At 61.2% G+C, this 56937-nt stretch carries 52 protein-coding genes and 1 other RNA gene (1 of these 53 only partly in view); 32 read left to right on the forward strand and 21 right to left on the reverse strand.

Features of this window, described 5'->3' with window-relative positions; all coding sequences use genetic code 11:
* Positions 1-112: 112 nt before the first annotated feature.
* A complete protein-coding gene (locus NW833_RS02170; protein WP_414393134.1) occupies positions 113-565 on the forward strand; it encodes a tRNA (cytidine(34)-2'-O)-methyltransferase in 453 nt (150 codons plus the stop codon).
* A gap of 228 nt (positions 566-793) precedes the next feature.
* A complete protein-coding gene (gene recF, locus NW833_RS02175) occupies positions 794-1918 on the forward strand; it encodes a DNA replication/repair protein RecF (RefSeq protein ID WP_414393779.1) in 1125 nt (374 codons plus the stop codon).
* Here recF and NW833_RS02180 read toward each other — a convergent pair.
* A complete protein-coding gene (locus NW833_RS02180) occupies positions 1915-3474 on the reverse strand; it encodes a YifB family Mg chelatase-like AAA ATPase (protein WP_414411401.1) in 1560 nt (519 codons plus the stop codon). The two genes, recF and NW833_RS02180, sit on opposite strands and share 4 nt — an antisense overlap.
* A 196-nt stretch (positions 3475-3670) precedes the next feature.
* On the opposite strand from NW833_RS02180, the gene NW833_RS02185 reads away from it, so the two are divergent.
* Positions 3671-5527, forward strand: a complete 1857-nt coding sequence (locus tag NW833_RS02185; RefSeq protein WP_414411402.1) for a peptidase M3 — start codon at positions 3671-3673, stop codon at positions 5525-5527.
* Positions 5528-5571: 44 nt separating this feature from the next.
* Positions 5572-6405 carry a DNA adenine methylase gene (locus NW833_RS02190; protein WP_414411403.1) on the forward strand — a complete coding sequence of 278 codons (834 nt, stop codon included), beginning with the start codon at positions 5572-5574 and terminating at the stop codon, positions 6403-6405.
* A 10-nt stretch (positions 6406-6415) separates the two neighbouring features.
* Here the strand turns inward: NW833_RS02190 and NW833_RS02195 are convergent, their stop codons facing one another.
* A complete protein-coding gene (locus NW833_RS02195) occupies positions 6416-6847 on the reverse strand; it encodes a hypothetical protein (protein WP_414393141.1) in 432 nt (143 codons plus the stop codon).
* A gap of 186 nt (positions 6848-7033) precedes the next feature.
* Between NW833_RS02195 and NW833_RS02200 the strand changes: the two genes are divergently transcribed.
* Complete coding sequence (locus tag NW833_RS02200) at positions 7034-7561, forward strand: adenine phosphoribosyltransferase (protein ID WP_414346831.1); 528 nt, start codon at positions 7034-7036, stop codon at positions 7559-7561.
* Positions 7562-7573: 12 nt separating this feature from the next.
* On the opposite strand, the gene NW833_RS02205 is transcribed toward NW833_RS02200, so the two are convergent.
* The 3 genes from NW833_RS02205 to glyA form a co-directional block, all read right to left on the reverse strand.
* Complete coding sequence (locus NW833_RS02205; protein WP_414411404.1) at positions 7574-8134, reverse strand: hypothetical protein; 561 nt, start codon at positions 8132-8134, stop codon at positions 7574-7576.
* 90 nt (positions 8135-8224) lie between these two features.
* Positions 8225-9319, reverse strand: coding sequence for a glycosyltransferase family 4 protein (locus NW833_RS02210; protein WP_414411405.1), 1095 nt, complete (start codon positions 9317-9319; stop codon positions 8225-8227).
* A 24-nt stretch (positions 9320-9343) separates the two neighbouring features.
* A complete protein-coding gene (gene glyA / locus NW833_RS02215) occupies positions 9344-10669 on the reverse strand; it encodes a serine hydroxymethyltransferase (protein ID WP_414393144.1) in 1326 nt (441 codons plus the stop codon).
* Positions 10670-10876: 207 nt separating this feature from the next.
* On the opposite strand from glyA, the gene psaM reads away from it, so the two are divergent.
* The 3 genes from psaM to purL all read left to right on the forward strand — a co-directional run bounded on the left by psaM (position 10877) and on the right by purL (position 15828).
* Entirely contained in the window at positions 10877-10969 is a 93-nt protein-coding gene (gene psaM / locus NW833_RS02220) for a photosystem I reaction center subunit XII (RefSeq protein ID WP_414332959.1), read from the forward strand.
* A gap of 136 nt (positions 10970-11105) precedes the next feature.
* On the forward strand, positions 11106-13529 hold the full coding sequence (gene recG, locus NW833_RS02225; RefSeq protein WP_414411406.1) for an ATP-dependent DNA helicase RecG: 2424 nt from the start codon (positions 11106-11108) through the stop codon (positions 13527-13529).
* Between the two features lie 4 nt (positions 13530-13533).
* Positions 13534-15828, forward strand: a complete 2295-nt coding sequence (gene purL, locus NW833_RS02230; protein WP_414411407.1) for a phosphoribosylformylglycinamidine synthase subunit PurL — start codon at positions 13534-13536, stop codon at positions 15826-15828.
* An 8-nt stretch (positions 15829-15836) separates the two neighbouring features.
* Here purL and trxB read toward each other — a convergent pair whose 3' ends face one another.
* Positions 15837-17255 (reverse strand): thioredoxin-disulfide reductase, encoded by a 1419-nt coding sequence (gene trxB, locus NW833_RS02235; protein ID WP_414411408.1) that lies wholly within the window; start codon positions 17253-17255, stop codon positions 15837-15839.
* Positions 17256-17538: 283 nt separating this feature from the next.
* Between trxB and glnA the strand changes: the two genes are divergently transcribed.
* The 3 genes from glnA (at position 17539) to NW833_RS02250 (ending at position 20617) form a co-directional block, all read left to right on the forward strand.
* On the forward strand, positions 17539-18963 hold the full coding sequence (gene glnA, locus NW833_RS02240) for a type I glutamate--ammonia ligase (RefSeq protein ID WP_414405511.1): 1425 nt from the start codon (positions 17539-17541) through the stop codon (positions 18961-18963).
* Between the two features lie 277 nt (positions 18964-19240).
* On the forward strand, positions 19241-19822 hold the full coding sequence (locus tag NW833_RS02245) for a hypothetical protein (RefSeq protein WP_414411409.1): 582 nt from the start codon (positions 19241-19243) through the stop codon (positions 19820-19822).
* Between the two features lie 66 nt (positions 19823-19888).
* The gene (locus tag NW833_RS02250) at positions 19889-20617 is read left to right on the forward strand and encodes an SDR family oxidoreductase (protein ID WP_414405509.1); all 729 of its coding nucleotides are present in this window, start codon (positions 19889-19891) and stop codon (positions 20615-20617) included.
* 222 nt (positions 20618-20839) lie between these two features.
* On the opposite strand, the gene recR is transcribed toward NW833_RS02250, so the two are convergent.
* A complete protein-coding gene (gene recR / locus NW833_RS02255; protein ID WP_414393157.1) occupies positions 20840-21439 on the reverse strand; it encodes a recombination mediator RecR in 600 nt (199 codons plus the stop codon).
* A gap of 4 nt (positions 21440-21443) precedes the next feature.
* Positions 21444-21773, reverse strand: coding sequence for a YbaB/EbfC family nucleoid-associated protein (locus NW833_RS02260; protein ID WP_414393158.1), 330 nt, complete (start codon positions 21771-21773; stop codon positions 21444-21446).
* 158 nt (positions 21774-21931) lie between these two features.
* On the opposite strand from NW833_RS02260, the gene pyrE reads away from it, so the two are divergent.
* Entirely contained in the window at positions 21932-22546 is a 615-nt protein-coding gene (pyrE, locus tag NW833_RS02265) for an orotate phosphoribosyltransferase (protein WP_414405508.1), read from the forward strand.
* 83 nt (positions 22547-22629) lie between these two features.
* A complete protein-coding gene (gene malQ / locus NW833_RS02270) occupies positions 22630-24258 on the forward strand; it encodes a 4-alpha-glucanotransferase (RefSeq protein ID WP_414411410.1) in 1629 nt (542 codons plus the stop codon).
* Here malQ and thrS read toward each other — a convergent pair.
* The gene (thrS, locus tag NW833_RS02275) at positions 24236-26047 is read right to left on the reverse strand and encodes a threonine--tRNA ligase (protein ID WP_414411411.1); all 1812 of its coding nucleotides are present in this window, start codon (positions 26045-26047) and stop codon (positions 24236-24238) included. The genes malQ and thrS overlap by 23 nt on opposite strands.
* A 172-nt stretch (positions 26048-26219) precedes the next feature.
* Between thrS and NW833_RS02280 the strand changes: the two genes are divergently transcribed.
* Together NW833_RS02280 and NW833_RS02285 are read left to right on the forward strand one after the other, a co-directional pair.
* Entirely contained in the window at positions 26220-27932 is a 1713-nt protein-coding gene (locus tag NW833_RS02280) for an HD domain-containing protein (RefSeq protein ID WP_414411412.1), read from the forward strand.
* 540 nt (positions 27933-28472) lie between these two features.
* Positions 28473-28934 carry a pentapeptide repeat-containing protein gene (locus NW833_RS02285; protein ID WP_414411413.1) on the forward strand — a complete coding sequence of 154 codons (462 nt, stop codon included), beginning with the start codon at positions 28473-28475 and terminating at the stop codon, positions 28932-28934.
* 124 nt (positions 28935-29058) lie between these two features.
* Here NW833_RS02285 and NW833_RS02290 read toward each other — a convergent pair whose 3' ends face one another.
* A complete protein-coding gene (locus NW833_RS02290) occupies positions 29059-30669 on the reverse strand; it encodes an S-layer homology domain-containing protein (protein WP_414411414.1) in 1611 nt (536 codons plus the stop codon).
* A gap of 322 nt (positions 30670-30991) precedes the next feature.
* On the opposite strand from NW833_RS02290, the gene NW833_RS02295 reads away from it, so the two are divergent.
* Positions 30992-31219 (forward strand): indolepyruvate ferredoxin oxidoreductase subunit alpha, encoded by a 228-nt coding sequence (locus tag NW833_RS02295; RefSeq protein ID WP_414393171.1) that lies wholly within the window; start codon positions 30992-30994, stop codon positions 31217-31219.
* Between the two features lie 3 nt (positions 31220-31222).
* On the opposite strand, the gene NW833_RS02300 is transcribed toward NW833_RS02295, so the two are convergent.
* Positions 31223-31747, reverse strand: a complete 525-nt coding sequence (locus tag NW833_RS02300) for a hypothetical protein (protein WP_414393172.1) — start codon at positions 31745-31747, stop codon at positions 31223-31225.
* 186 nt (positions 31748-31933) lie between these two features.
* On the opposite strand from NW833_RS02300, the gene ssrS reads away from it, so the two are divergent.
* Positions 31934-32119: non-coding RNA, 6S RNA (ssrS, locus tag NW833_RS02305), on the forward strand.
* Between the two features lie 46 nt (positions 32120-32165).
* On the opposite strand, the gene NW833_RS02310 is transcribed toward ssrS, so the two are convergent.
* Complete coding sequence (locus tag NW833_RS02310) at positions 32166-34043, reverse strand: protein kinase domain-containing protein (RefSeq protein WP_414411415.1); 1878 nt, start codon at positions 34041-34043, stop codon at positions 32166-32168.
* Positions 34044-34166: 123 nt separating this feature from the next.
* Between NW833_RS02310 and NW833_RS02315 the strand changes: the two genes are divergently transcribed.
* Complete coding sequence (locus tag NW833_RS02315; RefSeq protein ID WP_414411416.1) at positions 34167-35003, forward strand: inositol monophosphatase family protein; 837 nt, start codon at positions 34167-34169, stop codon at positions 35001-35003.
* On the opposite strand, the gene NW833_RS02320 is transcribed toward NW833_RS02315, so the two are convergent.
* Positions 34958-35941 (reverse strand): glycosyltransferase family 2 protein, encoded by a 984-nt coding sequence (locus tag NW833_RS02320; protein WP_414411417.1) that lies wholly within the window; start codon positions 35939-35941, stop codon positions 34958-34960. The genes NW833_RS02315 and NW833_RS02320 overlap by 46 nt on opposite strands.
* 247 nt (positions 35942-36188) lie before the next feature.
* Here NW833_RS02320 and NW833_RS02325 point away from each other — a divergent pair, with 247 nt between their 5' ends.
* From NW833_RS02325 to NW833_RS02350, 6 genes are all read left to right on the forward strand, one after another.
* Positions 36189-37040 carry a leishmanolysin-related zinc metalloendopeptidase gene (locus tag NW833_RS02325; RefSeq protein ID WP_414411418.1) on the forward strand — a complete coding sequence of 284 codons (852 nt, stop codon included), beginning with the start codon at positions 36189-36191 and terminating at the stop codon, positions 37038-37040.
* 81 nt (positions 37041-37121) lie between these two features.
* Positions 37122-37403, forward strand: coding sequence for a hypothetical protein (locus NW833_RS02330; RefSeq protein WP_414393181.1), 282 nt, complete (start codon positions 37122-37124; stop codon positions 37401-37403).
* A gap of 67 nt (positions 37404-37470) precedes the next feature.
* Positions 37471-37797: a hypothetical protein gene (locus NW833_RS02335; RefSeq protein WP_414411419.1), complete on the forward strand. Its 327-nt coding sequence runs from the start codon at positions 37471-37473 to the stop codon at positions 37795-37797.
* Positions 37797-38690, forward strand: a complete 894-nt coding sequence (locus NW833_RS02340) for a DMT family transporter (RefSeq protein ID WP_414411420.1) — start codon at positions 37797-37799, stop codon at positions 38688-38690. Before NW833_RS02335 ends, NW833_RS02340 begins: the two co-directional genes overlap by 1 nt.
* A gap of 10 nt (positions 38691-38700) precedes the next feature.
* Positions 38701-39777 carry a glycosyl transferase gene (locus NW833_RS02345; protein WP_414411421.1) on the forward strand — a complete coding sequence of 359 codons (1077 nt, stop codon included), beginning with the start codon at positions 38701-38703 and terminating at the stop codon, positions 39775-39777.
* A gap of 31 nt (positions 39778-39808) precedes the next feature.
* Entirely contained in the window at positions 39809-41104 is a 1296-nt protein-coding gene (locus tag NW833_RS02350; RefSeq protein ID WP_414411422.1) for a class I SAM-dependent methyltransferase, read from the forward strand.
* 370 nt (positions 41105-41474) lie between these two features.
* Here NW833_RS02350 and NW833_RS02355 read toward each other — a convergent pair whose 3' ends face one another.
* The 3 genes from NW833_RS02355 to NW833_RS02365 all read right to left on the reverse strand — a co-directional run bounded on the left by NW833_RS02355 (position 41475) and on the right by NW833_RS02365 (position 43345).
* Positions 41475-42281: a hypothetical protein gene (locus tag NW833_RS02355; protein ID WP_414393190.1), complete on the reverse strand. Its 807-nt coding sequence runs from the start codon at positions 42279-42281 to the stop codon at positions 41475-41477.
* Positions 42282-42481: 200 nt separating this feature from the next.
* Positions 42482-43099, reverse strand: a complete 618-nt coding sequence (locus NW833_RS02360) for a low-complexity tail membrane protein (protein WP_414411423.1) — start codon at positions 43097-43099, stop codon at positions 42482-42484.
* A gap of 27 nt (positions 43100-43126) precedes the next feature.
* Positions 43127-43345 (reverse strand): NAD(P)H dehydrogenase subunit NdhS, encoded by a 219-nt coding sequence (locus tag NW833_RS02365; protein ID WP_414393193.1) that lies wholly within the window; start codon positions 43343-43345, stop codon positions 43127-43129.
* Positions 43346-43559: 214 nt separating this feature from the next.
* Between NW833_RS02365 and NW833_RS02370 the strand changes: the two genes are divergently transcribed.
* Entirely contained in the window at positions 43560-44027 is a 468-nt protein-coding gene (locus NW833_RS02370) for an FHA domain-containing protein (protein WP_414411510.1), read from the forward strand.
* Here the strand turns inward: NW833_RS02370 and NW833_RS02375 are convergent.
* Positions 44024-45583, reverse strand: a complete 1560-nt coding sequence (locus NW833_RS02375) for a cation:proton antiporter (protein ID WP_414411511.1) — start codon at positions 45581-45583, stop codon at positions 44024-44026. The genes NW833_RS02370 and NW833_RS02375 overlap by 4 nt on opposite strands.
* A gap of 164 nt (positions 45584-45747) precedes the next feature.
* Between NW833_RS02375 and NW833_RS02380 the strand changes: the two genes are divergently transcribed.
* On the forward strand, positions 45748-46353 hold the full coding sequence (locus tag NW833_RS02380; RefSeq protein ID WP_414411424.1) for a thylakoid membrane photosystem I accumulation factor: 606 nt from the start codon (positions 45748-45750) through the stop codon (positions 46351-46353).
* Positions 46350-46628 (forward strand): hypothetical protein, encoded by a 279-nt coding sequence (locus NW833_RS02385; RefSeq protein ID WP_414405491.1) that lies wholly within the window; start codon positions 46350-46352, stop codon positions 46626-46628. The genes NW833_RS02380 and NW833_RS02385 overlap by 4 nt, the downstream gene beginning before the upstream one ends.
* Before the next feature lie 19 nt (positions 46629-46647).
* Here the strand turns inward: NW833_RS02385 and mreD are convergent, their stop codons facing one another.
* Genes mreD through NW833_RS02400 form a run of 3 tightly spaced genes read right to left on the reverse strand, consistent with a single transcriptional unit; the run spans position 46648 to position 49048 of the window.
* Complete coding sequence (gene mreD / locus NW833_RS02390) at positions 46648-47241, reverse strand: rod shape-determining protein MreD (RefSeq protein WP_414411425.1); 594 nt, start codon at positions 47239-47241, stop codon at positions 46648-46650.
* The gene (mreC, locus tag NW833_RS02395) at positions 47213-47968 is read right to left on the reverse strand and encodes a rod shape-determining protein MreC (RefSeq protein ID WP_414393201.1); all 756 of its coding nucleotides are present in this window, start codon (positions 47966-47968) and stop codon (positions 47213-47215) included. The genes mreD and mreC overlap by 29 nt, the downstream gene beginning before the upstream one ends.
* Positions 47969-48019: 51 nt before the next feature.
* Positions 48020-49048 (reverse strand): rod shape-determining protein, encoded by a 1029-nt coding sequence (locus NW833_RS02400; RefSeq protein WP_414393785.1) that lies wholly within the window; start codon positions 49046-49048, stop codon positions 48020-48022.
* Between the two features lie 106 nt (positions 49049-49154).
* Between NW833_RS02400 and NW833_RS02405 the strand changes: the two genes are divergently transcribed.
* Positions 49155-49586: a VOC family protein gene (locus NW833_RS02405; RefSeq protein WP_414411426.1), complete on the forward strand. Its 432-nt coding sequence runs from the start codon at positions 49155-49157 to the stop codon at positions 49584-49586.
* Between the two features lie 105 nt (positions 49587-49691).
* On the opposite strand, the gene fba is transcribed toward NW833_RS02405, so the two are convergent.
* On the reverse strand, positions 49692-50771 hold the full coding sequence (fba, locus tag NW833_RS02410; protein WP_414411427.1) for a class II fructose-bisphosphate aldolase: 1080 nt from the start codon (positions 50769-50771) through the stop codon (positions 49692-49694).
* 324 nt (positions 50772-51095) lie between these two features.
* On the opposite strand from fba, the gene NW833_RS02415 reads away from it, so the two are divergent.
* The 4 genes from NW833_RS02415 to NW833_RS02430 form a co-directional block, all read left to right on the forward strand.
* The gene (locus NW833_RS02415; RefSeq protein ID WP_414393207.1) at positions 51096-51692 is read left to right on the forward strand and encodes a hypothetical protein; all 597 of its coding nucleotides are present in this window, start codon (positions 51096-51098) and stop codon (positions 51690-51692) included.
* A gap of 11 nt (positions 51693-51703) precedes the next feature.
* Positions 51704-53869: a fused MFS/spermidine synthase gene (locus tag NW833_RS02420; RefSeq protein ID WP_414411428.1), complete on the forward strand. Its 2166-nt coding sequence runs from the start codon at positions 51704-51706 to the stop codon at positions 53867-53869.
* Positions 53870-53971: 102 nt separating this feature from the next.
* Positions 53972-54595: an NADPH-dependent FMN reductase gene (locus NW833_RS02425; protein WP_414411429.1), complete on the forward strand. Its 624-nt coding sequence runs from the start codon at positions 53972-53974 to the stop codon at positions 54593-54595.
* A 155-nt stretch (positions 54596-54750) separates the two neighbouring features.
* On the forward strand, positions 54751-56937 hold the 5' portion of the coding sequence (locus NW833_RS02430) for a GAF domain-containing protein (RefSeq protein ID WP_414411430.1). Its footprint extends 750 nt past the window's final position; the window shows 2187 of its 2937 coding nt (coding positions 1-2187); its start codon is at positions 54751-54753; the stop codon falls past the right edge of the window.

A 56937-nucleotide genomic window follows, 5' to 3' on the forward strand; every position in this document is an offset into this window, starting at 1 on the left:
CCCCCACCCCCCCCCCCCCCCCCCCCCCCCCCCCCCCCCCCCCCCCCCCCCCCCCCCCCCCCCCCCCCCCCCCCCCCACAGCCGCGGCTTTGGCAGCAAGTGAGCTGAGCGTATGCCTTTCCACGTCGTCTTGGTGGCTCCGGAGATCCCGGCCAACACCGGCAACATCGCCCGCACCTGTGCCGCTACCCGCACGCCCCTCCACCTTGTGGATCCCTTGGGGTTTCGCCTCTCGGATCGCTACCTCAGGCGGGCGGGGCTAGACTACTGGGAGCACGTCCAACTGCATCGCTACCCCTCTTGGGAGGCCCTGGTGCAAGCCCACCCCGAGGCAAGATTTTGGTGCTTTAGCGTGCGCGGCAAGGCCCTTTACACCGAGGTGGCCTATCAACCCGGAGACTGGCTGGTGTTTGGCAGCGAAAGCCGGGGCTTGGATCCCATGTTCTTGGAAACCTATCCCAGCGTGCGCATCCCCTTGAGCGGGCCGGTGCGCAGCCTTAACCTCAGCAATGCAGTCGCCATTGCCCTCTTTGAAGCCCTACGCCAACAGGGATTTCCCACCTAAACTTGACAGCCCTACGCCTGCCGCAACAAGCTGCACCTGCTCCAACCCCTGGTTCACTAGCTGACGCAGCTCTAGTGACTGGACTTGGCAGCTGTTGCGTCCAGGAGCCCAGCTTTCTCGGTCAGCCCCTCCTTGGCTGAAGCCAGGTGCGCCTGTTCCTAGGCTAATTGCGTTAAAGTGGAAGCCCTCCTTGGCGAGGGCCGTTCCCCCAAGCCAAAGGCGCACCAAGTGTACCTATGTTTTCTCCATCTGTGGCACTTTCGCAACTACCGGGATCAAGGGATCCCCTTCGAGGCACCCAAGACCATCCTGGTGGGGGAAAACGCCCAGGGCAAGACGAACCTCTTGGAGGCAGTGGAGCTCTTGGCCACCTTGCGCTCGCGGCGGGCCGGTCGCGATCGGGAGATGGTGCAGCAGGGGGAAGAGAAGGCGCGGATTGCCGCCACCGTGGAGCGGCTAGGGGTAGCCCACGAGCTGGTGATGGAGCTACGCAGCCAAGGGGGACGCTCCCTGAAGGTTAACGGCCAGGCGCTACGGCGACAATCTGAGTTCTTAGGGCAAGTGAATGCGGTGGTCTTCTCCAGCCTGGATCTGGAGCTGGTGCGAGGGGGGCCAGAGGCGCGGCGCAACTGGTTGGATGGGGTGTTGCTGCAGCTGGAGCCGGCCTACCTTGGCCTGGTGGAGCAGTATCGCCAGATCCTCAAGCAGCGCAATGCCCTCCTGAAACAGGATCCCGCTGCTGCTAGCGACAGGGACTTGCAGATGGCCTTCTGGGACGCTCAGCTGGCCACCAGTGGCAGTCGCATCATGCGCCGCCGCGCCCGGCTGTTGCAGCGTCTGGAGCCGCTAGCCGCCCACTGGCACCAAGTCATCAGCGGTGGTCGGGAGACTCTCAGCCTTGCCTACCGTCCGCAGGTGCCTTTGCTGGATCCCCAGGCCAATCCCGAAGGGGTTCAAGCCCAGTTGTTGGCGGAGATCCGTGCCAAGGCCGCTGCCGAACGGGCCCTGGGCACCTCTCTAGTCGGCCCCCACCGAGACGAGGTGGAGCTAAGCCTCGACGGACAGCTTGCCCGCGCCTACGGATCCCAGGGGCAACAGCGCACCTTGGTCTTGGCCCTCAAACTGGCGGAGCTGGAGCTGATCGAGCAGGTGAAGGGGGATCCGCCCTTGCTGCTGTTGGACGACGTGCTGGCGGAGCTGGACCTGCACCGCCAAAACCAGCTCTTGGAGGCCATTCAAGAGCGGGTGCAAACTTTGGTAACCACCACCCACCTGGGCTCCTTCGACGCCGCTTGGCTCAAGGGAGCGCAAATCCTGCAAGTGCACAAGGGGCAAATTTCTCCCTCCCCTTAGCTTAAAGCAGGCCGACCGCGGTCCAGGCTGCGATACTGAATGGCCTCGGCGATGTGGGCAGGGGCAATGGCCTCGGCACCCTCTAGATCGGCGATGGTGCGGGCCACCTTGAGGATGCGGTCGCTCCCCCGCGCAGAGAGGCCTAACTTTTGGATGGCGCTCTCGAGGAGCTTGCGACAGGGATCCGAGAGAGCACACCACTGCCGCAGGTGGCGGGGCTGCATCTGGGCGTTGCAGTGGATCCCGGGCTCGTCCTGGAAGCGCTGCCGTTGGCGCTGCCGCGCCTGTTCCACCCGCTGCCGCACGGCTTGGGACGACTCGCCGCCCTGAAGGCGGACAATTTCTTCCGGCTTGAGGCGGTTGACCCACACCTGCAAATCAATGCGATCTAGCAGGGGGCCGGAGAGCTTCGACCAGTAGCGCTCCCGCTGCTGCGGCGTGCAGGTGCAGGGCTGAACAGGATCCCCGTAGAAGCCGCAGGGGCAGGGGTTGGTGGAGGCCACTAGGGTGGTTTGGGCGGGAAACTCCAGGGAAAGGCGGGCGCGGGAGATGGTAACCTTGCCGTCTTCCAGGGGCTGGCGCAGCACCTCCAAAACCTCGCGGCGGAATTCCGTCAGTTCGTCCAAGTACAAGACACCGTGGTGAGCCAGGGAAATCTCGCCAGGCTTGGGGTAGGGGCCACCGCCCACCAGCGCCACTGCCGAGGCCGAATGGTGGGGAGCACGGAAGGGCCGCTGGGTGATCAGGGGGGTTTGGCCTCCCAGGTGCAGGTTTTGCCGCAGCAGGCCAGCTGCTGAGTAGATGCGGGTGATCTCCAACATTTCCTCCCACTGCAGCCGAGGCAAAATGCCGGGCAGACGACGCGCCAGCATGGTCTTGCCCGCTCCTGGGCTGCCCACCAGCAGCAGGTTGTGCCCGCCGGCTGCCGCAATCTCCAAGGCCCGTCGGGCCTGTTCTTGCCCCTTCACATCGGCCAAATCCAACAGGGGTTCTGGTTCAGTTGCTAGCAGCTGCTCCGGCTGGATCCGCAGCGGCTCAACCCCCTGGGGGTTTTGCAGCCAGCTCACCACCGCCGCTAAGGAGGGCAGCCCGTACACCTGGATCCCTTGCACCAAAGCCCCCTCCGGGCCATTCTCCTGGGGCACCACCAGGCGGCGGATCCCCATCTCAGCGGCACCGGCGGCAATGGGCAGGATTCCGGCCACGGGTCGCAAGGTGCCATCCAGGGCCAATTCCCCCACCAGGAGGGTGTTGGCCAGCGCTTCTTTCTCGATGACCCCGGCAGCAGCCAGAATGCCGATGGCGATGGGAAGATCAAAGCTGGGGCCCTCTTTGCGCAGATCGGCGGGAGCCAAGTTGACGATGATCCGCCGCTGCGGCAGGGCAAAGCCGGAGTTCTTGATGGCCGCCCGCACCCGCTCTTTGGCCTCCTGAACGGCTGTGTCTGGCAGCCCCACTAGGATAATCTGGGGCAAGCCACCGCCCACATCCACCTCCACCGTGACCCGCACGGCCTTGAGTCCCAGGAGAGCAGCAGCAGTGACCTGAGCAAACAAAGGCGTCGCCTCCTCCGGAAAGCTTTTCCACCGAATGATTGTCTCCCGACACCTATCCTGGAGGAAGTACATTGGCTTGTGCAGGCTTATTCCTGGGAAGCGGTGACTCTAGAGTTGGCCGGGATCAGAGGCTACTGGGTCTGCTCAGCCGCCAAGCCACGGAGGGGTTGCCCCCATCTCTAGGAGGCTGGTGCCAGTGGTCTCTTCTGCTGCTGAACCCCCTTTTGAGCGTTTCTCCAGCTCTGGGCAAGAAGGCGCCCCAGCCTGGAAGGACCTGGAGGAGCAGGTGCAGGAGTTTGCCCGCTGCTACCGGGGGCAGGTGGCCCAGCTCAGCCCACCAGAGCTGGGGAAGGCGCTGCAAGTCTTGTCGCAGCTAACGCAAGCTCTGGCGGCTCAGCTTGCGGAGGGCAGGGAAGGGATCCCGGCTACCCCTCTTCAGGCTCCAAGCTGGCGGGATCTGGAGCGGGCTATCTCCCTGCAAAGCCACTTGCTGTTTTTCTCTCTAGAGCTGCAGTCGCTGTTGGCTGGTTCCCCCGACGACTCTGCCGCCGAGTTGCCGCCAGAGGATGGGCGCTTGGATCTTTTAGCTGCTGCCCATGTCGAGCCGCGGCTACGCCCCTTTCGTCAGTTTCTGTGTGGCCTCCTCCACCAGCGGGGTCACCGACAGGCGGAGCCTCTAGAGCGCTTACTGCACCAGCAGCGCCTGGCTGGACGCTTGGCCTGGCGGCAGTTGTGGCAAGTCACCCTCAGCTCCCTCGGCGACCAGGGCCTGTTGCCTCCCCAACAGCAGTCAGCTAACACCCTCGCCCACCTCCAGAACCTGCAAACCCATCCCAGTGCCGAGGTTCGCTGGGCGGCCTACCAGCGCTTGTGCCACCATCTGGAAGCCCATGCGGAGCTGGGAGGGTTTATTCTCAGCATCCTGGTTCGCGACCACCTCTGGGAGGCCCAGTGGCGGGGCTACGATTCTGCTGCCGATCTTTACCTAGCTCGCCACGGCCTTGGCCAGGCCTTTTGGGAACATCTGCTGGACGGGATCCACGATCGCTTCGACCTGTTCCAGCGCTACTACCGCCTGAAAAGCCGCGCCATGAGCCGCTCCATTCGCCTCTGCGACCTCTACGCACCCTGGGGGGAGCCCGTCCCACCTCTTGCTGCTGCCGAAGCCACCTCCCTAGTCTGGGCAGCCCTGCAAGAGTTCTGCCCTGAGTGCGCGGCCCACGCCAAACCCTGGTTACTGGAAGTCAGCTCCGAACGGGAGGCACCCCCTGGCGAGCCAGAGAGGCCATGGCCAGGAAGTGAACCCCTTGCCTCCCTGCTGCAAGCCCTTGAAGCCCTCAGCCGGCGGCTCCGGCCTGAGGGGCCTCGAGTTTGGCTGGATCTGGAGGAGCTGCAGGGATCTGTCCAGCCCTCCTGGGAAATTCGGGTGCATACCGCGTTTTTACAGCAGGTGCTGCTAGACTACCTGCTTGGAGCGGCACGGGGTACACCGGCGCCACCCCCTCTTCGAAATCGTGCAAGCGGGCTGGAGGTCTTTACCTTGGCCCAGGCCCTCTTGATTCACCACCTGGAGGCACAGTTGCAGGCCGTGTTTTACCAGAGCCTGATTGCCCGGCTGGAGCTGCTCCTCTATCGCTCGGAGAACACCGCTCCACTAGCTTCCTCCAAGGCCAGCCCTACCTCCTGGGTCGGCGAAGAGTGGCTAAAGCTGATCCAGGAGCTGTGCGGCGATGCGGTGGAGCTGTTGCCGGAAGACCAGTTCTGCTGGGTGGGGATGCCGGAGCTGTTTCTGCGACCCTTCAGCGCTCCTCAGGTCAGCCTGGCCAGCCTAGTGGCCCTGGCCTGCCACCGCCAGTATCATCTGTCTCCGCGTACCTTTTTGCCCCGCTACCTAAATTGGCTGGCTAGCCCGCCTGGATCCTTGACTTGGGGAGAATCGGCCCAGTTGCTCCAGGTGGACTTGAGCGAGCCGGAGGAGGTGTTGCAGGGGTTGGAGGAACTGGAGCATTGGATCGAGGTGCTGGAAGAGCTGCTCGAAGAGAATCAAGACTAGGGGGCTGCAGCCAGCTGGCCTTTGGCGTAGCCGGAAGGAGCTCCTTGCAGAGGGGGAGGGAGCACCTCAAAGCCCGCCCCTTCCTCAAGTGGGCAGGAGGGAAATGGGGGCTGCTAAGCCAGTACGAGCCCTTCTTCCCCCGCGACTGGGGCACTTATCATGAGCCCTTTTTGGGTGGCGGGGCGGTGTTTTTCCACCTGGCCCAGGTTTACCCCGAGCGGGGTTTTGTGCTATCCGACATCAACGCTGACTTGGTCAACGCCTACTGCTGTGTGAGGGATCGGGTGGAGGAGGTGGTGGCACTGCTAGCCTACCACCAGGCCCACCACAGCCGCGACTACTACTACGCCCTGCGGGCATCCAAGCCAGTTGACCCTGTCCAGCGGGCGGCGCGACTAATTTACCTCAACAAAACTTGCTACAACGGGCTTTACCGGGAAAACGCCAGCGGCGAGTTCAACGTACCCCTGGGCCGCTACCGCAACCCGCGCATTTGTGATGCCGACAACTTGCGGGCTGCTAGCCGTGTCCTGCAACGGGCTAAGATCTTGGTGCAGTCGTTTGAGCAGGTGTTGGAGCGGGCCCAGCCCGGCGATTTTGTCTATTTGGATCCGCCCTACTACCCGGTTTCAGAAACCAGCAGCTTTACCGCCTATAGTCAGTACGCCTTTGGCCAAGCGGAGCAGATCCGCTTGCGAGAAGTTTTTGGGATCCTGGCCGACCGAGGCGTGCACGTGCTGCTGTCCAACTCAGATTGCCCTTTTGTGCGAGAGCTGTACAGGGGCTATCCTATCCACACCATCGTGGCCAGCCGCGCCATCAACTGCCACGGCCGCAAGCGCGGTCCCGTCACCGAGGTGCTGGTCTTGTCAAGGTAGCCGGACCTAGCTACTCGATCACCACATTCTTGGGCCCGCCATCGGGGCGCTCCTGGTTGAAATTGGCCAAAAAGGTATCCGGATCTCGGAGGCTGAAGACCAGCTTTTTGCAGGGTACTTGCAGCCCCAGGGGACCTACCAAGGGAATGAAAAGCATCTTTTCCTGGAGCAGCGGAATGGCAATCACCCCCTGGGTGCTGGTTACCGCGCCAACCAGTCCCTGGAAATCGGTGCGCACGCCCAGGCCGTAGAACCAGGGCCAAGAGAAGCGCTCCCCGCGTCCCAGCTCGCCTAGAGAAAAGGTTTCGTTGAACAAGTTGCCCGCCCGCACTACTAGCTTGTCCTGGAGCAGGTCAACGTAGGCCGACTCACTGCCTACCCCAAACAGCGCCAGGGGCAAACTTGCCAGGGGGTTGGAGTCAATGGCCATGTAATAGCGCATGGGAAATCTCCAAGGTCAGGAACAAAAAGAATGAGCCGCGGCCCCTAGCCTTGCAATTATAATCTCCGGCCTTGCCAGCTTGGCCAAAAGGAAACCCGTTCGCTAAGGCCCTGAGCGGCTATGATGGGTTGCTGGGAGCGGCCTTCTACACCCTTTGAGCTGGCCACTGCTAAGCCAGGAGAACTCATGGATCTGCGCCCCCTTGTCCGCCTAGTGCCCGATTTTCCCAAGCCCGGGATCCTCTTTCGCGACATAACCCCCTTGCTGCAGAATCCAGCGGGCTTTCGGGCCGCTATCGAACAGTTGGCCGCCGGCACTGCCACCATGGGATCCCTAGATTACGTGGTGGGCATTGAGTCGCGGGGGTTTATTTTGGGGGCTGCCTTGGCCCAACACCTGGGTTTGGGGTTTGTCCCCGTTCGCAAGCGCGGCAAACTGCCGCCGCCAGTGCTCAGCCAAACCTACACGCTGGAGTATGGCCAAGACGAGCTCCAACTACAAGCCCACGCCCTGCGCCCTGGCAATCGGGTGGTGATTGTCGATGACGTCTTGGCAACTGGCGGCACCGCCGCCGCCACGGCTGAACTGGTGGCTCAGAGTGGCGCCCAGGTAGGCGGGTTTGCTTTTCTAATCGAGCTAGCTTTCTTGTCGGGCCGCAAGCTTCTTCCTCCACAAATCCCAACCCACGTGCTGATGGTGGAAGACTCCAACTGAGGGATTTGCCCCTCACCGCAGGCGTAGCGGCTGGCGGACGGCTACTTTTGTTGCCTTAGCTTTGGGCAGAGGTTGAGTCAAGGGGCTGAGCTGAGCCTGGGCCTGCAGTTGTTCCTCAATCCAGTCGGCCAGCTCCCGCATGTAGAGGGCCACGTGGGGGGCGTAGTCGCGCCGCAGCGGCTCTACCCCTTTTTCGGCCAGGCGGGCCAGGATGACCGGATCGCTTAGCTCTTCCAGGGCGGCAAAGTCTTCTGGCTGGTCAAACCCCAGCTCTGCCATCTTTTCAAACACATATCCCAGCCGTAGGCCCGTAGCCTCGCAGTGGGAAGGATCCCTCGCGACATAGGCAGCGGTGCGGTAGGCCGTTTGGGCAATGGAGCGCCAGGTGCCGCGGTGGATGTGCAGGCTAAGCTGCTGCTGATCCCAGCCCAGGGCTTCCCGCACCAAAAGGCCACAATTGCAGCGGGTGCTATCCCGCCAGCAGTACTCGCGATCCCAAAAACCCCAGTGCTGAGCTTGCAGGCGATCGGCGGTGCGGCGCAAGAGGGCTGCCAGCTCCGGTGTAGGACGCATCGGTCAAGGCGGCAGACGGGATCCCCTCCAGTCTAGGCAGGCAGGCGGCTGGGAACAAGCCGAGCTTAATCCTTTTTTGAGTTGACGAGCTTAATCCTTTTTTGAGTTGATTGGCTCTGCTTGAGCTTCGGAATCCTCAGAAGACTGTTGCCGCTGGCGATGCCGTTGCCAAGCTCCCCAGGCCACCCCCGCCAACACCAGCGAGGCCCCGCCCAGATAGGTGCCCCCTGCTGGCAGGCCGGCCAAGGCCAGGGCCAGGGATCCCCCCCAGAGGGTCATGGCGTAAATCAGCAGCACCGAATGCCGCTGGGACAGGCCAGCCTTGAGCAGGCGATGGTGCAAGTGGCCCTTGTCGGGATGGAAAGGGGATTTGCCTCTGGCCAAGCGCTTGAGGATCACAGCAGACATATCCAGAATCGGCACGGCCAGGATAAAAAACGGCAGAGCCACCGCCAGGGTGGTCACCCCCTTGGCCACCCCAATGACCCCGATCCCGGCCAGGGTAAAGCCCAGAAAGTAGGCTCCCCCATCCCCCATGAAGATCTGCGCCGGGTTAAAGTTGTAGCGCAAAAACCCCAGACAAGCCCCCGCTAAGGCTGCCGCCAGCATGGCTGCCGCCGGCCGATCCAAGAGCAGGGTTACCATCAGCATCACGACTGCCGCGATCCCCGACACCCCTGCCGCCAAGCCATCCAGCCCGTCCATAAAGTTGATGGCATTGGCCATCCCCACCAGCCACAGCAAGGTAATCACTAGGCTCAGCCATGCAGGGAACGGCCAGATGCCGATCCGCGGCAGGTTGATAAATTCGATGCGCACCCCCACTCCCCAAGCCGCCGCAGCCACTCCCAATTGCATCGCCAGGCGCGAAAAAGGCGACAACTGAAACAGATCATCCGCCAAGCCAATTAGGAAAAACAAAACGCCGCCAATCGTCACCCCCCAGATCTCGTACTCCTGCTCGGGGCGCAGGCCGGCAAAGGCTCCGGCTCCCCAAAGCACAAGCAGCGCCACCAGGTTGCCGAAAAAGATGGAGACCCCCCCCAGGCGCACCATCGGCTGCCGGTGGATCTTGCGCTCGTCAGGAAAATCCAACTGGCCGCTGCGGATCCCGACCGCCTTCACCACCGGGGTTGCCCACAAGACCACACAGGCAGCAGCGAGAAAGGCAACCAAGTAGGGCATGGCAGGCCGTAGCGAGGATGGCGGCTATCCCAAGTGAGGGTAGAGCGGAAAACGGCGGCAGAGCTGAGCAACCCGCTGACGACAGTCTTCAAGAACGCCTGGATCCTCCGGTCGGAACAGGCAATCGGCAATGATCTCCCCGATTTCCTCGAATTCTGCCGGCCCTAGGCCGCGGGTGGTCAAGGCCGGGGATCCCAGACGCAGGCCGCTGGCCACGAGGGGCGGCTGCGGATCGAAGGGGATGGCGTTTTTGTTGGCGGTGATGTGGATCTCGTCCATCAGGCGATCCGCCCGCTTGCCCGTCATCACGGGATCCGCCGCCCCGTTTTTCTCCAGCACCGCCGAGACCGAGCGCAGGTCCAACAACATCAGGTGGTTGTCGGTGCCCCCCGAAACCAAGCGGATGCCACGCCGCTGCAGAGTCGCCGCCAGCGCCTGGGCATTGGCGATTACCTGGGCTGAGTACTGGACAAAGCTGGGCTGCAGCGCTTCCCCAAAGGCCACCGCCTTGCCGGCAATGACATGCTCTAGCGGCCCACCCTGGCTGCCGGGGAACACCGCCTTGTCCAGCTTTTTGCCCAGTTCCGGGTCGCGGGTGAGAATCAGGCCCCCGCGTGGCCCCCGCAGCGTCTTGTGGGTAGTGGTAGTTACCACATCGCAGATGGGCACGGGGTTGGGGTGGTGCCCAGTGGCCACCAGGCCGGCAATGTGGGCGATATCGGCCATCAGATAGGCCCCCACCTCGTCGGCAATAGCACGGAAAGCGGCAAAGTCAATGACCCGAGGATAGGCCGAATAGCCGCAGATGATGAGCTTGGGCCGGTGCTGCAGGGCCAGATCCCGCACCTGGTCAAAATCGATTCGCTCCGTCTTGGGATCCACCCCATAGTGCACCACGCGGAACCACTTGCCGGAGACATTGACTGGCGAGCCATGGGTAAGGTGGCCACCGTGGGCGAGATCCATGCCCATGATCGTGTCTCCCGGCTGCAGCAGGGCCAGGAAAACGGCAAAGTTGGCCTGGGCGCCGGAGTGAGGCTGCACATTGGCGTGGGCTGCTCCAAACAGTTGCTTGGCGCGGTCGATGGCCAGTTGTTCGATCTCGTCGATAAACTCGCAGCCACCGTAGTAGCGCTTGCCGGGCAGCCCCTCCGCATACTTGTTGGTGAGCACCGATCCCTGGGCCGCCAGGACAGCCGGCGAGGTGAAGTTCTCGCTGGCAATCATCTCCAGGTGATCCCGCTGCCGGTTTAGCTCCTGCTGAATCAGGCGGTAAACGATGGGATCCGTTTCCGCCAGGATGGCCAGGTTGTCCCGGGGAGTGGTCAAGCTTTGGGGAGCGGCTACCATGGTGACGCCAAAAGCAAACGTTGCCGACAAAAAAAGCCCAGCAGCGCCCTGCCGTCGCAACAGTCCTACGGAGCAACATCGTAACACAGGGGGGCTAGGCCAGGGGATCCCCAGGGGCCAGGGGAGGCTTTGTAAAGAATGTTTTTCGGCCCTGGGTCTGGCCGCTGGCCAAGGTAAAGTGGGGGGCAGGGTTTTAGGGAGTTGGCTATGACCGACGCACAAGTTTTCACCATCCTGGCCATTGCCCTAGTGCCGGCAGTGATGGCCGTGCTCCTGGGATCCGCCCTGGCTCGCAGCTAGTTTCTAGCAAAAGGCTGCTCTGCAGGACCTACCCCTGGGTAGGCCCTTTTTAGTGGTCAAACGGGTGAGTGTTGCTATTGGCTAAAGTTGGATAAGAGACACTACCGGTAGCCAGCCCGGAAGCAACTTGAGCCAGGTGGATCTCCAGCGAGTTCAGCGCGCCCTTTCTCTAGAAGCAGAGGTGGGGTTTACCGACCTGCGAGGGAGAGAGCAAACCTTTTCCCAGTTTTTGCAAAGCATCTTTGGTCAAGATCCGCCTTCCCACTGGAGCCTGGATGGGGATGACCGACGGCGCTGGCGGGAACTGGGATCCCGCTATCGCCTCTACCCCCAGCTAGAGCTGTCGGAGCGGCAGCACCTGGTGGCAGAAACCCGCCGCTGGCTGGAGCGTCTCCGGCGGCAGCAAGAACAAGCCCACTCCGCCCCACCCAGCCCTGCTTTGCCCCCGCCCAAGGGCCTTAGCTTGGAGCAGCCGCTGCAATTTCTCAAAGGCATTGGCCCCAAGTCAGCGGAGAAGCTGGCGCAACTGGGCCTGCACACTGTGCGCGATGCCCTCTACTACTTCCCACGGGATCACCTGGACTATTCTCGCCGGGTGCTCATTCGCCAGGCCAAGGTGGGGGAGACGGTCACCCTGGTAGGGACGGTGAAAAGCTGCAGCTGCTTCACCAGCCCCAAGAACCCCTTGCTGACCATCTTGAACCTCAAGATTGCCGACAAAAGCGGCATAGTCACCCTCAGCCGCTTCTACAGCGGGCGGCAATTTGCCCAGCGCAGTTGGCAGGCAGCCCTAGAGCGGCAATACCCCAGGGGAGCAGTGGTGGCGGCCAGTGGCTTGGTGAAGAAAGGCCGCTTTGGCCTGACGCTGGATAACCCGCAACTGGAGGTGCTGGGGGGAGAGGGCGAGGATCCGGACAAGCTGGGCAAGATCCTGCCCGTTTACCCGCTCTCAGAAGGGATCCCCGCCGATCTGGTGCGCAAGGCCGTTCAGCTTGCCCTGCCAGCAGCCGCCTTGGTGGAGGATCCCTTGCCAGAGAACCTGAAGCGGCAGTTGCAGCTTTTGGACTTGCCCCTTGCCCTGCAGCAGATTCACTTTCCTGAAACGCGAGAGCTGCTGGCCCAAGCCCGGCGGCGGCTGGTGTTCGACGAGTTTTTCTATCTGCAACTTAGCCTCTTGCAGCGGCGGCAGCGCTACCGCGCCCAAGCTCAGGCTGTACCTCGCTACCAGCCGGCCAGAGGGGAGCTCTTGGATCGCTTCTACCAAATCCTGCCCTTCCAGCTTACTGCGGCCCAGCAGCGGGCCATTGATGAGATCCTGGCGGATCTGCGGGATCCCTTGCCCATGAACCGCCTGCTACAGGGGGATGTGGGATCCGGCAAAACGGTGGTGGCGGTGGCGGCCTTGCTGGCAGCCATTCAATCCGGCTGGCAGGCGGCCCTCATGGCTCCCACCGAAGTCCTGGCCGAGCAACACTACCGCAAGCTGGTGGAGTGGCTCAGCCAACTGCAAGTGCCCGTTGAACTCTTGACCGGCTCCACACCCCCCGCCAAGCGGCGCGAGATCCTGCGGCAGTTGCAAACCGGGGAGCTGCCCCTGGTAGTCGGCACCCATGCCCTCATCCAGCCGGCGGTGCAGTTTCGCAACCTGGGCTTGGTGGTCATCGACGAGCAGCACCGTTTTGGGGTAGAGCAGCGGGCTGCCCTGCAACAAAAAGGGGATCACCCCGATGTCCTGACCATGACGGCTACACCCATCCCCCGCACCCTCACCCTGGCCCTGCACGGGGATCTGGACGTAACCCAGATTGACGAGTTGCCCCCGGGGCGCAAGCCGGTGCATACGGTGGTAGCTCGACCGGGGGATCGCCTGCAGGTGGTGCGGCTTATCGAGCGGGAAATTGCCCAGGGGCGGCAGGCCTACGTGGTGCTGCCTTTGATTGAGGAGTCGGAGAAGCTGGATCTCAAGTCGGCCATCGAAGAGCACCAGCGCCTGCAGGAGAAAGTCTTCCCCCAGTTCCGGGTGGGCCTGCTGCACGGGCGCCTGAGCAGCAGCGAGAAGGAGGCGGTTATCGAGGCCTTTCGCCGGCGGGAGCTGGATATTCTTGTTTCCACCACGGTGGTGGAGGTGGGCGTGGATGTGCCCAACGCCTCGGTGATGCTGGTAGAGCATGCCGAGCGCTTTGGCCTCTCCCAGCTCCACCAACTGCGGGGACGGGTAGGACGGGGCTCCGACCAGGCCTATTGCATCCTCATGACCTCCTCCGAAAGCGAAGAGGCCCTGCGCCGCCTCAAAGTCCTGGAGCAGTCCCACGACGGCTTTTTCATTGCCGAGATGGACCTGCGCTTCCGGGGCCCAGGGGAAGTGATGGGCACCCGCCAGTCGGGGCTGCCCGACTTTGCCCTGGCCAGCCTCATGGACGACCAAGAGGTGCTGCAGTTGGCTCGCCAGGCGGCAGAGCAGCTGATTGCCCAAGACCCTGAGCTGCAGCAGTGGCCCCGCCTGCGCCGCATACTGGAAGAACGCCAGGCCCGCCTTTTGGGGCCCGCTTTGTTGACTTAAGCCTATGCCCTATACCCTTGCAGAACTCAAGGCCCACGGCCTCTCCCCGGCAGAGTACCAACAGATCCAGCAGCAACTGGGCCGGGATCCCAACCCCACCGAGCTGGCCATGTTTGGGGTGATGTGGTCGGAGCACTGCTGCTATAAGAACTCTCGCCCTCTGCTGAAAAACTTTCCCACTGCGGGCGAGCGGGTGGTGGTGGGGCCGGGGGAAAATGCCGGCGTGGTGGATTTGGGGGATGGGGACTGGCTGGCCTTTAAAATCGAGTCCCACAACCACCCTTCAGCCGTGGAGCCCTTCCAGGGGGCGGCCACCGGCGTGGGGGGCATCCTACGCGATATCTTTACCCTGGGCGCCCGCCCCATTGCGCTCTTGAACTCCCTGCGCTTTGGGCCGCTGACGGATCCCCGCAACCGCCGCTTGATGGCCAGAGTGGTGGAGGGGATCGCCCACTACGGCAACTGCGTGGGAGTGCCCACGGTGGGGGGGGAAGTGGCCGTGGATCCCTGCTACAGCGGCAACCCCCTAGTCAACGTCATGGCTTTGGGGCTTTTGGAGACGCCAGCGGTGGTGAAGTCGGCAGCGCAGGGGGTGGGTAATCCTGTCTTGTATGTCGGCGCCACCACCGGGCGGGACGGGATCCGGGGGGCCAGCTTTGCCAGCGCCGAGCTGAAAGAAGATGCGCACCAAGACCGGCCAGCCGTGCAGGTGGGGGATCCCTTCCTCGGCAAATGTCTCATCGAGGCCTGCCTGGAAGCCTTTGCCACAGGAGCAGTGGTGGCCGCGCAGGACATGGGAGCTGCCGGGATCACCTGCTCCACCGCGGAGATGGCGGCCAAGGGAGGGGTGGGGATCCGCTTTGACCTCGACCGGGTGCCGGCCCGGGAAAGCGGCATGGAAGCTTGGGAGTACCTCCTTTCGGAGTCCCAAGAGCGCATGCTGCTGGTGGTGCAGAAAGGCCGGGAAGCAGAGGTCATGGAGATCTTCCACCGCTGGGGCCTGCAGGCCAGCGTGGTTGGGGAAGTCATTGCCGAGCCGCTGGTGGAGATCTGGCACCAGGGATCCTGCGTGGTGCGAGTGCCGGCGCGGGCCTTGGCGGAGGATACCCCTGTTTACGTCCGTCCCGTGTTGCCAGAGCCGCCAGAGTATGTGCAGGCAGCCTGGCAATGGGATCCCAGTACCCTTCCCCCCTGCGACCGGCAAGGGATCCACCTACCCCAGAAAACGCTGGCGTGGGAGCAGGTGCTGCTGCAGCTTTTGGCAAGCCCCACCCTGGCCAGCAAAGCCTGGATCTATCGCCAGTACGACCACCAGGTGCAAAACAACACCGTCCTTTGGCCGGGACAGGGGGATGCGGCGGTCATCCGCATCCGCTCCCAAAAATTTGGCGTAGGCGAGGTGCCACCCCTGCAGGCTTCCCGCAAGGCGATTGCCGCCACCGTAGACGGCAATGGTCGCTGGGTGTACCTGGATCCCTATGAGGGGGCCAAAGCTGCGGTGGCCGAAGCCGCCCGCAACCTTTCCTGCGTGGGGGCGGATCCCTTGGCGGTAACCGACAACCTTAACTTCGGCAACCCGGAAAATCCGGTGGTGTACTGGCAGTTGACCCTGGCCTGTCGGGGGATTGGGGATGCCTGCCGCGCCCTGGGCACGCCGGTAACCGGGGGGAACGTCTCCCTCTACAACGAGAAGGGATCCCAGGCCATCTACCCCACTCCTGTCATCGGCATGGTGGGTCTCATTTCGGACTTGAAATTCATCTGTGGCCAGGGGTGGCAGCAAGAAGGGGATCTCATCTACCTCTTGGGATCCCAGGCCGTCGCCAGCCTGGGGGGGAGTGAGTACTTGGCGGTCATTTACCAGAAAGTTACAGGCCGGCCCGCGCCCGTGGATCTGAAACTGGAAAGGCAGGTGCAAGCGGCCTGCCGCCACGGCATCCGGCAGGGGTGGGTGCGCTCTGCCCACGACTGCAGTGAGGGGGGACTAGCCGTGGCGCTGGCGGAAGCCTGCCTCAGCGGCGGACGAGGAGCCAAGATCTGGATCCCCTCTCCGTCTACCCGTTGGGATCTAGCTCTCTTTGGCGAGGGATCCAGCCGCATCCTCGTTTCCGTCGATCCAGCCCAGCGCTCCCCTTGGGAAGCCTACCTAGAGTCGCAGCTTCCCGGCCAGTGGCAGCTTCTAGGACAGGTGGGCGGGCCAGCGGATCCCTTGGTGGTGACTACTGCAGAAGGGGATCCCGTGTTGTCGGTCTCTTTGGCAGCTCTACAGGCCGCCTACTCCAGTGCCTTTGCCGACTAGCTGGTAGACTAGGCTGATTCGGACAAGTTGGCCTGGATCACCTCGCGGTAGTGGGACTTGGGCTTGACGCCCACCACCTGGGCCACCAGCTCCTTGTTTTTGAAAAACTGCACCGTTGGCGTACAGGTTACCCCGCCGGCCTCGGCAATCTCCGGCTCCTTCTCGATATCGATCTCCACCACGTGCAGCTTGTCGGCAAACTCTTCGATGACCTTGTTCAGGATTGGCTTGAGGGCATGGCAAGGGGTACAGGTGGGAGCCGTGTACTTGACCATCAGCAGGCGATTGCTCTCATGGTAAAGCCGCCGCAGGGCATAGCCCCCTTCATGGCAAGTTTGGTTGAAGTCGAGGTCCTCTTGCACCTCCTGCTCAAAACCGGCCTCCTCGACAGCGGAGCCTCCCGCAGGCTCTACCTCGATAGCAGAAGCAAGTTCCGGCTGGCTCGGCGGGACAACGGGATATTCCTGAGCTAGACCTCGCTCCGAGAGCCAGCGCTCCGCCAGCATGGCTGCCATACAGCCGGTGCCGGCAGCGGTGATGGCCTGACGAAACTCGTGATCCTGCACGTCCCCAGCGGCAAATACCCCCTCCACACTGGTGGCTACAGAACCGGGGCGGGTGACAATGTAGCCAGCTTCATCCAGCTCCAGCTGCCCCTTGAACAAGTCCGTGTTGGGTTTGTGGCCAATGGCGTAGAATACCCCCCCTACCGCCATCTCCTGCAGCTCGCCGGTCTGGTTGTTGCGCACCCTCACGCCCCTCAGGCGCTGGCCGTCGCCCAGAACCTCTACCGCCTCCGTGTGCCAGTGCACCGTAATCTTGGGGTGGTTGAGCACCCGGTCTTGCATGGCCTTGCTGGCCCGCATCTTGCCACTGCGCACCAGCATATGGACATGGGATCCAAACTTAGTTAGGTAGGTGGCCTCCTCACAGGCGGTATCGCCACCGCCAATCACCACCAGTTCCACTCCCCTGAACATGGGCATGGCCCCATCGCAGACAGCACAGGCCGACATGCCCCGGTTCCAGTAGATCTCCTCTCCAGGCAGGTGCAGGCGCTTGGCCGTAGCCCCGGTGGCAATAATGAGGCTGTGGGTGCGCACTTCCCGTTCGTCAGAGCGGACTACAAAAGGCCGCTGGCTGAGATCCACAAAGGTGACATCCTCGGCGTACAGCTCCGCCCCCCACCGCTCTGCTTGAGCGCGCATGTTCTTCATCAGTTGGGGACCGCTGATGCCCTCGGGAAAGCCCGGAAAGTTCTCCACCTCGGTGGTGGTCATCAGTTGCCCACCCGGGATCCCGCCCACTTGAAACCCCTCGAACACCACCGGCTTCAGGTTGGCGCGCCCAGCGTAAATGGCTGCAGTCAACCCAGCAGGGCCCGAGCCAATAATGACCACATTCTCAACCCGACCTTGGTTTGTCATTGCTCTATCTCCCCTTCCGCAACGGGACTATCAAGTCAAACTCGTAATGACTACGCTTTAGCCTAACACGATTCCGCAGCCTCAACGAGTCCAAGGCTTGTCAGTTTCATTTTCGTTCTCCTGCAGACTGCCGGTGGGCTACTCTTTGACGGGGGGAAGGTTGGAACCAGGTCATCTTTGTATCAGAAGATACAAAAAGCTGGTGTCGGCCTTTCTAGGATGGGTGAGCGCTTTCGGCCTGTCTTAGTTTCAACCGCAACCCAAGTCAAGTTAGGAGAAAGGCATGGCATCCACCCCACAAGAAGTGCTCCAAATGATCCACGACAACAATATCCAGATGGTGGATCTCAAGTTTGTGGATCTCTTTGGCACCTGGCAGCATGTCTCCTTCCACTCTTCAATGCTGACGGAGCAAGTTTTTAGCGAAGGGCTGCCCTTTGATGGCTCCAGCATCCGGGGCTGGAAATCCATCAACGAGTCAGACATGTACATGGTGCCAGACCCCAAAACGGCCTGGATCGACCCCTTTTTCCAAGTGCCCACCCTCAGCCTCATCTGTAACATCATTGAACCCCGCACCGGCCAGCCCTACAGCCGTTGTCCTCGGAGCCTAGCCATGCGGGCTGTGGCTTACCTGCAATCGACAGGCATTGCCGATACGGCTTACTTTGGGCCCGAGGCAGAGTTTTTCATCTTTGAAGATGTACGGTTTGACCAAACTCAGAACGCCGGCTACTACTTCGTCGATTCCATCGAGGGCCGCTGGAACTCAGGCCGGGAGGAGAAAGGGGGCAACCTGGGCTACAAGCCGCGCTACAAAGAAGGCTATTTCCCTGTGCCGCCCACCGATGCCCACCAAGACCTCCGCACCGAGATGTTGCTAACCATGGCCAAGTTGGGGGTGCCCATCGAAAAGCACCACCACGAGGTGGCCACTGGCGGGCAAGGAGAGCTGGGCTACCGCTTTGCCGACCTGCTCACCTCTGCCGACTACATGATGATTTACAAGTACGTGATCCGGAACGTGGCTCGCAAGCACGGCAAGACGGTGACGTTCATGCCCAAGCCCCTCTTCAACGACAACGGCAGCGGCATGCACACGCACCAGTCTCTCTGGAAAGACGGCCAGCCCCTCTTCTACCAAGAAGGCAACTACGCGGATCTCAGCGAGATAGCTCTCTACTACATCGGCGGCCTCCTCAAGCATGCACCAGCCCTTCTGGCTTTCACCAACCCCACCACCAACTCCTACAAGCGCCTGGTGCCTGGGTTTGAGGCGCCGGTAAACTTGGCCTACTCGCAGGGCAACCGCTCCGCAGCCATTCGGATTCCGGTAACGGGCAAAAACCCCAAGGCCAAGCGGCTGGAGTTTCGCTGCCCAGATGCCACCTGCAACCCTTACCTTGCCTTCTCGGCTATGCTGATGGCTGGCTTGGACGGGATCAAGAACAAGATCCACCCCGGCGAGCCCCTGGACAAAGACATCTACGATCTAGAGCCGGAGGAGCTAGCCAAGATCCCCTCCACGCCCGGATCCCTGCTGGATGCTTTGGAAAGCCTGCAGAAGGATCACGACTTCTTGTTGGAGGGGGGCGTCTTCACTGAGGATCTCATCGAGACCTACATCGAGTACAAGATCGACAACGAGATCAACCCCATCAACCTGCGGCCTCACCCCTACGAGTTCGCGCTCTATTTCGACGCCTGATTCTCATCTAAACCATTAGTTCTCGGCCAAGGCTTTTGAACGGGATCCCTTCTTGCTGGAGGGATCCCTTTTTTGTGCCTGCTATGGTACTCTGGATGGGGGTGCTGAGTTTACAAACTCAGGGGGGGTTTGGATGGGATGGCTTATAATTTGGGTCCTTATTCTCTTAGGCCTTCTGGCGCTTGTTGTCTATCTAGCTGACTATCTAGAGAAGCTAGTTGACTATCTAGAGAAGAAGCGTCGGGAAGCTTTGGAGCAGGTGGCCAGGAGCCTGGGCATGTCGTTTTCAGCAGAGCTACCCGAAGGGATCCGCTCCCGCTTGCTTCAGGCAGGCTTTGAACTATTTGAACAAGGCTACGATCGACGTTTCTACAACTCAATGTCCAAGCGGCTAATCGATGGAACTGAGATCGGTGCCTTTGACTATCAGTATAGGTACCCCAGCGGCAGGGGCGAGAGTCGCAGGATTGTCTGGGGCAAGAGTCGCGGCACTCATTGCCAGTCTGTTTTCTGGGCCTATTGCGAAGACCTACGGCTACCTCATTTTCGGCTGCACCCAGAAGTTCCCTTGTTCCACGACGTTGCTAAAGCTTTTGGCATGCAGGATATCAATTTCGAGAACCATCCCAAGTTTTCTCGCCGCTACCTTTTGCGCGGAGAAGATGAGGCCAAGATTCGCCTGCGCTTCCATCCTAGGTTTCTTAGCTTCTTGGAGCAGCATCCTCCTTGTTGCGCTGAGGGATCCGGGCCGCAGCTTATTGTTTGGCGGGACGACCAACAGGTGAGTCCAGAAAAAATGGCAGACTGGCTGCGCTTCGGGGGAGAATGGGTGCAACGACTGCGGCTGCGTCGCGTTTAACTCTCTGGATCGTCCCTCAAGGCCACTCCCTGGGTATGATGAGAGGAAGAGTTTAAAAAACGTAACGTGTCTTCCTCATTGTCCCAGGCGGTTGTTCTCATTACAGGGGCCACAGGGGGCATTGGCAGCGCCCTTGTGCCTCTCCTGGCTCAGGCCGGAGCCCATCTGGTGCTGGCGGCGCGGCGAGAAGGGCCCCTAGCCACCTTGGCCGAGAAAGCAGTAGCCCTCGGGGCTGCTTCTGGAGTGGGGATCCCCACAGATGTAACCGACTACGCCCAGGTCGAGGCGCTGGTGACCCAAACGCTGCAGAGGCACGGGCGGATCGATGTGCTAATCAACCTCGCCGGCGCCGGCATCCTCAAACCTGCCCCGCAAATTACCCCCGCTGACCTGGAGCAGATGCTGGCGGTCAACCTCAAGGGCAGCTTCTACACCAGCCAACTGGTGGCCAACGCCATGCGGGAGCAGAAGTCCGGCCATATTCTCAACTTCCCCGGCATTCTGGGTCGCCACCCCATGGCCATGGCCTCTGCCTACTGTGCTGCCAAGTTTGGCGTGGTCGGTTTTACCAAGTGCATGGCTGACGAGCTGAAGCGCTTTGGGGTACGCTTTACTCTGTTTTACTTTGGCGGCATCGACTCCCCCTTCTGGGATCCCATCAGCCTCAAGGTGCAAAGGGACAAAATGCTCAGCCCCGCCACGGCTGCCGAGGCCATTCGCTTTGTCCTCACCCTGCCGGCCAATGCCGTGCCTAATGAGGTAGTGCTGCAGCCAGAGAGCCATCAGTTCCTCTAAAGCTTGCCAAGAGCACCTCCAGGCTAGAGGTGGGATCCCTGCTGGCTAACTTGGCAAGGCCCCTCTTGGCTGGGGGGCTAGAGAGCTACTTGCGGCTATTCGGGCAGAGTGTTTAGCGCCACCACCCGCCTCCCGGAACGCCTTGCCAGCTCTGATCTAGGAGAGTTTGGATCCTGGGCTTCACCGACTAGCTCCCCAGCCAGTCCTTCCGGCAGCCTGCTGCTACAGCTCCTGCCGCGCTTCTAGGGCACGGGCCAGGGTAACCTCGTCGGCATACTCCAACTCGGATCCCATGGGCAGGCCAAAAGCTAGACGAGTCATGCGCAGGTTGGGGGCAACCGGCTTCAGGTAATCTTTAACCACATGCATGGTGACCTCCCCCTCTACACTGGGGCTGAGGGCAAAAATGAGCTCCTGGGGCTTCTCCCGCGCCACCCGTGCCACCAGTTCGCGGATGCGCAACTGCTCAGCCCCGATCCCATTCATGGGCGAGATCAAGCCCCCCAATACGTGGTAGAGACCCTTAAACTCGCGCGTTCGCTCTACGGCGATGAGATCCCTGACATCGGCCACCACGCACCAGAGCAGGCGGTCCCGCTGGGGGGAGCGGCAGATCTCGCAGGGATCCTCTGCCGACCAGTTAAAGCAGATGGAGCAGTGCTTAACGGTTTGCTTGGCTTCCAGTAGGGCTTGGGCCAGGGCCTCGACCTCGTGGGCGGGCCTGTTGAGCAAGTGCAAGGCGAGCCGCTGAGCGGTTTTGGAGCCAATGCCGGGCAGGCGCTGCAGCTCCTCGATTAGGCGAGCCAAAGGGCGAGTGTACACAGGATTAGCCCAGCCCCGGCAGGCTGATATTTGCCGTCAGTTCCTCCATGCGTTTGCGCATCGTCTCAGCCGACTGGGTGTAGGCATTCACCATTGCCGTCAGCAGCAAGTCCTCCACCACATCCACTGGCTCCTGGAGGACTTGGGGATCTATGGACACCTTAAGGGGCTCCTGGTTGCCGTTGACCGTCACCTTCACCAAGCCATTGCCGGCTTCGCCAACAATTTCCATTTCTTCTAGCTCTTTTTGCAGCTTTTGGGCGCCGTCGCGCACCTCTTGAGCTTTTTTGAGGGCTTCCTGAATCTTGCCAAAGGGTCCAAAGCCTCGCGTCATGGGATCCTCGTAGTTGAGAGACTCTGCTGTTCTACTCTACTCCTTTCCTTCCGTTGGTAAAAGTACCTGCCCTTCCAGATTGGATCGGGCTTCTTGGTTGGGCTGCCATCTTCGGCTATCGTTGCAACGAGTGCAGTGGAAAAACTTGGATCCCTGCTGTGTTGTTACTGGAGTGTTCCCCCTTAAACCTTTCCCCGGCTGAGGCGCGGGAGAAATTGCTCTATTTGCTGGCACAACTGGCCTACCGCGAGGGATCCTTTACCCTCACGTCCGGGCGGCAGAGCTCCTACTACATCAACTGCAAACCGGTCACCCTCCACCCCCAAGGGGCCTACCTGGCTGGATCCCTGCTTCATCGGCTATTGCCCCCTGAAACGGCAGCAGTTGCCGGGATGACGCTGGGGGCAGATCCCCTGGTGACGGCAGTGAGCTTGGCTTCTCTTTATGCCCAGCCGGCTAACCTAGCAGCCCTGATTGTCCGCAAAGAGCCCAAGGCTCATGGCACCCAGGCCTGGATCGAGGGGCCAGAACTGCCAGCCGAGAGTCGAGTGTGGATCTTGGAGGATGTCGTCACTACGGGTGGCTCTGCCCTCAAGGTTGTAGAGCGGGTACGCGCGGCAGGCTATCGGGCAGAAGGAATCCTCGCCTTAGTCGACCGGCAGGAAGGGGCAGAAGCTCGCTTTTGCCAGATGGGGATTCCCTTTCGCCGCCTGTTTACTCTCGAAGAGGTGCGGGCTTGCCACCGGGCTGTCGGTCAAGGCTTGAGGAGCTAGCTTGGGCGTGCGGGGACTTTCCATCAAGCTGCAAAAGTGACAGCATAGGCGGTGGAATACCTTTTGGGCAAAAAGGCACAGCCATGCACAGGGGCAGACTCAGTGGGATCCTCTTGCACCCCACTTCGCTGCCGGGATCCTTTGGCATTGGCGACCTGGGGCCGGCCGCTTATCGGTTTGTGGATTTTCTGGTAGAAAGCGGCCAGCGCCTCTGGCAGGTGCTGCCTCTGGGGCCCACTGGCTGGGGCAACTCCCCTTACATGAGCTTTTCTGCCATTGCCGGCAACCCGCTGCTGATTAGCCCGGAGCTACTGGTCGAAGCTGGCTGGCTGGAGGCCAACGCCTGGGAGGAGCTGCCCCAGTGGCCAGCCATCCAGGCGGGGGATGCTGAGCGGGTGGACTACGGGATTGTCATCCCCTTCAAGCTGGGTCTTTTGCAGCGGGCCTGGGCCACCTTCAAGGAAAAGGCTAGCGCTGCTGACTGGGAAGCCTTTCACGCCTACTGTGCCGAGGAGGCGGATTGGCTACCGGACTACGCTCTCTTCATGGCTCTCAAAGAGGTGTATGGCGAGCAAGAGTGGACTCAGTGGCCTCCAGCCCTAGCCCAGCGGGATCCCCTTGCTCTCCAGGAGGCCCGCGACCGCTACGCCGACGCAGTCACCCGCCAGATGTTTTGGCAGTATCTGTTTGCCCAGCAGTGGAGATCCCTAAGGGAGTATGCCCACCAGCATCAAGTGCAGCTCATTGGCGATGTACCCATCTATGTTGCCGCCGACAGTGCTGACGTGTGGGCCAACCGGGAGCTGTTTCAGCTCGATGAAGAGGGGCGGCCCCTATGGGTAGCCGGCGTCCCCCCCGATTACTTCAGCCCCACTGGGCAACGCTGGGGCAACCCCCTCTACAACTGGGAGGTGCTTAAGGCTCGCGGCTACGACTGGTGGATCCGGCGCATCCAGGCCATCCTCAAGCAGGTGGACTATGTGCGCATTGACCACTTCCGCGGCTTCGAGAGCTACTGGGCTATTCCCAGCAAGGCAGAAACGGCGGTGGAAGGCGAGTGGCAAAAGGGACCGGGAGCGGATTTCTTTCAGGCGTTGGCCGACAAGCTGGGGGAAATTCCAATCATTGCCGAAGATCTAGGAGGAGAGATTACGCCAGAGGTGGTGCAACTGCGGGATCAATTCAGCCTGCCCGGCATGAAGGTCCTGCTATTTGCCTTTGGCGCCGGCCCCGACAACCCCCACCTGCCCCACAGCTACGAGCGCAACTTCGTCGTCTACACGGGCACCCACGACAACAACACCATAGTGGGTTGGTTTGAGGATCCGGATCGCCCGGAGTGGGAGAAGCAGAACCTGCTGCGCTACCTGGGCTGCCAGGGATCCGCTGGCATCCACTGGGATCTCATCCGCCTAGCCCTTGCTTCCGTGGCCGATTTGGCCATTATTCCCCTCCAGGACGTAATGGGCTTGGGGGCAGAGGCGCGCATGAACTTTCCCGGCAGAGCCGAAAACAACTGGGCCTGGCGCTACCGCGAGGAGATGCTGCGCCCAGAGCTGGCCCAGCGGCTGGCCGAGATGAGCGTGACCTATGGACGCATCTCTCCCCATGATCTAGAACAACGGCGGGCGGCCCTGGCCCAGGAACGGGCGGCTGCAGCAGCCCCAAGAAGCCATTCCCAGGCAGGTTCTACTCAAGCGCTTGCGCCTTAGCTAGGAACTCAGCCACTGTCAGGGATCCCAGGTCTTTTCCGTGGCGCTGCCGCACGCTTACCGTGCCGGTTGCCTGTTCTTGTTCTCCCACGATAAGCATGAAGGGGATCTTGGCCTTCTCGGCATTGCGGATCTTTTTGGGCAGGCGCTCGCTGTCGGCATCGATGTGGACGCGGATCCCCTGTTCCCGCAGCTGATCCCGCACCTGGATGGCATAGCCCAGGTATTGGTCGGAAACGGGCAAAATGCGCACCTGTTCCGGCGCAAGCCAAAAGGGAAAATCCCCCGCGTACTCTTCAATGAGGATCCCGATGAGCCGCTCCAGCGAGCCAAAGGGAGCGCGGTGGATCATTACCGGCCGCTGCCGGGATCCGTCTTCAGCTATGTAGTACAAATCAAAGCGCTGCGGGTTTTGGTAGTCTACTTGCACCGTGCCCAACTGCCACTCCCGATCCAGCGCGTCGCGGAAGATAAAGTCCAGCTTCGGCCCGTAGAAAGCTGCCTCTCCGATCCCTTCAAAATAGGGCATCGACAACTTCTCCACGGCACGGCGAATGGCATTTTCAGCCATGTCCCATTCTTCCGGCGATCCCAGATACTTGTCAGACTTGGGATCGCGAAAGCTAAGGCGGGCACGGAAATTCTTGAGTTTGAGCTTGTCGAAGACTACCAGAATTAGATCCACAACATTGAGAAACTCCTCCTCCAACTGATCGGGCCGGACAAAGAGATGGGCGTCGTCCACCGTAAAGCCGCGAACGCGGGTCAGGCCCCCCAGTTCTCCCGATTGTTCGTAGCGGTAGACAGTGCCGAATTCGGCATAGCGCAGCGGCAAGTCGCGGTAGGATCGCAGCTCCGATTTGTAGATCTGGATGTGAAAAGGACAGTTCATCGGCTTCATGACAAAGCCCTGCTCTGCCGCCCGCGCTTCCTCGCTTTCTGCCATCAGGGGAAACATGTCTTCTCGGTACTTTTGCCAGTGGCCGGAGATCTTGAACAAATCCACGCGGGCAATGTGGGGGGTGACCACTGGCAAGTAGCCTCGCTTGAGCTGCTCTTGCTTGAGAAAATCCTCCAGCACCCAGCGCAGAAGGGTTCCCTTGGGAGTCCAAAGGGGCAAGCCCGGTCCCACCTCGTCGGAAAAGATAAATAGCCCCAGCTCCCTGCCCAGCTTGCGGTGATCCCGCTGCTTGGCCTCTTCCAGCCGCCGCTTGTATTCCTTTAGCTCCTCCGGCGTCTCCCAGGCCGTGCCGTAGATGCGCTGTAGCTGAGGCTTGGTTGCATCTCCCCGCCAGTAGGCGCCGGCCACGCTGAGCAGGTCAAAAGCCTTGGGGTTGAGCTCGTTGGTGTTTTCCACATGGGGGCCAGCACAGAGATCCCACCACTCGTCCCCCAGGTGGTAGATGGTGATTGGCTCGCCTTCGGGGATGCTCTCAAGGATCTCCAATTTGTAAGGTTCGCCAAGAGCCTCGATGCGGCGTCTAGCTTCTTCTCGAGTCACCTCCTCGCGGATCACCGGCAAGCCTTTTTTGATAATGGCCTGCATCTCCTTTTTGATGCGCTCCAGATCTTCCGGCGTGAAGGGCTCGGGGTGGTCGAAATCGTAGTAGAAGCCGTAGTCGGTTGTCGGGCCGATGGCTACCTTCGCCTTGGGAAACAGCCTCTGCACCGCCATAGCCATCACGTGGGAGGTGGTATGGCGAATGCGCTCCAGCTTGGGAGACTCCTGAGTACGCAGCAGCTTGAGAGGACTACTGGCCTGTTGAGGCGATTCGGCTGGTCGAGACATCGGAACCCGCGGTAACAACTTCGTACTTAATCTTAGGCTGAGGCAAGGGCAGCCCCAAGGAGGACAACCAACAGCTGGCTGGCTGAGATGCCTCTAAAGCCAGCGGTTGACCAAGAAAAAGGGGCAAAAGCGCACAGTATTCTAGAAGTGTTGCCACCCCTGCATTGGCTTCATGAGCCTCTCGCCTGCCAACCTCGCTACACGCTCTGCGGCCTCTGAACTGAAGCCGCTCTCCATTGCAGACGCGGGAGCTGCCCCCGTCATCGCCGCCATTGATGTGGGCAGCAACTCTCTGCATATGGTGGTGGTGCGCATCAACCCCCACATCCCCAGCTTCACCATCATCTCCCGCGAAAAAGCCACCGTCCGCCTGGGGGAGTTTTGCAGCCAGACAGGCGCCCTTACGCCTGTTGCCATGGAACGGGCGCGGACGGCTCTGGAGCGGTTTTGCCGCATTGCCGAAAGCTTTCAGGTGCAGGATATTGTTGCGGTGGCCACCAGTGCCGTGCGCGAAGCCCCCAATGGGCCGGAGTTTTTGAAGCGGATTGAGCGGGAGCTGGGCCTGCGGGTGGAGCTCATCTCAGGGCAGGAGGAAGCCCGCCGCATCTACCTGGGCGTGCTCTCGGCCATGGAGTTCCACAACCGGCTGCACGCGGTGGTGGATATCGGTGGCGGCTCCACTGAGCTGATTTTGGGCAACGGCCAAGAGCCGGAGTTTCTGCGCAGCATCAAGGTGGGAGCGGTGCGCCTGACCCAAGCTTTCCTGCACCACGACCCGCCTACGGCTGGTGAGCTGCAGGCGCTGCGGCAGCATATTCGCGGCATGTTGGAAGCTCCCATCGAGCAGATGCGGCGCATTGTCGAGTCGTCCCCCCAGGCGGGATCCCTGGCCTTGGTGGGCACCTCCGGCACCGTGGAGTGCCTGGCCCAGTTGGATGCCCGCCGCCGCCTGGGCGATCCCCCCACTCGCCTGCACGGGTACAGGTTTAGCCTGGAAGCCCTGCGCGGCTACATCAAGGAGCTGCGCTCCCTCACCGTGGCCGAGCGGCAAAAGCTACCTGGCCTAGGGGAAAGGCGGGGAGAGATTATCCTAGCTGGGGCGGTCATTTTGGAGGAAGTGATGACCCTGCTGGGGGTGGAGCAGATCCAGTTTTGCGAGCGGGCCTTGCGGGAAGGGCTGATCGTGGATTGGATGATCAGCCAAGGGTTAATTGAAGATCGGCTGCGCTACCACAGCTCGGTGCGGCGGCGTAGCGTCCTCAAGTTGGCAGAAAAATACCAAGTCGAGATCCCCTATGCCGAGCGGGTGGCAGAATTTGCCCTCAGCCTTTTCGATCAAACCCGTGGCATCTTGCACGGCTGGGGATCCCGGGAGCGAGCTCTCCTCTGGGCGGCGGCCATGCTGCACAACTGCGGCCACTTCATCAGCCATGCCGCCCACCATAAACACTCCTACTACCTCATCCGCCACGGGGAACTCTTGGGCTTCAACGAGGAAGAGGTGGAGGTGATTGCCAACCTAGCCCGCTACCACCGTAAGTCGCCCCCCAAGAAGAAGCACGAGAACTTCCAGCGCCTCACCAACGAGCGGGATCGCCAAGTGGTACTGGAACTTAGCCCCTTGCTGCGCATAGCCTGTGCTCTTGATCGCCGCCGCCTGCAGGCCATCCAAGCGGTGCACTGCCGTTTCCAGCTTTTGGGAGAGGGCCCCCGCCGTATGGAGCTAATTTTGGATCCCAAGCATCCCAACGACGACTGCGCCCTAGAGCTGTGGAGCTTGAACGAGAAGAAAAAGGTCTTCGAGCAACAGTTCAAGCTGCAGGTAATTCCCAAACTATCCACCCAGATCCAGCCCAGCGCCGATCCCTTTGAGGTAGCCGTCTAGCCAGGGAATACATTCTGCACAAGTAGACTCAAGACTTGGCTCTACTCAGACTGTTGGCAGTGGAGACACCTGGGGGTCTGCTGATTACGGCAAAAATTTGTGGGTGTGGGTTTCACTTCCATGGCGACTGGGTGGGATCTATCTGGGCTCGGCTCCACTAAGTGCTCGTCTCTATCGGCCCAGAGTGCTTGAAAGAATCCCTGCTTTTGAGGGGGCTGACTTACTCTCACGAGGCAGCATGGGGCTGTTGAGGCCAAGCTAACGTCTAGCCAGGAGGCAGTACGGTGGCGGAAAACTTCAATCCTGTTTCAGGTGGACAAGGGCCTGGCGGATTGGATCGGGCCTTGGGTAACCTGGTGGCTATTCGACAAGCGCTGGCCAGTCCGGATCCCCAAGTGAGAATCCGAGCTCTCAAAGATGCTCTCCAACGTGGGGAAGAAGGTGCGCAGCTTCTCATTAAAGCACTGCATGAGGATAGGGAGTGGGAGGTAAAGGTTTGCTGCTTGGGAAACACTCCTGAAATCAGACAGTGCCCAGCACGTGCAGGCAGCAAAGGCGTACCGGCTTCCCCTACGTCAAGTTGGAGATATTCGAGCAAAGTATAAAGCTGGCGAGCGCGACTTCCGCTGGGCCGACCTGAGCGAGGCCGAGCTGAGCGGGGCCAGCCTGAGCAGGGCCAACCTGAGCGGAGCTAGCTTGAGAAGGGCCAACCTAAGGGGGGCCAAGCTGTGGAAGGCCAACCTGAGTGGGGTCAACCTGAGTGGGGCCAACCTGAGCGGAGCTGACTTGAGAAAGGCCAACCTGAGCAGGGCCTACCTGAGCGGGGCCTTCCTATGGGATGCCGACCTGAGCGGGGCTAACCTGAGCAGGGCCGAACTGGTGGGTACTCAGCTCAGAGGGGCCAACCTAACAGGTGCCAAGCTTGACTTTGGATGGGAACGGCTCAAAGATTTGACGGGCACGATTCTTCCCGATGGGACATACCATCCTTCGACTTTGTAGCCCCAAGGTCTATGGGGTGTTGGTTGAAAAAGCGGCAAAGGCGTACTAGATCTCCCTGCGTCAGGAATCATGCTGTTTTTAGTTGGCCCCTCCCACACGGGCCAGCCCTAGAGAGATCGCATGGTCAAGGAGCAATGGTAATGGGCGAGGGGCTGGTTTGGATGGCCCTTTGCCCGCCCCGCTCCAAGATTACCTCGATGATGCCGTTGTTAACTGGCTGCATGTTGGAGGGCAGTTGCTGCTGAGTTTCATAGAGGCCCGGTGCCACCTCCCGCATCTCTACCTCGGGAGTTACCCCGACAATACGAAAAGCGGCCCGCCCTCCGGGATCCCCTTGCATTGTTACTCTGAGGATCTCGCCCCTGCGCAGGTTGGTGCTGTTGGTGGTAACGCTGAAAATCCGAGGCGGCCCGGCGACCACAGGCCCAGAAGCCGGCTGAATGGTGGGGCGGGTTCCTTTGGATCCATCGATTGAGAAAGGAAAGATCTCCCGGTACTCCTGGCTGAGGCCGTCTTTGGTAAGCACAACCCGCAAGGTAGGATTGGTGGCCTGGTGGGTGGGAGCCACCACGTAGGTGCCCTCATAGTGGTGAGGCTGCACCTCCCGCATTGGCTGGTTTAGGGCCAGGTTGCCCAGGTCAAATTGGGCCACTCCCCCTGAGTCCCCCCAGATGGCGATGGTGAGGATATCTCCTTCCACTAGGTCGCGCTGGGGATGCAGGCGAATGGCCGTGATGCGAGGGCCGTGGCTGGCGGCCAGGGGAGTAGGAGGGGCAGGGGCCGGCTGGGGCAGAGGGGTCGAAGGAGGAAACAGCGGCTCGACTCTCGGGGGAGCGACCTTGCCCAAGGCCAACTGGGGGAGCCGCCGCTGAACACGGGTCTCCAGCCCGTTGAGGCTAAGTTGAATGCGGATGTCGGGGCTAAGGGCGCTGTCTTGGGGGCCAAGGGTGTAAACGGCGCGGTAGTAGCCAGGCTGCACCTCCTCCATGGGCAAGCCCCGCACCAGGTCTCCGATATCCACGCTGGCCTTGCCGTTGGGGGTGCCCTGGGCCTCGACCGTCAGGGTTTGCCCTGGCAGCACCACTCCCGCTTCAGGAATGACTCGTGTTTGCAAGATTTCAGGCTGAACGCTTTTGGCCACTGGCGCCGGGGAAGGACGCAGTTGGGCTACTGGAGGCGGCAGAGGCGGCAGCTTTCCGCGATGTACCAGCGCCTGGTGCAGCAGCACTGCTCCTTCACCACGGCTGAGGATCCGGTTGGGCCGCAGCTTGGCGGGATCCGGCACATTCACCAATAGGCCCGCTTCCCCTGCCATAGCCACAAGAGCTCGCCCTACCTCTGGCACCTCAGCAGCGTCGGTGTACAGAGCCATCCAGCGCTCGATGTCAGCCTGGCTGGGAGCAGGCAATCGCAAGGCCCGCACCAGGATGGCTAGAGCTTCTAGGCGGGTGAGATCCCCTTGGGGGCGGAACTCGTTGCCTTCGTAAAGACGCATGGCCCCTGCCTGTAGCACCGCCTGCGCCGTCCAATAGTCAGGGGTATTGGGCTCAAGGTCGCGAATCTCTTGCACCTGCTTGGGGTTGGGCACGTAGCCGAAAAATTCGGTTAACCACCGGGCCAATTCCAGGCGGGTGAGAGGGGCTGACAGTGGCTCCCGGGTCAGCACCAGGTCTGTTTGGCGCTCCAGCGCTGCCACGTAGGCTTCAGTCCAGGCCAGCGAGGCTTGCTGTTGCACACCTTGGGACCAGGTGGGTAGGCTAGCACTCGACCAGGCGAGCACCCAACCTAGGCCTAGCGCCAGGGGCCACGAGCACCGCATGGCTGCCGCTCCCGTTTAATTTGGATTCCCTCAGGGAAAGCTTAGCCCAAACTTCCACCCTCTCTCCCCGCCTTCGCTAGCAGTTGCGGGTGCGCTCTTTGGCGGTGGCTCCCCAAGAATTTACGCTCGTTTTCGCCTAGAATGACAAAGCCATCCGCCATGCAGGGGCAGAGGGCGGACAGACTTGAGGCTAGCTGCCTTGGCCAACAGGACTAAGAAGCGTCCGCGGGAGGGATCCATGCCGCACACCATTGTTACTGACGTTTGCGAAGGCGTTGCCGACTGCGTGGAGGCTTGCCCGGTTGCCTGTATTCACCCTGGGAACGGCAAAAATGCCAAAGGCACCGACTACTTCTGGATCGACTTTGCTGCTTGCATTGACTGTGGCATCTGTCTCCAGGTTTGCCCCGTAGAGGGCGCTATCCTCCCCGAGGAAAGACCAGAGCTGCAACGAGTACCCAGCTAACCTCTAGCCCAGAGAGGCCAAGGCCAAGAGGCCACTGGTCAACCAGTTCAGGGAAAGGATCCCTCCCAGAAAGGCCATCGGGATCAGGCCTACCAAACGCCACCACTCCAGATCCAGGGCCACCGCCGCCGCCCGCACTTGCCAAACCCCGAACCACACCAGGGCCACCAAGCCCAACAGGGATCCGGCAACCCCGCCCAAAGCTTGGGCAGGCCCCAGCAGAAGCCAGGGCAGGCCGGCAAAACCCGTCAGGCAAAGCAGGGCCGCAAAGGAGGGGGCAGCCCGCCCAAAACAAAAGGCCAGGCCCTGCAACAAAGCTGCCAAGCTCACCCAGCCCAGGAATCCCGCCAGGACTGCCAGTACTAGGCTCGGCAGGTTGAACCCGAAGCGGCGAATGGCCTCGAGGAGGTTAAGCAGCGCTACCACCCCAAACGCCTGCCAGAGGACAGGCTGTTGCCGCAGCAAGCGAAAGGTACGTTCTGGCAGGAACCAGGCGCCGTAGATGTTGTCCAACAGAGAACCCAGCATGGCTAGAAGGACGTTTCAATAGGGACATTCCAAAACGGATGCACGCAGAGATTCTCCCCTTTACGGGAGCTACCTGACCCGCATGCCCCTACCGTACCCCAAAAAGCCACAGAGCAAGGGATCCGAAGAGGGACTTCTTGCTAGGCCCTTGACAGATCCCGCAGGGGAATGGGGTAAGATGGCCAGAGGATACTGAGGCGTTGGTGACTGCCGTTATGTTTTTGCGATCGATACCCTTTGGCAATTAGGACGGGTGTGGATGTGAGAGTAGTAAGCCAAACTTGGTTTGGAAACTATCAATATCATCCCCGATGTCCTATCGTGGATTTTCCAGGTCGAAAACAACGGTAAAACGGCGCAAACAGTATCCCTAAGGAGGCCCTCAAGAGAGGGCTTTCTTGCTGTTTTGGAGTCTTTACTACCTGCGGCACCAATACAAAAGCACAAGAGCGCTAAGGGGACGGGTAGAGGCCAAAAGACCTGCAAGGAGCAGCAACCAGGGGTTCCCAGCAGAGCTAGCCAACAGCAGGCCCATGAGCAGAGCCGTTCCTCCCCCTTCTGCCCCTGCTGCTAAGAGCCAGGCCCAGGCAACTTTCCCCCGTCGAGCCAGTAGGATCCCTTGCAGCCCACCGACGCCAAGACCCACCAGCAAGCCGCGTAGGGGGCTAGCCATCGCTGGGAGGATCCTCTGGATCCAGGGATCGTTCGGATCCAAGACAGGGATCACCCCCTCCACCTGAGGAGCTAGGAGATCTGTTGCCAGCCAACCCACAGCTGTAGCCAGCAGCGTAGCCGCCACCCACCGCCAAGAGACCTGCCGCCGCAGCACTGCCCACTGCAGTAGCCCCGTCATCAGGCCAAGACCAGCCCCAACCACCGCCCCTTGGAGGGATCCGAAAGGAACCAGCAGCGGAGCCAAAGCCGCCAACCCTAGGTAGCCGCCGCCAGCTGCTGCCCCATTGGCCAAAAGCCAAGCCCAGGCCAACCTTCTGCCCCGCCGAGGTGTAGCTGTAGGAAACAGGGTAGGTCTGTGGTCAGAACCCACCTGCTGCTCGACCTCGCGTAGCCCCTGTTCTGCAAAGGGATTGCCCGGTTCCAGCCGCAGCACCCCTTGGTAGTCCATCTGGGCAAGACCCCAATGGCCTTGCCGTTGGTGAGCCAGGCCGCGGTAGAGATAGTAGCGGGCGTCGTTGGGAGTCTTCTGGATTAGCTCGCTGAGGAGGCGGACGGCCTTCTTGTACTCGCCTGCCTCGATCCAATGCACGGCTTGCTGCAGCTTTTTCTCATCTGCCTCCGAGCTGGAGGGAGCCTGTGGAGTCCCTTGCCCGCCAAAGCCCGCGGGGATACGCCGGGGAGGGGTCTCCTCTTGCCGCGGAGAATAGACAGCCTGGAGCTCTTGAGCCAGCTCTTCCATAGTGGCGGGGCGAAGGGCAGGGTCTTTCTCCAAACAACGCAGCACCACCTTTTCCAGCGCCTCGGGGATAGGGTGAGGCAGGGGATGGTCTCGCAGGGGACGGGGCTGCTGAAAGTTATGGACGTGGTACCAGCCCTGCAAGGTATCGGTGTCGGGCTCGAAGGGAAGCTTGCCAGTGAGTAACTCGTACAGCACCACCCCCAGGGAGTAGATGTCGGAGCGGGCATCTAGTTTTTCTCCTCGCATTTGCTCCGGGGAGGCGTAGACCATCGTGCCCAGAAAATAGCCCGTCTGCGTCAAGCGGCGAGAGGCTTCTCCCATCAGCTTGGAAATGCCGAAGTCGAGGATTTTGACCCGCTCCTTGCCGTCAGGACCCTTTTGCACGAAGATATTGCTCGGCTTGATGTCGCGGTGGATAACGCCGCGAATGGAGTGTTTGCCTAGATCTATGTGGAAGTTGTGGGCATGGTGCAAGGCTGAGCAAATTTGCAAGGCCAAGTTCACCACCCGCTCAGGAGGCAGAGGGCCCTCTTGCGCCAGCACGGCGTCCAAACCTTGGCCCGTGTAGGGCTTGGCGTTTAGGTACTCCATCACCAGGTAGGGCTGGTTTTGGTACAGGCCGTAGGAGCGTACCTGCACAATGTTGGGGTGCTCCCCCAGCAAAGCACTTACCCTTGCCTCGTCCAGGAAACGCTGCTGCAGTTGCTGGTAGTACTCCGGCCCCATGTCCGGCGGCGGCGGGCGCAGCAACTTGACAGCTACCACCTCGTGGCCAAGCTGGGTATCCACTGCCTCGAACACCTGGCCATACCCCCCCTCACTGATGGGTCGGATCAGCCGGTAGCGGTTGCCAATCAGTTGTCCAATCAGTTGCGGGTTCATGGAGGAGGAAGGCCGGTTGCGGCAGACCTGTCAGCGATTCTAGTCGGCTTGGAGCTGAGGGCGGTCGGGGAAGAGGGGATCTGGCTGCTCCTGGGCGGCTTAGGCTGCCGCTAGGATTAGAGCATGGAGCTTTCCTCCTTTTGGCGCGAGGTCACCGAGTTTGCCCTCCAGCTGACAGCCCGGGTGGGCTCTCAGCTTTTAGCTGACTTTGGCCAGGCACGCTCCATGGAGAAGGCGGATGGCAGCTTAGTAACCTCTTCAGACCAGTGGGCTGATCGGGCCTTTCAGGAGGCCATTGCCGCTGCTTATCCGGATCACGGCTACTTGAGCGAGGAGTCAAACCACATCTTCCCCGAGACAGAGTGGTGCTGGGTGGTGGATCCCCTCGATGGCACCACCAATTTTGCCCACGGGATCCCCATCTGGGGCAGCTCGCTGGCGTTGCTGCACTGGGGCCTGCCTGTGTTTGGCTGTGTCCATTTGCCACCTATCCGCCAGACTTTTTACGGCTATTGGCCCCAGTTTCCCGGGGATGCCCCAGCAGGGGCCTTCCTCACCCGCCACGACCGGCATCCTGCTTGTCCTCAACCCATCCGCCCCAGCACCGCTCCACCCGGCCCCAACCAACTGTTTAATTTTTGCTCCCGCAGCGGCCATTGGATTAGCCCAGAATTTCCCTGCAAGGCGCGCATGCTAGGGGGAGCTGCCTACAACTTGCTCTTGGTGGCTAGCGGCAGCCTTTTGGGCGCGGTGGAGCGCTCGCCTAAGATCTGGGATGTGGCGGCAGTGTGGGCTATTGCGAAAGGAGCTGGCGCAGTGTGGGAGCCTCTGGGCCCGGCTGACCCGGATCCCGGCCAGCCTTTGAGGGTGGGCAAGGACTATGGCCAGCTGACCTACCCGACGCTCTTGGTGGCTCAGGCAAAGTGGGTGCCGCTGTTTCGCGCCTTTATTTCCCTGTAAGCGGCATAAACTGCTTGCACGTTATACCAGTTGAGAAAGAAAATCCGACACAGCTCTAGGGCCAGTTGGGATTGTCCCTTCTGGATTAGCCAGCGCAGCAGCGGTTCCAGTCGCTTTTCGTTCAACCAGCCCCCCAGCGACAGCAGGCCCCAAAGGACTTGGTGCAGGGGCGTTAGCTGGATCATGAAACGCACTGCCCAGGTGGGGTGTTTTTGGTAGAAAAGGATGCCCATGCGGCCCCGCTGCCGCTCCCGCTCAATGAGCTCTGGAAGTTGCTGCAGCTCAAAGGGGGGGTGCCAGTGGTAGCCAGTGGCCTGGGGGCACTTGACCAGGCGCAAGCCCAGGCGCTTGAGCCTCACCCCCAGCTCCAGGTCTTCCCAGCCATAGAGGTGAAACCGCTCGTCGAAGGGGCCGGCAGGGGTTTCGCAGACCTGCTCTAGCCAGTGGCGGGCGATAGCCACATTGCCGGTGGCAAAAAAAGCGGCCGAGAAGTCGGTGAGCTTGAAAGGCTCGGAGCGGGGATCCTGGAAGTTGCAGGTGTTGATGACCCGCCCGTAGGTGAAGACCTTGGCTTCGTGGGGCGAGTTGGGATTGCCGGTAACCCCATGCCGCCGCAGCATCTGGGCATGGGCGGCCAGGAAGTGCTCCACCACCACTAGGTCGCTATCGATGAAGACGATGATGGATCCCTGGGCGTGGCGAAACCCCAGGTTGCGAGCTGCAGCAGGGCCGCGGTGCTCTTGGCACAAGAGTTTCAGGGGCGGCAAGGCCGGCGGCTGGCTCTGCAGCCATTCCACCGTCCCGTCGGTGGAGCCGTCGTCTACCACCACCACCTCGTAGCCGTCGTAGGGGCCGGGCTGCTGTTGCGCCAAGGCCCGCAGACACTGCTGCAAGATGGGAAGGCGGTTGTAGGTGGGAATGATGACGCTGATGTACACCGAGGATCCCTAGCGCTGCAGCCAATGTTAGCGTTTCGGAGGCTTTTTGACGGCCAGCCCAGCTATGGTTGTTCAAAAGAAGAGGGCGAAGCATTTCCTGCGGCTGCGGCAACTTGGACGCCGAACCTGGAGCCTGCGCCTGCTCGGATTCCTCATGGCTGTGCTGCTACTGCTCCTCAAAGCGTGCGGGGGAAGAGGGGGTTTCTCTTCCTTAGAAGCCCTTCCCCCTCCAACTCTGCCTTCGCCAATGGCTGCTCCTGTTTCCCAGTTCACCATTGACGTTCGTTTCCCCGACAACAGCCTCACTCCCAGCCAACAAGCCATTGTCCGCAGCGCGGCCTTGAGGTGGCAGGAGATCATCATCGAGGATCAGCCGGATCTGCCGCCTACCACCATCCGGGCCGACGAGTGCGCTGCGGGGTTTCCCAGCACCTCGCTCGATTTCCCCATCGACGATCTGCTGGTGGAGGTGCGGGCGAGAAACCTGGGCAACGAGCGGATTTTAGGGGGAGCCGCTCCCTGTTTTGTGCGGGCCTCCAATGGCCTGCCTTTCTACTCCGTTGTTGTGTTCAACAGCCAAAACCTCTCGGCTTTGGAAGAGCGGGGGGATCTGCCCATCACCGCCCTGCATGAGCTGGGCCATGCCCTTGGCTTTTTGCCCAGTGTCTGGAATCCCAAGGGGCTGACAGTGGGCTTGGTGGGGCGGGATCAGCCGACGCCGCCGGGCTATGACCCCCGCTTTATCGGCCTGCGGGCAGTTGAGGCTTTCTCTACGCTAGGAGGCAATGCCCCTTCTGTGCCGCTGGAGAACCAATTTGGGGTGGGATCCCGCGATTCCCACTGGCGGGAGAGTGTCTTGGGCCGCGAGCTGATGACCAGCCGTCTCGACCGGGGCGTGCCCAATCCCTTGAGCATCCTCACGGTGGGAGCCATGGCGGATATCGGCTATAGAGTGAACCCAGCAGCAGCCGATGGCTTTGAGCTAGGGCGCAGCCGGGTCATCTTGGAACCGCTGGAACCCTTGGAGCTGCAGGAGCTGGAGCTGGCCCTACCTCTGCGGCGCTTCGACGCTGCTGGCAGAGAGGTGGGGGATCCCTGAGCCTAAGAATGTTTACCCATAGCCAAGGTGCTCGACCTCAACAATAATGAGTGTTGGGTTGCATAACTTTCGCAATTGGCTATGGGCATTCTCAAAAAGCTGTTTGGTGGTCTTTTTTCCTTCTTTGGCATCCTCTTCGGCGGCCTAGTGGATTTTATTACCGGGCCTTTTCGCCCGGCCTCAACCCAGCCGGCAGCTTCCTCCAAGCCTGCCCCAACGGCTGCGCCTGCTAAGCCTAAGGTGGTGGTCGAGAAGCCGTTTGTGCCCAACGAGATCCCGGCTCCGCGTCCCAACCGTCGCCCCGGCCCAGCTTTGGATCCGTTCCGCGCCATGGCCCAAGAGATCCTCTCGGCGCGGGCCTAGGTTGCCCGACTTTGTGAGGAGCAGCCCGTAAGATGGAGGTGGCTCTGGATCCTAGAGACTGCTCCCTATGTCAGAGCAAGAACGGCTGAAACAGCTTGAGCTTGAACTGGAGCAGGCGACTGCGGCCGCTGCCAAGTTGCGGAGCTCGTCCCAGGACAAAGCTGCCCTTTGGGCTTGGGTTGGGACGTGGGGGCGCCCCCTGCTGCCGGTTCTGGCCATCCTGGGCTGTATCCTGCTGGTTGGGCTAGTCTTTCGGGTGTTCGTCACCCTTCTCAGGTGGGCAGTGGTGGCGGGGCTGGGCTACCTGCTCTACGCCTGGGTGGTGGCACCGCGGCTGGGCCTTTCCACCAAAGCGAAGCCGAAGCCGGAGGATCGAGATCTCGACAGCTTCTAATGCGCAGGGATCCCCGCCGAGCCTATGCCTATCTGGCGGCAGCCATCTTGGGTTGGGCCACGGCAGCCAGCGCCTTTAAGTTTGGCTTGCAACACCTTGCGCCGACGGCCTTGCTGATTCTTTCGGCGGGCAGCTCCTGCCTAATCTTGGGGATGGCTCTGGTGGTAACAGGGCGGGCGCATCTTGTTGCCCAACAAAAGGGCTCCCAGGTTGCCCTGTCGGCGTTGCAGGGGCTACTTAACCCGTTTGGCTACTACGGGGTGCTCTTCCAGGCTTACGATCGCCTCTCGGCCCAGGCGGCGCTGGCTTTGAACTACACCTGGCCGCTGGTGTTGGCTCTCTTGGCGGTGCCGCTGTTGGGGGAGCGCCTGCGCGGGCGGCTACTGCTGGCCTTGGGAACAAGCCTGCTGGGGGTGGTGCTGGTGGCCACGGGGGGATCCTGGGGCACCTTGCAGGTGGAGGATCCCTGGGGAGTGGTGCTGGCAGTGGGCAGCGCCGCTATTTGGGCTCTCTACTGGCTGCTCAATGTGCGGGATGGACGGGATGCCCTCCTGAAGCTGTTCATGGGATTTCTCTTCGGCAGCGGCTACTGTCTGCTGCTGTTGCCGTTTCAGGAGCTGAGGTGGACAATGGCAGGGCTGGGCTGGGCGGCCTACATCGGCTTGGCGGAGATGGGCTTGACTTTTGTGTTCTGGTTGCGGGCGCTGGAGCTAGCGAACGAGCGGGGATCCCTGGCCAATTGGGTCTATGTAGCACCCTTCTTGTCGCTGGGGCTGATTGCGGTGCTGTTGCGGGAGCAGATCGCTCCCGGCTCCGTGCTGGGCCTAGTTCTCATCTTGGCCAGCAACCTCTGGGTCTCCTGGCGGGAAAGACCTCAGCCTGTTCTTTCCTGAGGCTGTGGCAGTGAAGCCGGTTCCTCTGTATGTGGCGGCAACGGCCCATGGGTTTGGGCATGTCACTCGCCTGGCGGCGGTGGTAAACGCTTTGCGGCGGCGGGATCCCAGTGTCCTGCCCATTTGGGTGACACCAGCCCCCCGCTGGCTCCTGGAGCGCTATGTGGAGGGGCCGTTTCTCCATCGACAGCGGGCCCTGGATGTAGGCGTGGTGCAGCCCGATGGTCTGCAGGCAGATCTGCCGGCTACACTAGCTGCCCTCAAGACGTTCAAAGCCGGGGCTGAGGCACTGATTCAGGAAGAAGCGGAGTTCATTCGCGCCCAGGGGATACCCTTGGTGTTGGCGGACGTGCCGCCGCTGGCTGCAGCAATTGCCCAGGCCGCCAGGATCCCCTGCTGGATGGCGAGCAACTTCGGCTGGGACTTTATCTATCAAGAGTATGGCCCCCAGTTCCAGCCTTTCGTGGTCTGGATCCGCGAGCTGTACGGGCGGTGCCAGCGGCTGTTTCGCCTGCCCTTTGCCGAGCCCATGGGCGCCTTTCCCTGCCAAGAGGCAGTGGGGCTGACGGGGTCGGATCCGCGCTACTTGGCAGAGGAGGTGGCCCAGCGCCTGGGGCTAGAGCGAGAGCGACCCACGGTTTTGTTGACCTTTGGCGGGCTGGGGCTGCAGGGCTTGCCCTACGGGCGGCTGGAGGATTTTCCCGACTGGCAGTTTCTCACCTTTGACCAGCAGGCTCCTGCCTTGCCCAACCTGCGAGTCCTAGACGGTCAAGTGTGGCGGCCAGTGGATGTGATGCCCCTCTGCCGCTGGGTGGTGTCCAAGCCGGGCTATGGCACTTTGGCAGAGGCGCTGCGCTGTGGCACGCCCATGGCCTGTGTCAACCGCCTTGGGTTTGCCGAGTCGCCCCTATTGGTGGAGGGATTGCGGCGCTACGGCTGGCATCGCATCCTCTCTGCCGAGGAGCTTTTCGAGGGATCCTGGGACTTCTTGCGGGATCCCCCTCACCCTCCCCAGGCGCCGGAGGAGCTGGATCGCGGGGGCAATGAGGCCATTGCCGGCGCTATTGCGGCCTTCCTGGGGCAGTAGCATAAGAAGCAGCTTCCTAGGAGCGGATCCCATGGCTGGCAGCACGACTGAGTCTTTGCGGCAACTCTACGAGGAACTGCCCTATCCCAACGTACCTCTCGAGGCGTCGGGCCGCAACGCCATCGACAGCCTGTACCGCCTAAGCTGGACGACGGCCCAATACGCCCGTAGCCGCACTATCCTGCCCAGCGAGGGGATCACCATCCTCAATGTCGGCTGTGGCTCTGGCTGGGAGACCTTGCTCTTGGCGGAGGCCAATCCAGGGGCGCGGCTGGTGGCCTGTGATCTGGCGCCAGAGTCAGTGCGAGCAGCCGAGCGGCGCCTGCGCTACCACGGGTTCGGGGAGGTGGAGCTCTACGCCCTAGACTTGTTGGAGGTCGAACGGCTCGGGTTGCAGTTTGACTTTATCAGCCTTAACGATGTGCTCTATTTGCTGGACGACCCGGTGGCTGGGCTAAAGGCCCTCAAGCGAGTGCTCAAGCCAAACGGGATCCTGCGGGCCAACCTACACCACGCCTACCAGCGGGAGGTGATCTTCCGCATGCAGGAGGCGTTCCAGCTGCTGGGCCTGTTTGAGCTGCCCACCCCCGAAGCCTGCCGGCGGGTGCGGGAGTTTATGGCCAGCCTGGCCTCCGACGAGCTGCGGGCTGCCCTGCACTGGGATCCCAAGATCTACAGCGACGACGGCAACATCCGGGCCAACTACCTCTTGCCCGGCGACAAGGGATTTCTGATCCCAGACCTGATGCGCATGCTCCAAGAGGCAGAGCTGGGCTTGGTTTGCCTTGTGGACTACGCTGACTGGGATCCAGCGCTGCTGTTCAAAGACAGAGCCATGCCGGCTTGGCTAGAGGCGGAGCTGGACAAGCTCTCTCCCGCCGAGCAAAACCACCTCTACGAGCTGATCTGCCCCAACCACCGCCTCATCGACTTTTGGGCGGAGCACCCTGGCTCTTCCCTGGTCTTGCCCTGGAGTGATGAAGACTGGCTGAGAGGCAGGGTACAGCTCAACCCCATCTTGGCGGACAACGCTGAATTTCGCCACAACTTCGCCCAGGCCCACGAAAAAAAGCAGGAGTTGGCTATGAATTGGCCAGGGGCTAGCCGCGGGCGCCTAACCATTCCCGGGGCCCAGATGGCCTGGCTGGGATCTCTGTTGCAGGGGCCAACAGCGGTGGCCAGCCTCATCGAGCAAGCAGCCCAAGCCCATCGAATAGACCAGGAAGCGGCTCAGGAGCAGGTGCTCACCTACCTAGCAGGGCTGGAGTCGTTTCTGTTTGTGATGTTGGATCCCACCCCTTCCCAAGAGAAGAGGGTTCTCCTCTAGTCCTTGATTCACCGGACAATTGGCCATTTTGTGGCACAACTAACCTTCTGCCTTGACGTAGATGGGCTGAGCTAGTAGGCTAGCCGGTAATCTTCTTGAGTAGGCGTTTTGCCTAGGCTAAAGTTGGCTCCGTCTTTAGCCTGTGTGCCTTATGTGGGCAAGGAGCAACTACCTGCAGCTCGCGGGGAAGTCACGCCTGTGGAGATCCCTCTGGCAGGGTGGTAGGGGTGCCACTAGCCATGGGTCGCTGAAGCAGGAAGAAAGCCTCAACCCCAAGCGAAAGTCTGATTTTGCCCGGGGTTGTATAAGTCTTTCAGAGCGGATTTCAGAGCGGAACGCTAGACCCCGCTGCCAAGCGGCTGCCGGCAGGCTAGGCCCAGGGATCGTCGTCGAAGGGGCTCTCCTGCCAATAGCCACCTGGCTGGGTTGGAGGAGACTGCTGAGGTGGGGGCGGTGGGTAGCCAATTGGAGGGGAAGGCGGCGGTGTGGGGATAGGAGTTGGCTTTTCCATATCCTCAAGCCGCGGCAGGTTAGCGGGTTTGGGCTCGACCCCGAGGCTTTTCAGCTTGGCCTGGGCCTCTTGGATCTGGGCGTTTAGCTCTTCCAAGTAGGCGCGGTAGTGGTTGACGGCCTCTAGGTATTGCTGAGCTTTGCGCTCGTTGTCTTTGATCACCGCTTCCAGCTCTTTGTTGCGGACGGTGTAGTCGGCCTCCTGGTTGGTAAGGTTTTCAATGGCCTGGTTGAGCACAGCTCGACGGCGCTCCAGTTGGGCAACAATTTCCGAGAGCTGTCGTTCCCGTTCGCTGAGGCTGCGCTCGCGGTTTTGGGTTTGCTCCAGTTGAAAGGCAACTTGGCTGAGTTGTTCGCGCAGGTGCATCACCTGGGGCTCGATCTCGTTGCGCTCCTGCTGCAACTCAAAGACCCGCGCCTCCAAGTTCTCTTTTTCCTGCTGCAGCACTTCTCGCTCGTTCAAGAGGCGGGTATAGAGCTGGTTGAGGAAGTCCACTTCCATCACCACCTGGCTGAGCTGGGTGGCATATTCCCCCACCAAGGCCAACTCCCGGGCCAGGTTTTGGGTTTCGCTGGTGGCTTGGTCAGTGAAAAAGGGAGGAAGCTGGGTGGTTTCTCGGAGGCGTTGGGCAAATTGCCTGAAGCGGAAGGAAAAGTTGCTCGCCATGGCCGGTGCAATAGCCTCGAAGTCGGGAGAATGCCGATGGTCTGGATCCCATCCAATCTAACATCGAGCTGCAGCCTCTTCGGGGCAGAAACCTGCCCTCAAAACTCGGCTAAAGAAAAGCTGGGCTTTAGGGTGTGGCTGTCGTGGCCGAGGAAGCTGGCCCTGGGGATTTGGGCTCCAGACCGGTTTCCACCCCTGCCTTATGGTTGGGTTGGGACCCTGGCCAAACGGCGCAGCAGCCGCTGCAGCAAAAGGTTATGGCGATTGCCGAAGCTGGAAAAGCGGCTTTCAATCTCTTCAGCAGGGATGGGGTCGATCTGGGCCAGCTCCAGATCGCTCAAGAAAAGAACCCGCGCCACAGCAAGAGGGATCTGCAAAAACACATTGGCTCCCCAAAAGCCAAAGGCGGCAATGACTAGACCCGCTAGCCGACTGCCATCGCCGGGAGTAAGGGGGGCAAAGAGAGGTGCCAAGTCGTAAAGACGCTCGAGAACCTCTAGCAGTAGGAACGCCGCCAACACCGTCAAGATCTTGTGTTCCGGGCTCACAAAAGCAGCCAGGATGCGGCGCTGGTCAGGGGAGAGCTCCTCCGGAGGAAAGGCGACCACCCACAGGCTGAAGACATTGAAGGGCTTGCGCCACTGCATGGCTAAAACCGGCCCAATGCCTGCCACCGCCACTGCGGCCTGCTCCACGCCCACCGGCAGGAGGGGATCCCCCATAGCCAACCCAACAATAGTTAGCCCCATCCACAGGGGGAAAAGGAGGATCCCCGCAGCGTGGATCCAGAGGAAAGGTTCCTGCCAGTGGCTGCGCATGGGAAGTCCCCGGGACACCCAAGAGAGCTAGCGGCGGGACTTGTCCACCACTTCCAATTCTGTGAGGCGGAAGGTTACCAACTTATCCCAGTTGCCGCCTTCAAAAAGGACGGCAGCGTGGTCGTCGGTAACCCGCTGCACCTGGCCCTCAAAGAGGTAGTAGGTATCGTTGGGGTTGATGACCCGCACGGCAACGCCAGGGTAAATCGGAGGAAGCTCCTGGAGAAGGGAGGAAGGTGCAGTCATGACCGGTGTTTACGATTCCTCGCGGGCAAAAAGCCCTACCCTATTATAGGGGTATAGGGAAGACCCTCTTTGGCCCCTCCGTTCCTGGCCAAGCTAACCCCAAGCCATGCCTGCCGACCCAGTTTCCCAAACTTGGCACGTTTTGGTGATCGACGACGAGCAGGGAAGGCGAGCCTTGGCCCTCAGTGCCGCCACCTGAGATCCCAGCAACGCCATTGTCATTCATTCGGCGGCTGTTTCTCGTCAACACGCCCTGCTCTTGCGGCTACCGCAAAAGGACGGGCAGTACACCTACCGCTTGCTGGATGGGAATATCGAGGGCAAGCGCAGCACGAACGGCCTCTCGGTCAACGGGCAGAGATGTTTGAGCTGGGATCTCAAAGACGGGGATCAAATTCTGTTGGGAGAGCAGGTGCGGCTGCAATACTACGTTTGCCGCTCTTCTGAGGCCGACTTGCAGCAGTACCTCCAGGAGGTAAGCTTCCGCAGCCTCAAGACCCCAGTCCTGGATCGGCGGGCAACCACGCTGCAGCGGTTCGAACCGTCCCCAGTCCAAGTAGCACCGCCGGCGCAGGCAGCGGCCAAGGTTGCAGAAGGGGGGCCGAGCTGGCGCAATCCTATCCGGCTGCTGGTGCAGGCCATCTGGCGGCGCCTATGGGCGGAGCGGCAACCGTTCCATTAACTCTCAGGAATACCCAGCCGTTCCGAGGCTGGAGGGACAGGCTCTAGGGTGCCCTCAGCCCCTTGGCGATCTTGCTCTGTAACCTCGGCTTGGAGTTCTAGGAGAGAGGAAGGGGCCTCTGGAGCTGCCGTGGTGGCTGCTGTTGCTTCTCCACCCCCCAGCACTCCCCGCAGCCAGAGGGGGGCAACGAAGGTGGTGGCAATCACCATGACAATGATGCTGACGTCGAGGGCGTCGGAAAGAACACCGCTGGCCGATCCCACGCCGGCAAACACCAGGCCCACCTCACCGCGGGGAATCATGCCCACGCCGACAGCGTAACGGCTGAGGCCCGGCTTGCCAAACGCCCCCAGGCCAGCGGCCAGCTTGCCGAAAATGGCAACACTAACCAAGAAGGCGGCAATGATCAACCCTTCCCGGTTGGCAGGGAGGGTGGGGTTAAGGACGGCGAGGTTGGTTTTGGCCCCAACACAGACGAAGAAGATGGGCACCAGCAGGTCGGAAACGGGCTTGATCTGTTCTCCTAGCTCTTGGCGCTTGTCCGTTTCCCCCAAAATCAAGCCAGCGGCAAAGGCGCCCAGAATCGCCTCCAGGTGGATGGCCTGCCCCACGTAGGCCAACAGGAAAGCCAACACCAGAGCCGGCAGAAGGGGGTTGCCGCGGGTCTTCAGGTGGCTGAGGAGAGCCACAAAGTAGGGGCTGAGGAGTCGCCCCAAGACAATAGAGCCGACCAGAAAGACGACAGCGCTGACAAGGATGAAGCCCACATCGGCGACATCAACCTCGCCGGTTTTGGCCAAGCTCGCCACCACGGCCAAGATGATAATGCCCAACACGTCGTCCAGCACGGCGGCGCCAAGGATCACCTGGCCTTCGGGGGAGGTGAGCTTTTGCAGCTCGGCCAAGACGCGGGCGGTAATGCCAATGCTGGTTGCCGTCAGAGCTGCCCCCGCAAAGATGGCGGGGATGACGGGCACATGAAAAAGGTAGAGCAGGCCCAGTGTTCCCGCCGCGAAGGGGACAGCAACCCCAATAACGGCTACAGCCGCCGCCTGCGGGCCAACCCGCAACAGTTCCCCCAGATCGGACTCGAGGCCAATTTCAAAGAGGAGGATAATGACCCCGATTTCCGAGAGGACCTCGATGATCTCAGCCTGGGAGGCAAACACCGGCACCAGGGATCCCTCGTCAAGGCCAGCGGTGGCCTGTAAAAGTTGCATAAGAGCCGAGGCATGGGCCAAAGCAGGCAACGTCTCAGCAGAAGGCGGCCCCTCGGGAAAAACCAGCAGCCCCAGGGCAGAACCGCCCACCAGGACACCCCCCACTAGCTCGCCCAGTACGGGAGGAAAGCCGAAGCGGACGGCTATTTCCCCGGCAATGCGGCTGACCAGGTAGATAACCACCAGTGCCAGCAGCACCGCCACCAAGATCACAGGGGCGAGGTTGTCTCCCCCTGGCGGCTCAACGGAAGCAGCGGCTTCGACAGCTAGCAACACCGGATCCAAGACCCTCCCATGGACAGCTTTCCATCTAGGCTGGCCTCCGCAGAGCAGCATCTCTAGAGTCGCTCTGCCAGGAGACTGTTCCAAAGGCTAACCTCCTGCGTAGCCTGCTGGCAATGCCTAGGGGGCACGAATAGCGCCGGCTAACTGACGATGGGCGGAGGCCATCATCCACCGCTCCCCAGCTGGATCCCAGCCCAGGGGAACAAGGCGGCGCCGTGCAAGTGGCACAATGGGGAAGTCCCCCCTTGCCGGGTTTTCCGACAGGCCCTCTCTTGAATATGCGGCAGCTCCGTCTTCTCCTGCTGGTTGCCTGTTTCCTGTTAACGGGTTGGCTGTCTCCGCCTGCCCATGCTCTTCTCAACGACGACCGCTACGACGGCAACATCTTTGCCCTCTACGGCTCCAATGGGGGCATGGTTCCGCCGCGCGTCTCCCTAAAGCAGGCGAAGGAACAAGGGATCCCGGCCCTTCTTGTCTACTACATCGACGACAGCAGCGATTGCAAACGGTACGCGGCAACTCTCTCCAGCTTGCAGGTTCGCTATGGCCGGGCAGTCTATTTCATTCCTTACTCAGTGGATTCTCTTTTGCCAGGCGATGAGCGCGGCCAGTACTATAGCGGCCGAGTTCCCCAAACCCTTCTTTTTGACTCCCAGGGCAAGCTTGTCTACCACTCCATCGGCAACCGCCCCATCACGGAAGTGGAGAACGCCATTCGGGCTCTTTTCCAGCTGGATCCCCTTCCCCCGGGGGTGATCCAAGCCAAGCCCTTCAACGAAATTCAGACCGGATTTTTCACTCCAGCCAAGACCCAGCCGTGACAGCTCCTCCCGATTCCCCGGATCCGCTTGAGGCTCTGCAAGCAAGGCTTGAGATCTTACAGGCACGGCTAGCCGACCTGCGCCAGCTGGAGCGCCTGTCGCAGCTTTCCCCTGACCAATGGGCTGAGCTCCAGACGGAAGTCAGCCAGCTAGAAGAACGGCTGCAAGCCTATCTGCTGGAAGTGTTTCTCCCTGCAACCTTTTGGCAGGTGGTGCGCTTTGGCGGCCTGGGCCTGCTCCTTGGCATTGCCCTGCAGCGCTGGGTGCTGGGCTAGCTTGCTCTTCCCTCCGCAGCTACTGCAGATCCCGCTCTTGGGAGTGCCAGCAACGGCTAAGAGGCCAGTACAGAGCCGGTGCCCACAAACTACTTAAAATGGCCGAGGTAAGGACATTGCGTTGATGGTTCCACCAGATGCTCTCTAGGGAGCGGGGGCCGGCGCTGCCAAGGCTTCCTAGCGGGGAACTTGCCATGCCTGCCGGGGCAAAGGCCGTCAGCCACATCCATTGCAATGCCATCAGCGTTTCGGCAATCACCACCATGCCAAAGACAATCAAAGCTATGGAGATAAAGTCCTCGTGCACATAGCGCTGTTTCTGCAACCTGGCTGCGAGGATCCCGACCACGGCTAACCCCAGAGCATGGGTAGGATAGGGGTTGGTGAGGGCGTCCTGCAGAAACCCCAGGGTGATCCCGGCAACAGCCCCCTGCCAAGCTTTTCGCCGCACACTCCAGCACACCACCCAAATCAAAGGCCAATCGGGGGTCAAGCCCGCCAGCTCCAAGCCCGGCCCCCGCCACCACGGAGCCACCGCTGCTAACAGCCCTGACAGGACGGTAACCAGCCAGTTGAGGTGAAGTTTAAGAGGGGGAAGCCGCAGGTTGAGCATAGGGGTAGACCAAGGCCCATTCTAGAAACCCTAGCGGCGCCGACAGTTCAACAGTGGCCTGGGGAGCAGGGCTAGCATCTAAGTTAATTGCCCGAACTGTTCCCACGACAATCCCGGCGGGGTAGAGGCTGCTCAGCCCCGAGGTGACCACCACATCGCCCACCTCTACCTGAGGATTTTTATCAAAAAAGTCCAGAATAGCTTCCTGGCTGCCAGTGCCCCGCAAGATACCCATCTGCCGGCTGCGGCTCAGCGTCACCCCCACTCGACTGGTGGGATCGCTAATGAGCAGCACGCGACTGCTGTTGGGGGTTACTGCCTCAACCCGACCAATCAATCCTCCCGGCGCCACCACCACATCCCCTACCTTGATCCCTTGCCGGCTGCCGCGGTCAAGGGTAAGCTGCTGCCACCAGTGATCGGCACTGCGGCCCACTACGGCTGCCGGGATCTTCACCTGGGGCCCTTGCTCGGCAAGCTGCAGCAGCCGCCTTAGCTCGCGGTTTTGGTGCTGCAACTCGGCTACTAGGGCCTGTAGCTCACGGGTAGCGGCCTGCCGGAGCACCTCCTCGGGATTCACGACTGGACGGAGTGGGGCCGTGAGCCGAGTGTACGCCTCTACCAGCAGGGATCCCTTCGTTTGGCGCAGGCTTAGGGCGGCCCCTAGGGCCAAAGTAGCTAGGAGCAGCCCCCCAACCTTGCGCCTCCATTGGCGTAGCCGACTCAAGCACTACTCCTCTTAACCACTCCCACCCAAAATGGAGAGCTGCAAACCCTGCTAGGCCTTGAAGCTGGCACTCAACACCCGACCCAGGGTTTTGAAATCCTCCAAAACTTTCCCCGTGCCGAGCACCACGCAACTGAGGGGATCGGGGGCAATGTGAACCATGATCCCAGTTTCATGGCTAATCAGAGCGTCCAGGCCCTTGAGCAGGGCTCCGCCTCCTGCCAACATGATGCCACGGTCAATGATGTCAGCAGCAAGCTCCGGCGGCGTGCGCTCCAGGGTACGCTTGATGGCCTCCACAATCACTGAGAGAGGCTCGGCCATGCTCTCGCGGATCTCGGTGCTTTTGACCGTCACGGTACGAGGCAGGCCCGAGAGGAGGTGCAGCCCCCGCACTTCCATGCTCAGCTCTTCCTGAGTAGGGTAGGCAGAGCCAATTTGAATTTTGATCTCTTCGGCGGTGCGCTCTCCAATGGTAAGATTGTGGGCTTTTTTCATGTACTGGATGATGGCTTCGCTCAGCTCATCTCCTGCCACCCGCACCGATTCGCTCAGCACGATCCCTTGCAGGCTGAGGACAGCCACCTCAGTAGTGCCGCCGCCAATGTCGACAATCATGTTCCCTACGGGCTCCTGCACCGGTAGGCCAGCCCCAATTGCCGCTGCTACCGGCTCATCCACCAGGTACACTTCCCGCGACCCCGCCTGCAGGGCTGCCTCCATCACCGCCCGCCGCTCCACACCGGTCACCCCACTGGGGATGCCAATGACAATGCGCGGCGCAATCAGGTAATGACCTCCGTGTACCCGCTGGATGAAGTGCTTGAGCATCATCTCTGCCGTGTCAAAGTCGGCAATCACGCCATCCCGCAGAGGGCGCACGGCAACAATGTTGCTGGGGGTACGGCCCAGCATCTTTTTGGCCTCTTCCCCTACCGCCAGAAGTTGCTTGGTGTTTTGGTCGATGGCCACTACAGAAGGCTCTTGCAGGACAATGCCGCGCCCGGCCACGTAGACCAGCGTGTTGGCCGTGCCCAAGTCAATGCCCATGTCACGGGAAAAGCGGCTAAATAGCCCCAGCACGGTAGGTTGCTCCAGTTTTTTGTAAAGAGGCAGCAAGTCTTGCTACCTACTATAGTTCAACCTTGGGAGAGAGTGGAAAAGCAAAAGGGGGGCTAGGGTTGCCATGGAGATTGCCGCGGCTTTGTTCAGCTTGGCCACCCCCAACTTACCTCGCTTGCTGCGCTTTTACCAAGCCCTTCTGGGGATCCCGCCCCAGGTTCGGGTTCCTCCCCAGGGAGAGCCGGTGTATGGGGAGTTTCGGCTGCCGGGACTGCGACTGGGCCTCTACCACAGCCGTGAGCCAGAGTTGGCAGTCCCAGGAAGGGCAGCCAGCCTCTGCCTGCAGGTGCGGGATCTAGCTGGATACTTGGGATCCCTAGCGGCGGTGTTAGCCGAGTACCAAATCTCCCCTTCCCCTCTGCGCCAGGCCTTTCACGGCCAAGAGGTGGAGCTGCGGGATCCCGATGGCAATCGCATCGTCCTGCACCAGCCTTCGGCCCCTTTCTGGGAGGCAATGGCCCTAGGCCCGATCCCTCAAGAAGAGTCCTGGAGCTAACTGCACCTGGAACTGCCGCACTGCCAGGGGCAGGGTTTGAGGTGCAAAAAATAGCCCCCTCCTTACAGAGGAGAGGGGAGCGATGAGAAGCTGGGCAAGCGATCCCTAGACCATAGCGGTCTTCTTCACCTGAGCCGACAGAGCGCCGGAGGCGTACTTAGCCGCCATCTCATCTAAGGTAACGACAGGAATTTTGGTGCCGTGACCGGCGCAGCCAAAGGCAATGTAGCGCTCGGCGCACACCTTTTGCATTTCCTTGATGGAAGGCTTGAGGAAAGAGCGGGGATCAAAGTCTTTCGGGTTCTCGGCCAGCGCGCGGCGCACGGCAGCCGTAATCGCTAGGCGGTTGTCCGTGTCGATGTTAATTTTGCGCACCCCATTTTTGATGGCCCGCTGGATTTCTTCAATGGGCACACCGTAGGTTTCGGGGATAGAGCCGCCGTACTGGTTGATGATGTCAATGAGCTCTTTAGGCACCGAGGAGGAGCCATGCATCACCAAGTGAGTGTTGGGCAGACGGCGGTGGATCTCCGCAATGCGATCGATGTCCAGGATGTCCCCTGTAGGCCGGCGGGAGAACTTGTAAGCGCCGTGGCTGGTGCCGATGGCTACGGCCAGCGCATCCACCTGGGTTTGCTCCACAAAGTCCACCGCCTGATCCGGGTCGGTAAGCAGTTGGTCGCGGCTAAGAGCCCCTTCGGCGCCGTGGCCGTCTTCCGCCTCGCCGCGGCCCGTCTCTAGTGACCCCAGGCAGCCCAGTTCCCCTTCCACCGTCACGCCAACCGCGTGGGCCACCTTCACCACCTCAGCAGTAACGGCTACGTTGTACTCATAGCTGGCCGGGGTTTTGGCATCTTCTTTGAGGGAGCCATCCATCATGACGCTGGTGAAGCCATTGCGGATGGCAGAGTAGCAGGTGGCGGGGCTGTTGCCATGGTCTTGGTGCATGGCCACGGGGATGTGGGGATAGGTTTCCACCGCCGCCAGGATCAGGTGGCGCAAAAAGTGTTCGCCCGCATACTTGCGCGCCCCTCGAGAGGCTTGCAGGATGACTGGACTGTTGGTTTCATGGGCAGCCTGCATGATTGCTTGGATCTGCTCCATGTTGTTGACGTTGAAAGCTGGAATGCCGTAGTCATGTTCGGCGGCATGATCCAGCAGGATGCGCATGGGAACAAGAGCCATCGCTTACCTCCTGAGGTGCTGACTCGATGCGTTTGAGATTTGCTTACTGTTAATCCTAAGGTATCTTTTACGTTTTGCGGGACAAGATCCCGGGATTTGGGGATCTCGCTGAACAATCCCTGCCACTGTTGGCTGCAATGCCCACGCTTAGGCGCACCAGGCGGCCTGAGAGCCCCAGATACACTGGAGGAGTATTGCTTGACATTTTGCTTGCGTTCGCTTGTGCGGAGGCGTGAGAAAGTGGACTTCAAGCCATGGCGGGTCTTGGGTGCCAAGCAAGGCAGGAAACTCGCCGGTCGAGATCCAAATCGCAGAAAACGGCGTTTGGCTTTGGGGGTAGGCTGGGCCCTCACCTGCTGGTCAGTGGGCCTTTCGGCAGTAGCTTGGGGGATCCCTGGGCAAGCGCCAAGTCAGGTGGCTAGCTGGGTAAAAGACAACCCGGTGCTGCGGCCCCGTCCAGGCGAGACGTTAAACATCCATCGGGTGGAGCCGGATGGATCCCGGTTTACTTTCTTGGCCTCAGTCGCCCCACCAGGCCGGATCATCAACCCCCTGGATCGGGAGACGATCCGCTCGGAACGGATGACCTTTTTTCGCCCACAAGGGCTGACGGCAGAGGATCTCTTTCGAGCTATTCGCGAGGTCTATGGCCCGGAGATCGCCGCCGATTTGGATCAGGCAGTGGAGGTCATCCGCTACCCGGCCCCTGCGGCCCTGGCTGGCAATCCCGGCTATAGCCTTGCCTTGGCCACGCAAGGCGTGGTGCTGCGGGGAAAGCAATTGGTGTATTGGCTAGAGCTGACGCAAAACCCCGATGGCCGCGTGCAGCAAGGGCAAGTGTGGGTGTTCCAAGAAGAATGGCTGCCTAAGGTAGAAGAGGAGCTGAGGCAGCGCTTCCCCTTGCAAGTCAAGGCCCGCTGAAGGGAGCGGCGGTGGTCTGGCTGGTTGGCCTTACGTTGTTTGCCAGCGCTTTCTGCCTCTTCTGGGGGCAGTTGTTGGTGGGCAAGTTGCTGCTGCCGCTGTGGGGAGGATCCCCCCTGGTGTGGAATACCTGCCTGGCCTTTTTCCAGCTTGTCCTGCTATTGGGCTACCTGTGGGCGGATTGGCTGGGGCGGGGCCGCCATCCCGAGCTGGGCGTACTGATCCACGGGATCCTCATGCTGGCGGGGCTTAAGTTCTTGCCTTTTGAGTTCAGGAGCCACCCGCAGCCGGAGGAGGCCTTTCCTCCCCTAGCCCTCTTGGCCAACTTGGCAGTCGGAGCAGGGGTGCCGCTATTGCTCCTCTCGGGAACGTCGCCACTGCTGCAACGGGGGCTGGGCAAGAGTAAGAGGGATCCCTACGGACTCTATGGAGCCAGCAATGCCGGCAGCTTGGCGGGACTGCTGGGTTATCCACTGCTCTTGGAGCCGCGGCTGTCTTTGGCTGAGCAAACCCATCTCTGGAGGGGAGCCTATGCGTTGGTGGCCGGACTGGTGCTCCTAGGCGGGGTGGGGCTGCTGCTAAAAAGACAGGGGACAGATCCCTCTGCCCTAGGGGAGCCAGTCGCAATCGGCAGAGCGGAGCCTAGCTTCTGGGGGAAGGGCTGGCGCTGGGCTGGCTGGGCCTTCTTACCGGCGGGTTTGGTGGTGGCAGTCACCACCCTCCTGACCACCGATGTGGCGGCGGTGCCCTTGCTGTGGGCCATCCCCCTGGGCATTTACCTAGTGACCTTTATGCTGGCCTTCGGCGGCATCCATCCCAACGAGTTGGCTTTGGGGACGACAGCTTTGCTGGCCTGCGGGGCGATAGGGGCGCAGGTCGTGGGCTGGGTGAGGCCTTGGTTTGCGGTGTTGCCTCTACATCTAGGGGCTTTTGGCTTGGTGAGCTGGGCCTGCCACAGCCAGTTGGTTCGCTGTCGTCCGCCAGCCGAGCAGTTGACCCGGTTTTACCTGTGGCTGGCTTTGGGAGGGAGCTTGGGGGGCCTGTTTGCTGCTTTGCTAGCACCCCAGGTGTTTGAGGCGGTGCTGGAGTATCCACTCCTCCTGAGCCTGGCGCTGGCAGCCTTGGCGCCCCAGGGAGGACGGTTGGGCCTAGGGCTGGGGTTGGGGTTGCTCCTGCCCCTTTTGCTGGTGCACTTTCGTTTCCAGGCGCTCTTTCACCTTGGAGCAGTCGTAGGGCTGGGCTTGGGCTGGGCGGTGCTGGCCCTAGGGGGAGAAGGCAGGAGGGGATGGCCGCGCCGCCTAGGGGTGACCATGGGCTTGGTTTTGCTGCTGGGACAGCTCTGGCTGCCACCGGGGCTGCAGGTGGTAGCCAGCGAGCGCAGTGTCTTCGGCCTCCATCGCCTTGTGGAGTACCGCAACGAGGCGGGATCCTTCCGCAGCCTCCTGCACGGCACCACGCTGCACGGCAGCCAAAACCTGGATCCCCAGAAAGCCCTGGAGCCGCTCACCTATTTTTCCCGCCCAGGGCCGGTGGGCCAGGCGCTCCGGCGGTGGCGGGCGCAGCTAGGCCCTTCTCCGGCTCAGGTTGCGGTGTTGGGGCTGGGGATCGGCACCTTGGCCGCCTACGCCGAGCCGGGGGATGAGTGGACCTTTTTCGAGCTGGATCCCACCGTGGCCAACTGGGCAGGCCGCTACTTTGCTTACCTCGACTGGGCCAGCCAGCGGGCGCGGGTGCGGGTGATTCTGGGCGATGCCCGCCTCCGCCTGCAAGGGATCCCCGATGGCAGCTATGACCTACTGGTGATGGATGCCTTTAGCTCTGACGCTGTGCCCCTGCATCTGCTCACCCAGGAGGCCCTGACCCTCTACCTCAGCAAGCTCAAGCCCCAGGGCTGGCTACTTTTTAACATCACCCACCGCCACCTCAACTTGGCGCCAGTGTTGGCCGCCTTGGCCAGAGAATTGCAGCTTTCCGCCTGGCATCAAGCCCAGGAAGATCTCACCGCTGCCCAGCGCCAGGCGGGGCTGGCCCCTTCCCATTGGGTGCTGATGGCCAGAGGTTCCCTTGCTTTGCAGAGTTCCGACGGGGATCCCTGGCAGCCCCTTCTGCCCCAAGCCGGGGATCCCCTCTGGCGGGACGATTTTTCCAACCTGCTGCAGGTGCTCCGCTGGTCCTAGAGCTCTTGGCCTGGGCGGAAAGTGGGGAGTGACAACAGAGCAGAGTTAGTATGAGTTATGATTGTTTGCAAAATAACTGATATCTACCCGAGAGCACGGCTTATGTCTTCCTCAACTGGGCAAGCCCCCACCGCCAATTCTCAAACCGTCCTGGCCGCGGCCTCTGCACCTTGCTTCGTGGCCATTGGTGGCAGCCTGCGGCCCAACTCCCTGACCTATCGGGCCCTGGAGGTAGTGCGGCGCGAGTTCGAGAAGCTGGGGATACCGCTGCACCTTCTTGATTTGCGGCAGATGAAGTTGCCCTTTGCCGATGGTTCGGAATCCTACCCCGACTATCCCGATGTGGAGGTTTTGCGGGCAACGATGAAGCAGGCCGATGGGATCATTCTGGCCAGCCCGGAGTACCACGGCAGCATCAGCGGCAGCCTGAAGAATGCTTTGGATCTGCTGAGCTTTGAGCACTTGGAGAGCAAGGTCTTTGGGCTCATCAGTGTCTTGGGCGGCGAGAGCAACAGCGACACCCTTAACCAAATGCGCCTGATTGTGCGGTGGCTGCACGGTTGGGCGATCCCAGAGCAAATTGCCATCGGGCGGGCTTGGAGTGCCTTCGATGAGCAGGGCAACCTCAGGGACGAAAACCTGCGGCAGCGCTTCCAGCGCTTTGTGCAAAGTCTGGTAACCAATACGTCCAAATTGCGCGGGATCCCTCTCGTAACCAGGCAGTGAGGACTGCAAGTTAGCTCTATTGACGGCACAATACCCTGCAGGGGCATCTCCAACTGCCTTGGAAATGTTGGCTTCCAAGAAACAGCAGGGTTAAGGTGAGCCAAGAGGTGGCTGGGCCTGCTTTCCCTCAAACCTGCCCAGCCAATGCTTGAACTATGGTTCAGTCTGTTTCTCCTCACTCTAGTGGAGCGGGGGCAGTCTCTCCGCTAGTGGCCCTACAGGCAACCTTGCAGCAGATGCGGGAGCAGACCGACGCTAAGGCCCTGATTCAGCTCACGCTGGAGTATATCAAGGCAGTGTTTGGGGCGCCGCTAATTTGGCTAGCCCTCTACGACCATGCCAATCACCAGTTGGTGGGCCAAGGTGGCGTGACCCTGCGAGAGGAGGATCGACCTCTCTTGCAAGCTGCGTATCCCCTACAGCCGGGGGAGATCCTCGAGCAGGTGGTGTTCGAGCAGCGGCCCATCAGCGTGCCCGACCTTTCCCAGGAGCCGCGCATGGGCCTTTGGCAGCGAGAAGCCAAGCGACTGGGCGGGATCCAAGGCTGCTTCATCTACCCCTTCTCTACGGTAGGGCGGCGGCGCTGCCTGGGGATCCTGATGCTGGGATCCCAACTGTGGGGCGCTACTACCCACGAGGAGGAAAAGGCGCTCCTGGGGATTTTGCTGGGGCAGTTGGCAGCCTCTTTGCAGAAGCTGGAAGATGCCTGGAAACGGCAGGCCGAAAAGCGCTTTGAAGAGTCGCTCCTGAGATTGGGGGCGGCGATGTGCCAGGCGGGATCCTTGCAAGAACGGGTTAGCCTGGTTACCCAGGAGCTGCAGTCCTGCTTGGGCGCCGTTCACATCCAGGTGTACTGGCACAAGCCCAGGGAGGGACGGTTTGTTCCCCATGAAAGCGCCGCTAGGCCTACTCCTGCCCCCACTGCCAGAGGAACCAAAGCCGGGGTAATCCCGATGGAAGAGGGCAGCCTTGCGCTCCGGGAATTGGGAAACCTGTACTCCTCTCTTGCGGCAGGCCAGGTGGTGGTGGGCGACCTGAGGACAGCGCGCTCCGAGGTTCCCCTCAAGTTGATGCAGCAATGGCGAGCGCAGTCGGCTTTGGCCGCCCCGATCCGGCTGCAGCAGGAGCTGCTGGGGTTTATCTGGGTGCAGTCGGAGGTGCCCCGCACCTGGCAAGCTGCCGAGCGCCAGTTGGTGGCCGCTGCCGCCCATGGGCTGGCCTTGGCCACTCCTCTGGAAAATCTGGATCGTCGCCTCCGCCAGTTGGCCGACGACCAGGAGTTCGTGCACCAGGTAGGCCAGGCCCTCTCCAACCCGGCTCAGCTGCAGCAGGATCTCCAGCAAGCGGTGGTTGGCCTGGGCCAGCGCCTGCAAGCCGCCGCGGTAGCGGTGTTGACGCTGGATCCCAACCAACCAATCCCCCGCCTCTTCTACGAGTACCGCAGCGAGGGCCAGCAGGCTTTGCCGCAGCAGTTTAGCTCCCTAAGCGAGCAAGATTGGCAGGATCTGTTGCGCAGCGAGGTGGTGGTGGCAGAAAACTACGACCAAGATCTGCGCCTGCTCTCCTGGCGGCAGGAACTGGCCCCTCTGGGGGTACGTTCCCTCATGCTCACCCACACGGAAGTCGGCGGCTCTGCCACCCCCCCTGCTCTTCCGCAAGGGCTGATCCTCGTGCTCCATCCCCAGCGGCGGGCCTGGAGCCGGGAAGAACGGCAACTGCTGCGCGGGATCGCCCAACCCGTGGGCCTGATCCTGAGGCAAATCCAACTGGAACAGCGGCGGCAACGGCAAGAGCAACTGTTCAACGGCCTGGTTGCTGCCTGTCTGACGCTGCAGAACCTGACTACCCTGCCGGAGCTCTACGCCGCCACCGTCCAACAGACGGCCCAAGCGTTGGGGATCCCCTTGGCGCTGGTGGTGAGTTGGCAGCCAGGGGAGAGCCGGGCCCGCTTGCAGCCGCCTTTTGCCGCCGCCCCCGCGTTTTACCCCACCGGCCCCACTGAGATCGATCGCCAGGATCCCTTGCTGACCCGTGCGCTGCAGGCAAGAGGACCCCTCCAGCTTTCCCAAGACCAGATCCCAGCTGCCAGCCGCACCTGGTTGAACTCGACGGGCCTGGGATCCTGGCTGCTGCTGCCGCTGGGCGAGAGCGGCCCCGAGACTGGCGACTCCCCTGGTCTGGAGCCACTGGGGGTTTTGATCCTGGGAGCAGAGGCAGACAAGGTTTGGGAGCCGGAGGAGCAGGCGGCAGCGACGGTGATTGCCCAAACCTGCGGCTGGACGCTGCGGCGCTTGCTTTGGGTACAAACGCTGCAGGAGCGGCAGGAGGTGCTCAGCGAGCTG

Origin of the sequence: Synechococcus sp. O70.1 (assembly GCF_047462215.1) — a bacterium.
Classification (GTDB): domain Bacteria; phylum Cyanobacteriota; class Cyanobacteriia; order Thermostichales; family Thermostichaceae; genus Thermostichus.

Excerpts from the sequence above, each read along its gene's own strand:
- NW833_RS02170 (WP_414393134.1), top strand. The coding sequence starts at position 113 with ATGCCTTTCCACGTCGTCTTGGTGGCTCCGGAGATCCCGGCCAACACC.
- NW833_RS02195 (WP_414393141.1), bottom strand. The coding sequence starts at position 6,847 with ATGCGCTATTACATGGCCATTGACTCCAACCCCCTGGCAAGTTTGCCC.
- NW833_RS02200 (WP_414346831.1), top strand. The coding sequence starts at position 7,034 with ATGGATCTGCGCCCCCTTGTCCGCCTAGTGCCCGATTTTCCCAAGCCC.
- NW833_RS02205 (WP_414411404.1), bottom strand. The coding sequence starts at position 8,134 with ATGCGTCCTACACCGGAGCTGGCAGCCCTCTTGCGCCGCACCGCCGAT.
- NW833_RS02210 (WP_414411405.1), bottom strand. The coding sequence starts at position 9,319 with ATGCCCTACTTGGTTGCCTTTCTCGCTGCTGCCTGTGTGGTCTTGTGG.
- glyA (WP_414393144.1), bottom strand. The coding sequence starts at position 10,669 with ATGGTAGCCGCTCCCCAAAGCTTGACCACTCCCCGGGACAACCTGGCC.
- psaM (WP_414332959.1), top strand. The coding sequence starts at position 10,877 with ATGACCGACGCACAAGTTTTCACCATCCTGGCCATTGCCCTAGTGCCG.
- purL (WP_414411407.1), top strand. The coding sequence starts at position 13,534 with ATGCCCTATACCCTTGCAGAACTCAAGGCCCACGGCCTCTCCCCGGCA.
- trxB (WP_414411408.1), bottom strand. The coding sequence starts at position 17,255 with ATGACAAACCAAGGTCGGGTTGAGAATGTGGTCATTATTGGCTCGGGC.
- glnA (WP_414405511.1), top strand. The coding sequence starts at position 17,539 with ATGGCATCCACCCCACAAGAAGTGCTCCAAATGATCCACGACAACAAT.
- NW833_RS02245 (WP_414411409.1), top strand. The coding sequence starts at position 19,241 with ATGTCGTTTTCAGCAGAGCTACCCGAAGGGATCCGCTCCCGCTTGCTT.
- NW833_RS02260 (WP_414393158.1), bottom strand. The coding sequence starts at position 21,773 with ATGACGCGAGGCTTTGGACCCTTTGGCAAGATTCAGGAAGCCCTCAAA.
- malQ (WP_414411410.1), top strand. The coding sequence starts at position 22,630 with ATGCACAGGGGCAGACTCAGTGGGATCCTCTTGCACCCCACTTCGCTG.
- thrS (WP_414411411.1), bottom strand. The coding sequence starts at position 26,047 with ATGTCTCGACCAGCCGAATCGCCTCAACAGGCCAGTAGTCCTCTCAAG.
- NW833_RS02280 (WP_414411412.1), top strand. The coding sequence starts at position 26,220 with ATGAGCCTCTCGCCTGCCAACCTCGCTACACGCTCTGCGGCCTCTGAA.
- NW833_RS02295 (WP_414393171.1), top strand. The coding sequence starts at position 30,992 with ATGCCGCACACCATTGTTACTGACGTTTGCGAAGGCGTTGCCGACTGC.
- NW833_RS02300 (WP_414393172.1), bottom strand. The coding sequence starts at position 31,747 with ATGCTGGGTTCTCTGTTGGACAACATCTACGGCGCCTGGTTCCTGCCA.
- NW833_RS02310 (WP_414411415.1), bottom strand. The coding sequence starts at position 34,043 with ATGAACCCGCAACTGATTGGACAACTGATTGGCAACCGCTACCGGCTG.
- NW833_RS02315 (WP_414411416.1), top strand. The coding sequence starts at position 34,167 with ATGGAGCTTTCCTCCTTTTGGCGCGAGGTCACCGAGTTTGCCCTCCAG.
- NW833_RS02325 (WP_414411418.1), top strand. The coding sequence starts at position 36,189 with ATGGCTGCTCCTGTTTCCCAGTTCACCATTGACGTTCGTTTCCCCGAC.
- NW833_RS02330 (WP_414393181.1), top strand. The coding sequence starts at position 37,122 with ATGGGCATTCTCAAAAAGCTGTTTGGTGGTCTTTTTTCCTTCTTTGGC.
- NW833_RS02335 (WP_414411419.1), top strand. The coding sequence starts at position 37,471 with ATGTCAGAGCAAGAACGGCTGAAACAGCTTGAGCTTGAACTGGAGCAG.
- NW833_RS02340 (WP_414411420.1), top strand. The coding sequence starts at position 37,797 with ATGCGCAGGGATCCCCGCCGAGCCTATGCCTATCTGGCGGCAGCCATC.
- NW833_RS02350 (WP_414411422.1), top strand. The coding sequence starts at position 39,809 with ATGGCTGGCAGCACGACTGAGTCTTTGCGGCAACTCTACGAGGAACTG.
- NW833_RS02355 (WP_414393190.1), bottom strand. The coding sequence starts at position 42,281 with ATGGCGAGCAACTTTTCCTTCCGCTTCAGGCAATTTGCCCAACGCCTC.
- NW833_RS02360 (WP_414411423.1), bottom strand. The coding sequence starts at position 43,099 with ATGCGCAGCCACTGGCAGGAACCTTTCCTCTGGATCCACGCTGCGGGG.
- NW833_RS02365 (WP_414393193.1), bottom strand. The coding sequence starts at position 43,345 with ATGACTGCACCTTCCTCCCTTCTCCAGGAGCTTCCTCCGATTTACCCT.
- NW833_RS02375 (WP_414411511.1), bottom strand. The coding sequence starts at position 45,583 with ATGCTGCTCTGCGGAGGCCAGCCTAGATGGAAAGCTGTCCATGGGAGG.
- mreD (WP_414411425.1), bottom strand. The coding sequence starts at position 47,241 with ATGCTCAACCTGCGGCTTCCCCCTCTTAAACTTCACCTCAACTGGCTG.
- NW833_RS02405 (WP_414411426.1), top strand. The coding sequence starts at position 49,155 with ATGGAGATTGCCGCGGCTTTGTTCAGCTTGGCCACCCCCAACTTACCT.
- fba (WP_414411427.1), bottom strand. The coding sequence starts at position 50,771 with ATGGCTCTTGTTCCCATGCGCATCCTGCTGGATCATGCCGCCGAACAT.
- NW833_RS02425 (WP_414411429.1), top strand. The coding sequence starts at position 53,972 with ATGTCTTCCTCAACTGGGCAAGCCCCCACCGCCAATTCTCAAACCGTC.